This is a genomic window from Citrobacter sp. Awk 4, from assembly GCF_028069725.1.
Taxonomy (GTDB): domain Bacteria; phylum Pseudomonadota; class Gammaproteobacteria; order Enterobacterales; family Enterobacteriaceae; genus Citrobacter_D.
Genome location: NZ_JANEWG010000029.1, coordinates 1 through 57,671, shown reverse-complemented (window position 1 = coordinate 57,671; position 57,671 = coordinate 1). Strand labels below are relative to the sequence as shown.

General features: G+C 54.6%; 54 protein-coding genes (1 of these 54 running past the window's edge). 38 read left to right on the top strand and 16 right to left on the bottom strand.

The annotated features are described in order from the left end of the window. A protein-coding gene (gene acrD, locus NNO04_RS13740; protein WP_271445139.1) for a multidrug efflux RND transporter permease AcrD crosses the window boundary here: on the bottom strand, positions 1 to 2,422 show its 5' portion. 692 nt of this gene lie to the left of the window's left edge; 2,422 of the gene's 3,114 nt are visible here — the first part of the coding sequence; the start codon lies at positions 2,420 to 2,422; its stop codon lies beyond the left edge, outside the window. 183 nt (positions 2,423 to 2,605) lie between these two features. After that, the gene (gene narQ / locus NNO04_RS13735) at positions 2,606 to 4,306 is read right to left on the bottom strand and encodes a nitrate/nitrite two-component system sensor histidine kinase NarQ (protein ID WP_271445138.1); all 1,701 of its coding nucleotides are present in this window, start codon (positions 4,304 to 4,306) and stop codon (positions 2,606 to 2,608) included. A gap of 236 nt (positions 4,307 to 4,542) precedes the next feature. On the opposite strand from narQ, the gene aegA reads away from it, so the two are divergent. From aegA to NNO04_RS13720, 3 genes are all read left to right on the top strand, one after another. Beyond that, entirely contained in the window at positions 4,543 to 6,522 is a 1,980-nt protein-coding gene (gene aegA, locus NNO04_RS13730) for a formate-dependent uric acid utilization protein AegA (RefSeq protein ID WP_271445137.1), read from the top strand. A 67-nt stretch (positions 6,523 to 6,589) separates the two neighbouring features. Further along, complete coding sequence (gene nudK, locus NNO04_RS13725) at positions 6,590 to 7,165, top strand: GDP-mannose pyrophosphatase NudK (RefSeq protein ID WP_203360466.1); 576 nt, start codon at positions 6,590 to 6,592, stop codon at positions 7,163 to 7,165. 124 nt (positions 7,166 to 7,289) lie between these two features. Continuing rightward, positions 7,290 to 8,333 carry a DUF1176 domain-containing protein gene (locus tag NNO04_RS13720; RefSeq protein WP_271445136.1) on the top strand — a complete coding sequence of 348 codons (1,044 nt, stop codon included), beginning with the start codon at positions 7,290 to 7,292 and terminating at the stop codon, positions 8,331 to 8,333. A 433-nt stretch (positions 8,334 to 8,766) separates the two neighbouring features. Here NNO04_RS13720 and tkt read toward each other — a convergent pair whose 3' ends face one another. Then, positions 8,767 to 10,761, bottom strand: a complete 1,995-nt coding sequence (gene tkt / locus NNO04_RS13715; protein WP_271445135.1) for a transketolase — start codon at positions 10,759 to 10,761, stop codon at positions 8,767 to 8,769. Between the two features lie 20 nt (positions 10,762 to 10,781). Continuing rightward, positions 10,782 to 11,732, bottom strand: coding sequence for a transaldolase (tal, locus tag NNO04_RS13710; protein ID WP_271445134.1), 951 nt, complete (start codon positions 11,730 to 11,732; stop codon positions 10,782 to 10,784). A gap of 272 nt (positions 11,733 to 12,004) precedes the next feature. On the opposite strand from tal, the gene maeB reads away from it, so the two are divergent. The 18 genes from maeB (at position 12,005) to eutR (ending at position 29,336) form a co-directional block, all read left to right on the top strand. Next, positions 12,005 to 14,284 carry an NADP-dependent oxaloacetate-decarboxylating malate dehydrogenase gene (maeB, locus tag NNO04_RS13705; protein ID WP_271445133.1) on the top strand — a complete coding sequence of 760 codons (2,280 nt, stop codon included), beginning with the start codon at positions 12,005 to 12,007 and terminating at the stop codon, positions 14,282 to 14,284. A gap of 160 nt (positions 14,285 to 14,444) precedes the next feature. Next, a complete protein-coding gene (gene eutS / locus NNO04_RS13700) occupies positions 14,445 to 14,780 on the top strand; it encodes an ethanolamine utilization microcompartment protein EutS (RefSeq protein ID WP_192613012.1) in 336 nt (111 codons plus the stop codon). A 12-nt stretch (positions 14,781 to 14,792) separates the two neighbouring features. Next, entirely contained in the window at positions 14,793 to 15,272 is a 480-nt protein-coding gene (eutP, locus tag NNO04_RS13695; protein WP_271445132.1) for an ethanolamine utilization acetate kinase EutP, read from the top strand. Then, positions 15,250 to 15,951, top strand: coding sequence for an ethanolamine utilization acetate kinase EutQ (eutQ, locus tag NNO04_RS13690; protein WP_271445131.1), 702 nt, complete (start codon positions 15,250 to 15,252; stop codon positions 15,949 to 15,951). Before eutP ends, eutQ begins: the two co-directional genes overlap by 23 nt. Positions 15,952 to 15,960: 9 nt before the next feature. Beyond that, on the top strand, positions 15,961 to 16,770 hold the full coding sequence (eutT, locus tag NNO04_RS13685) for an ethanolamine utilization cob(I)yrinic acid a,c-diamide adenosyltransferase EutT (RefSeq protein ID WP_271445130.1): 810 nt from the start codon (positions 15,961 to 15,963) through the stop codon (positions 16,768 to 16,770). After that, a complete protein-coding gene (gene pta, locus NNO04_RS13680; protein ID WP_271445129.1) occupies positions 16,760 to 17,776 on the top strand; it encodes a phosphate acetyltransferase in 1,017 nt (338 codons plus the stop codon). Before eutT ends, pta begins: the two co-directional genes overlap by 11 nt. 36 nt (positions 17,777 to 17,812) lie before the next feature. Then, positions 17,813 to 18,106, top strand: a complete 294-nt coding sequence (gene eutM, locus NNO04_RS13675) for an ethanolamine utilization microcompartment protein EutM (RefSeq protein WP_135324804.1) — start codon at positions 17,813 to 17,815, stop codon at positions 18,104 to 18,106. A 105-nt stretch (positions 18,107 to 18,211) separates the two neighbouring features. Next, on the top strand, positions 18,212 to 18,499 hold the full coding sequence (eutN, locus tag NNO04_RS13670) for an ethanolamine utilization microcompartment protein EutN (protein WP_271445128.1): 288 nt from the start codon (positions 18,212 to 18,214) through the stop codon (positions 18,497 to 18,499). A gap of 11 nt (positions 18,500 to 18,510) precedes the next feature. Then, on the top strand, positions 18,511 to 19,914 hold the full coding sequence (locus tag NNO04_RS13665; RefSeq protein WP_271445127.1) for an aldehyde dehydrogenase family protein: 1,404 nt from the start codon (positions 18,511 to 18,513) through the stop codon (positions 19,912 to 19,914). A gap of 33 nt (positions 19,915 to 19,947) precedes the next feature. Beyond that, a complete protein-coding gene (gene eutJ, locus NNO04_RS13660; RefSeq protein ID WP_271445126.1) occupies positions 19,948 to 20,787 on the top strand; it encodes an ethanolamine utilization protein EutJ in 840 nt (279 codons plus the stop codon). Then, positions 20,777 to 21,964 (top strand): ethanolamine utilization ethanol dehydrogenase EutG, encoded by a 1,188-nt coding sequence (eutG, locus tag NNO04_RS13655; protein WP_271445125.1) that lies wholly within the window; start codon positions 20,777 to 20,779, stop codon positions 21,962 to 21,964. The genes eutJ and eutG overlap by 11 nt, the downstream gene beginning before the upstream one ends. A 163-nt stretch (positions 21,965 to 22,127) precedes the next feature. Then, complete coding sequence (eutH, locus tag NNO04_RS13650) at positions 22,128 to 23,354, top strand: ethanolamine utilization protein EutH (protein ID WP_271445124.1); 1,227 nt, start codon at positions 22,128 to 22,130, stop codon at positions 23,352 to 23,354. After that, the gene (eutA, locus tag NNO04_RS13645) at positions 23,351 to 24,754 is read left to right on the top strand and encodes an ethanolamine ammonia-lyase reactivating factor EutA (protein ID WP_271445123.1); all 1,404 of its coding nucleotides are present in this window, start codon (positions 23,351 to 23,353) and stop codon (positions 24,752 to 24,754) included. Before eutH ends, eutA begins: the two co-directional genes overlap by 4 nt. An 11-nt stretch (positions 24,755 to 24,765) precedes the next feature. Next, positions 24,766 to 26,127 carry an ethanolamine ammonia-lyase subunit alpha gene (gene eutB / locus NNO04_RS13640; RefSeq protein ID WP_271445122.1) on the top strand — a complete coding sequence of 454 codons (1,362 nt, stop codon included), beginning with the start codon at positions 24,766 to 24,768 and terminating at the stop codon, positions 26,125 to 26,127. A gap of 20 nt (positions 26,128 to 26,147) precedes the next feature. Further along, the gene (gene eutC / locus NNO04_RS13635; RefSeq protein ID WP_271445121.1) at positions 26,148 to 27,047 is read left to right on the top strand and encodes an ethanolamine ammonia-lyase subunit EutC; all 900 of its coding nucleotides are present in this window, start codon (positions 26,148 to 26,150) and stop codon (positions 27,045 to 27,047) included. A 9-nt stretch (positions 27,048 to 27,056) separates the two neighbouring features. After that, positions 27,057 to 27,716, top strand: coding sequence for an ethanolamine utilization microcompartment protein EutL (gene eutL, locus NNO04_RS13630; protein WP_192613001.1), 660 nt, complete (start codon positions 27,057 to 27,059; stop codon positions 27,714 to 27,716). An 11-nt stretch (positions 27,717 to 27,727) separates the two neighbouring features. Further along, on the top strand, positions 27,728 to 28,234 hold the full coding sequence (gene eutK, locus NNO04_RS13625; RefSeq protein ID WP_271445120.1) for an ethanolamine utilization microcompartment protein EutK: 507 nt from the start codon (positions 27,728 to 27,730) through the stop codon (positions 28,232 to 28,234). A 49-nt stretch (positions 28,235 to 28,283) separates the two neighbouring features. Continuing rightward, positions 28,284 to 29,336: an HTH-type transcriptional regulator EutR gene (gene eutR / locus NNO04_RS13620; RefSeq protein ID WP_271445119.1), complete on the top strand. Its 1,053-nt coding sequence runs from the start codon at positions 28,284 to 28,286 to the stop codon at positions 29,334 to 29,336. 425 nt (positions 29,337 to 29,761) lie between these two features. Here the strand turns inward: eutR and hemF are convergent, their stop codons facing one another. Then, the gene (gene hemF / locus NNO04_RS13615) at positions 29,762 to 30,661 is read right to left on the bottom strand and encodes an oxygen-dependent coproporphyrinogen oxidase (RefSeq protein WP_271445118.1); all 900 of its coding nucleotides are present in this window, start codon (positions 30,659 to 30,661) and stop codon (positions 29,762 to 29,764) included. A gap of 2 nt (positions 30,662 to 30,663) precedes the next feature. Beyond that, positions 30,664 to 31,533 (bottom strand): N-acetylmuramoyl-L-alanine amidase AmiA, encoded by an 870-nt coding sequence (amiA, locus tag NNO04_RS13610; RefSeq protein ID WP_271445117.1) that lies wholly within the window; start codon positions 31,531 to 31,533, stop codon positions 30,664 to 30,666. 214 nt (positions 31,534 to 31,747) lie between these two features. Between amiA and NNO04_RS13605 the strand changes: the two genes are divergently transcribed. The 4 genes from NNO04_RS13605 (at position 31,748) to yfeX (ending at position 34,242) form a co-directional block, all read left to right on the top strand. Continuing rightward, entirely contained in the window at positions 31,748 to 32,173 is a 426-nt protein-coding gene (locus NNO04_RS13605) for a GNAT family acetyltransferase (protein ID WP_271445116.1), read from the top strand. Continuing rightward, positions 32,160 to 32,609, top strand: coding sequence for a DUF2919 domain-containing protein (locus NNO04_RS13600; RefSeq protein ID WP_271445115.1), 450 nt, complete (start codon positions 32,160 to 32,162; stop codon positions 32,607 to 32,609). Before NNO04_RS13605 ends, NNO04_RS13600 begins: the two co-directional genes overlap by 14 nt. Positions 32,610 to 32,669: 60 nt before the next feature. Next, positions 32,670 to 33,245, top strand: a complete 576-nt coding sequence (locus NNO04_RS13595; protein ID WP_271445114.1) for an RpoE-regulated lipoprotein — start codon at positions 32,670 to 32,672, stop codon at positions 33,243 to 33,245. A 97-nt stretch (positions 33,246 to 33,342) separates the two neighbouring features. Continuing rightward, entirely contained in the window at positions 33,343 to 34,242 is a 900-nt protein-coding gene (gene yfeX / locus NNO04_RS13590) for a porphyrinogen peroxidase (protein ID WP_271445143.1), read from the top strand. A gap of 111 nt (positions 34,243 to 34,353) precedes the next feature. Here yfeX and murP read toward each other — a convergent pair whose 3' ends face one another. Further along, positions 34,354 to 35,778 carry a PTS N-acetylmuramic acid transporter subunit IIBC gene (gene murP / locus NNO04_RS13585; RefSeq protein WP_271445113.1) on the bottom strand — a complete coding sequence of 475 codons (1,425 nt, stop codon included), beginning with the start codon at positions 35,776 to 35,778 and terminating at the stop codon, positions 34,354 to 34,356. A 5-nt stretch (positions 35,779 to 35,783) separates the two neighbouring features. Then, the gene (gene murQ / locus NNO04_RS13580; RefSeq protein WP_271445112.1) at positions 35,784 to 36,680 is read right to left on the bottom strand and encodes an N-acetylmuramic acid 6-phosphate etherase; all 897 of its coding nucleotides are present in this window, start codon (positions 36,678 to 36,680) and stop codon (positions 35,784 to 35,786) included. A 195-nt stretch (positions 36,681 to 36,875) separates the two neighbouring features. Here murQ and murR point away from each other — a divergent pair, with 195 nt between their 5' ends. The 7 genes from murR to cysM all read left to right on the top strand — a co-directional run bounded on the left by murR (position 36,876) and on the right by cysM (position 43,651). Continuing rightward, complete coding sequence (murR, locus tag NNO04_RS13575; protein WP_271445111.1) at positions 36,876 to 37,736, top strand: HTH-type transcriptional regulator MurR; 861 nt, start codon at positions 36,876 to 36,878, stop codon at positions 37,734 to 37,736. A gap of 124 nt (positions 37,737 to 37,860) precedes the next feature. Next, a complete protein-coding gene (ucpA, locus tag NNO04_RS13570) occupies positions 37,861 to 38,652 on the top strand; it encodes an SDR family oxidoreductase UcpA (protein WP_162379018.1) in 792 nt (263 codons plus the stop codon). Between the two features lie 157 nt (positions 38,653 to 38,809). Beyond that, positions 38,810 to 39,826: a sulfate ABC transporter substrate-binding protein gene (locus NNO04_RS13565; protein WP_271445110.1), complete on the top strand. Its 1,017-nt coding sequence runs from the start codon at positions 38,810 to 38,812 to the stop codon at positions 39,824 to 39,826. Further along, positions 39,827 to 40,660, top strand: a complete 834-nt coding sequence (gene cysT / locus NNO04_RS13560) for a sulfate/thiosulfate ABC transporter permease CysT (protein WP_271445109.1) — start codon at positions 39,827 to 39,829, stop codon at positions 40,658 to 40,660. Next, positions 40,660 to 41,535, top strand: coding sequence for a sulfate/thiosulfate ABC transporter permease CysW (gene cysW / locus NNO04_RS13555; protein ID WP_271445108.1), 876 nt, complete (start codon positions 40,660 to 40,662; stop codon positions 41,533 to 41,535). Before cysT ends, cysW begins: the two co-directional genes overlap by 1 nt. Continuing rightward, positions 41,525 to 42,622, top strand: a complete 1,098-nt coding sequence (gene cysA, locus NNO04_RS13550) for a sulfate/thiosulfate ABC transporter ATP-binding protein CysA (protein WP_271445107.1) — start codon at positions 41,525 to 41,527, stop codon at positions 42,620 to 42,622. Before cysW ends, cysA begins: the two co-directional genes overlap by 11 nt. A 117-nt stretch (positions 42,623 to 42,739) precedes the next feature. Next, on the top strand, positions 42,740 to 43,651 hold the full coding sequence (gene cysM / locus NNO04_RS13545) for a cysteine synthase CysM (protein ID WP_271445106.1): 912 nt from the start codon (positions 42,740 to 42,742) through the stop codon (positions 43,649 to 43,651). Positions 43,652 to 43,683: 32 nt separating this feature from the next. Here the strand turns inward: cysM and NNO04_RS13540 are convergent, their stop codons facing one another. Next, complete coding sequence (locus NNO04_RS13540; RefSeq protein ID WP_271445105.1) at positions 43,684 to 44,400, bottom strand: type 1 glutamine amidotransferase; 717 nt, start codon at positions 44,398 to 44,400, stop codon at positions 43,684 to 43,686. A gap of 13 nt (positions 44,401 to 44,413) precedes the next feature. Continuing rightward, positions 44,414 to 45,709, bottom strand: coding sequence for a MocR-like B6 salvage transcription factor PtsJ (gene ptsJ / locus NNO04_RS13535; RefSeq protein WP_271445104.1), 1,296 nt, complete (start codon positions 45,707 to 45,709; stop codon positions 44,414 to 44,416). An 82-nt stretch (positions 45,710 to 45,791) separates the two neighbouring features. Between ptsJ and pdxK the strand changes: the two genes are divergently transcribed. Then, on the top strand, positions 45,792 to 46,658 hold the full coding sequence (gene pdxK, locus NNO04_RS13530) for a pyridoxine/pyridoxal/pyridoxamine kinase (protein ID WP_271445103.1): 867 nt from the start codon (positions 45,792 to 45,794) through the stop codon (positions 46,656 to 46,658). Beyond that, entirely contained in the window at positions 46,655 to 46,894 is a 240-nt protein-coding gene (locus NNO04_RS13525) for a cytoplasmic protein (RefSeq protein ID WP_271445102.1), read from the top strand. The genes pdxK and NNO04_RS13525 overlap by 4 nt, the downstream gene beginning before the upstream one ends. A 153-nt stretch (positions 46,895 to 47,047) precedes the next feature. Here NNO04_RS13525 and crr read toward each other — a convergent pair whose 3' ends face one another. The 5 genes from crr to cysZ form a co-directional block, all read right to left on the bottom strand. Beyond that, the gene (gene crr / locus NNO04_RS13520) at positions 47,048 to 47,557 is read right to left on the bottom strand and encodes a PTS glucose transporter subunit IIA (RefSeq protein WP_000522253.1); all 510 of its coding nucleotides are present in this window, start codon (positions 47,555 to 47,557) and stop codon (positions 47,048 to 47,050) included. 40 nt (positions 47,558 to 47,597) lie between these two features. Further along, entirely contained in the window at positions 47,598 to 49,325 is a 1,728-nt protein-coding gene (gene ptsI / locus NNO04_RS13515; RefSeq protein WP_162382062.1) for a phosphoenolpyruvate-protein phosphotransferase PtsI, read from the bottom strand. A 44-nt stretch (positions 49,326 to 49,369) separates the two neighbouring features. Next, complete coding sequence (ptsH, locus tag NNO04_RS13510; protein ID WP_004936458.1) at positions 49,370 to 49,627, bottom strand: phosphocarrier protein Hpr; 258 nt, start codon at positions 49,625 to 49,627, stop codon at positions 49,370 to 49,372. Between the two features lie 384 nt (positions 49,628 to 50,011). After that, entirely contained in the window at positions 50,012 to 50,983 is a 972-nt protein-coding gene (gene cysK, locus NNO04_RS13505; protein WP_162382063.1) for a cysteine synthase A, read from the bottom strand. 184 nt (positions 50,984 to 51,167) lie between these two features. Continuing rightward, a complete protein-coding gene (gene cysZ, locus NNO04_RS13500; protein WP_271445101.1) occupies positions 51,168 to 51,929 on the bottom strand; it encodes a sulfate transporter CysZ in 762 nt (253 codons plus the stop codon). A 230-nt stretch (positions 51,930 to 52,159) separates the two neighbouring features. On the opposite strand from cysZ, the gene zipA reads away from it, so the two are divergent. The 3 genes from zipA (at position 52,160) to NNO04_RS13485 (ending at position 55,465) form a co-directional block, all read left to right on the top strand. Beyond that, complete coding sequence (zipA, locus tag NNO04_RS13495; RefSeq protein ID WP_271445100.1) at positions 52,160 to 53,158, top strand: cell division protein ZipA; 999 nt, start codon at positions 52,160 to 52,162, stop codon at positions 53,156 to 53,158. Positions 53,159 to 53,229: 71 nt separating this feature from the next. Next, on the top strand, positions 53,230 to 55,245 hold the full coding sequence (gene ligA / locus NNO04_RS13490) for an NAD-dependent DNA ligase LigA (RefSeq protein ID WP_271445099.1): 2,016 nt from the start codon (positions 53,230 to 53,232) through the stop codon (positions 55,243 to 55,245). Between the two features lies 1 nt (position 55,246). Beyond that, a complete protein-coding gene (locus tag NNO04_RS13485; protein ID WP_271445098.1) occupies positions 55,247 to 55,465 on the top strand; it encodes a DUF3820 family protein in 219 nt (72 codons plus the stop codon). Here NNO04_RS13485 and NNO04_RS13480 read toward each other — a convergent pair. Next, positions 55,462 to 56,460 (bottom strand): bile acid:sodium symporter family protein, encoded by a 999-nt coding sequence (locus NNO04_RS13480; RefSeq protein ID WP_271445097.1) that lies wholly within the window; start codon positions 56,458 to 56,460, stop codon positions 55,462 to 55,464. The two genes, NNO04_RS13485 and NNO04_RS13480, sit on opposite strands and share 4 nt — an antisense overlap. 89 nt (positions 56,461 to 56,549) lie before the next feature. Between NNO04_RS13480 and NNO04_RS13475 the strand changes: the two genes are divergently transcribed. Beyond that, positions 56,550 to 57,476, top strand: coding sequence for a LysR family transcriptional regulator (locus NNO04_RS13475; RefSeq protein WP_271445096.1), 927 nt, complete (start codon positions 56,550 to 56,552; stop codon positions 57,474 to 57,476). Positions 57,477 to 57,671: the final 195 nt, after the last annotated feature.

The following is a 57,671-nucleotide window of genomic DNA, read 5'->3' as shown; positions in this document are numbered from 1 at the left end:
CCCAGCGTGAGGTTGCAAAAGCGGAGAAAGGCACCATTCCGCCCTCTTTATTGCGCACGTACCAGAGATTGATATCGCCAGGCAGCATGCGGTATTTTGCCGCCGCCTGTACATACACTTTCTTCACACGCCCCCGGTCCATAAAGTCGTTGACGTAGCTCGACCCCCAGGCCGTTTGCAACGTATCGTTGATATCGTCGATAGAGACGCCAAGCGCCTGCGCTTTGCGTTGGTCAATATCAATTTGCAACTGCGGGCTGTCGTCCAGGCCATTGTGGCGGACACGGGTCAACAGAGGGTCTTTCCCGGCGAGTTCAATCAGTTGGTCGCGGGCGGCCATTAATGCGTCATGCCCGGCACCGGCGTGATCCTGAAGTTCCATATCAAATCCAGCGGAACTGCCAAGGCCGCTGATCGCAGGGGGACTACTGGCGAATACCCGGGCTTCTTTAATCTTGCTAAAGGCTTTTGTTGAACGCTCAATAATGGCAAACGACGTTCCGGTCGTGGTGTCTCGTTCGTCCCAGTCTTTTAAACGGACAAACATGCGAGCCACGTTCTGCCCGTTTCCGCCCGGTCCTGAGCCGACCGTTGAGAAGACGGACATGATGTTGTCTTTCTCATGGGTAAAGAAATATTTCTCGACTTCCTCCACCACTTTCAGGGTCTGCTGCTGCGTTGATCCGCTAGGTAACTGGACGGAGGTCGTGAACATGCCGCGATCTTCCAGCGGCAAAAATGAGGTTGGCAGGCGCAAAAACAGGAACACCATGCCGCCAAGCAGCAGCACGTAGATCACTATCCAGCGCAGGCTGCGATGCAGAATTCTCGCGACCCCTTTTTCGTAACGTTCAGTATTGCGGTTAAAGCTACGGTTAAACCAGCCGAAGAATCCTTTTTGCCCGTGGTGTTCGCCTTTATGCAGGGGTTTTAACAATGTGGCGCACAGGGCAGGAGTCAGGATCATCGCCACCAGCACGGAGAGCACCATCGCGGCAACAATGGTGATAGAGAACTGTCGATAAATCGCCCCGGTGGTCCCGCCGAAGAAAGCCATCGGTACAAATACAGCGGAAAGCACCATCGCGATACCGACCAGCGCCCCCTGAATTTGCCCCATCGATTTGCGTGTGGCTTCGCGCGGCGAGAGCCCTTCCTCGCTCATTATTCGCTCAACGTTCTCCACGACCACGATGGCGTCATCAACCAACAGGCCAATCGCCAGCACCATCGCGAACATCGTCAACGTATTGATACTGTAACCAAACGCGTAGAGCACCGAGAAGGTACCCATCAAAACCACGGGTACCGCAATGGTTGGGATAAGCGTAGCGCGGAAGTTTTGCAGGAACAGGTACATGACGAGGAATACCAGCAAGATGGCTTCCAGCAGCGTTTTTACCACGTCTTCAATAGATGCTTTAACGAAGGAAGTGGTTTCATATGCCACTTTGTATTCCAGCCCATGCGGGAAGTACTGCGCCAGCTCATCCAGACGGTTAAGAACCAGACTGGCGGTGGCCATTTCATTGGCGCCAGAGGCCAGTTTTACCCCGAGACCAGAGGCCGGATTACCGTTAAAGCGGCTGATATAATCGTATTTTTCCGCCCCCATTTCGACGGTGGCGACATCCGCCAGTTTAACCTCGGAACCGTCCTGATTGACGCGCAGCGTAATAGCGCGGAATTGATCCGGCGTTTGCAGCAGCGATTGCGCATTAATGGTGGCGTTCAGCGCTTGTTTGTCCACCGAAGGTGTACCGCCAAGTTGCCCGACGGCGATCTGCGCATTCTGTGACTCAATGGCGTCAGTCACGTCTTTAGCGGTCATCTGAACGCTATTCAGTTTGGCGGGGTCCAGCCAAATTCGCATTGAATACTGCGAACCGTAAGCATCAATGTCGCCCACGCCGTTTACGCGGCTCAACGGGTCCTGAATATTACTGGCGACATAGTCGGCGATATCCTGCTTATCCATCGATCCATCGGTAGACACAAAGGCGATGGTCAGGATGTTGGTATCCCCGGTTTTTCGCACGGTAACGCCTTGATCCTGTACCGCCTGCGGCAATTTACGCATCGCCGATTGCAGCTGGTTTTGGACTTGCTGAACTGCTTCATCCGGGTCGGTCCCGGCGATAAAGCTGAGCGTGATCGATGCTTGTCCTGTTCCGCTGCTCTGCGATGACATGTACATCAGATTATCGAGACCTGTCATATTTTGTTCGATAACCTGAGTGACAGTATTTTCCAGCGTTTGTGCGGAAGCGCCCGGATAGTTTGCGTTGATTCGCACGTTCGGAGGTGCCAGATCGGGGTATTGTTCAACGGGCAAAGATAAGATGGCCAGGGTTCCTGTCAGGCACAACAGTATTGCCAGCACCCAGGCAAAAATGGGGCGATCGATGAAAAAATTCGCCATTAAAAGAGGACCTCGTGTTTCTACGTATCGTTATGAGTATGACCTGCACTACTGTAGCGGCAGGGCGTCAGGCAAACGTGGAGAAAAAAAGGAGATAATGTAAATTATCATACCTGGTTACAGCGTACGTTTTGTGCCTGACGCGTCTGGTCTGTGTTCAGATTTTCTGACGCTTTGCCATTTTTACGTCAGTTGACTCTCTTGTGTTTCTGATGACCGGAAACTGATACTCACCAGCGTACCGCCCCCGGAAGGTTGAGAAAAAAGCAAGGTACCGCTGAGCCTTTCAGCACGCTCACGCATAATATTCAGGCCATAGTGTCCCGGTGGTTCGTTCGGTTCACCGATCCCCACGCCATTATCCCGAATGTAGACAGTATGATTGCCGTCCGGCGCGGTGACGCAACTGACGGCAATCTCGGTGGCATCGGCATGTTTAATCGCGTTTAGGACCGCCTCCCGGATAATCTGCAACAAATGCACCTGCATTTGCGCATCCAGCGCCAGCGTGGGTAAGCGACAGTCCAGAGACAGTTTAGCGGAGGTTTGATTTTGCAGGGTATTGAGCATTTCGTGCAATGCCGAGGGTAAATCGGCCTGCTGCAACGTCAGGCGGAAGGTGGTGAGCAACTCACGCAATTGGCGCCAGGCATCATTCAACGCCACAGAAAAATCGGAGAGGATCGTTTGCGCTACCGCGTTCTCTTCCGCCACTGAGCGTTTTAACAAGGTGAGCTGAATGCGTAAATAGGAAAGCATCTGCGCCAGCGAGTCGTGCAGTTCGCGGGCGATGGTCGCGCGCTCCTCCATCAACAACAACTGCTGAAAGTGTTTCTGCGCCTGGTTAAAGTACAACCCGCGCCCCAGCATACTTGAAACGCTGTTCAGCAGCGGTGCGGAGGCATTGACGTTGGGGCTTTGCCAGTGCAACTCACCGTAGACTGTCTCCTGCATGGTGACAGGCAGGATTTGCAGCGGGAGATCGGCGCTTAGCGTCCCTTCGCTGATGCGCCAGTTGTCGCCGACGGTCAACTCCAGATAGTACGCGGCGTCATTTTCCCGCACGATCTTCAGAATATGGCGAAAACAGTGCACGTCGATCTGACTGGTGTTCAGCGCCTGAGAACACTGATAAAGCACTTCAAGTTGACGGTTGGCCTCATGCAGATCGTGGGTTTTCTCTTCGACAGAGGCCTCGAGCGAACGATAAAGCTTATACAGTTCTCCCGACATCTGGTTAAAGGTTTTTGCGAGCAATCCCAGTTCGTTAGGTAAACCGGTATCCAGCGGCGGAGCATCAAACTGCCCGCGCTCAATACGCTGGCTCGCCATCACCAGATGATTGAGCGGTCGCACAACTTGTTGGCGGATCCGCCGTAGCGTAAAAAAGACCAACGTAAAAATCCCAAGCCCGCCTGCCAGCGAGATAGCGACGACCAGCATCATTTTTCTCTCGGCATAGCGCTGGAGTTCCAGCACGTACAGATCAATTTGATCGACATAGGCGTTGATGTTTTTTTGATACCACGCCAAATCGCCGTCAACCAGCCGTGCGTCCATTTCCAGCCAGTTTGCATGCAGCCGCCCGTAGCCGCTTTTTACTGCGTCCGGAACGTACCAGGTATTCAGGTTTTTCAGCACCGGCGAGTTCAGGGTCTGCTGGAACAACTGGCGGTGCGCATTCAACTGGGAGCTGCGGCTTTGCAGGTCGTAGCCCAGCCGGTAGCTTTGCATTCGCAGTGAGCCAGAAATATTAATGGCTTCCGCATCCTGCAAACTGCTGGCAAGCGTCAGCAATGCGACACCAGTAGAAAGTATCGACAGCAAAACAATGTAAAAAAAAGCCCGGGCCAGGCTGGCCGAGACTGGGCGTTTGACCGTCACACGCGTAATCCTCTGTACAAAGGCAATGGGTAAAGCGCAGGTGGTGAAATGATAGAGAATGTCCTGGATTAACTAAAACGCAATTTCACCTGCCATGAAATAAATTGATCTGCCACAGGTTCTGCATAAATAGTTGTGCATCCTGGGCAAATGGACATTGCCGACCTTTGCTGGGTCGGTTAATAACATTGTTCCTATAAAGAATAAGGTTTTTACAACCAAAACAGAAGGTCGCCATGAATCGTTTTATTATGGCTAACAGCCAGCAGTGCCTGGGTTGTCATGCCTGTGAGGTCGCCTGCGTGATGGCCCACAATGCAGAGCAACATGTACTGAGCCAACAACATTATCAACCCAGGATTACGGTTATTAAACATCAGCATCAGCGCAGCGCGGTGACCTGCCACCACTGCGAAGATGCACCCTGCGCCCGAAGCTGTCCAAACGGCGCGATAAGCCACGTCAACAGCAGCGTACAGGTGAACCAGCAGAAATGCATCGGCTGCAAATCCTGCGTGGTCGCCTGTCCGTTCGGCACCATGCAAATTGTGCTGACGCCGGTCGCCCGTGATCAGGTCAAAGCCACGGCGCACAAATGCGATTTGTGTCAGGATCGTGAAGGCGGCCCGGCCTGCGTAGAAAACTGCCCGGCCAATGCGTTGCAGCTGGTAACGGAGTCGTCTCTCGCCAGCTTGTCAAAAGCGCGCCGTTTGCGTACGGCGCGTCAGGAAAGTCAACCCTGGCATACTGATGCCACCGGGATGACGCCTTACGTGATGAGCAAAGTGGAAAAAATGCAGGCGACGCCGCCGCGCGGCGAGCCGGACAAGTTGGCGATTGAGGCGCGAAAAACCACCTTTGAAGAGATTTATCTGCCGTTTCGTACGGTGCAGGCCGAGCGTGAGGCGTCGCGCTGTTTGAAGTGCGGCGAACACAGTGTCTGTGAGTGGACCTGCCCACTGCACAACCATATTCCGCAATGGATTGAACTCGTCAAAGCCGGAAACATCGACGCGGCGGTGGAGCTCTCTCACCAGACTAACTGTCTGCCGGAAATTACCGGGCGCGTTTGCCCCCAGGACAGATTGTGTGAAGGGGCGTGTACCGTTCGTGACGAGCACGGAGCGGTCACGATCGGCAACATTGAGCGTTACATTTCTGACCGGGCGTTAAGCAAAGGTTGGCACCCCGACCTGAGTGATGTCCAGAAGGTCGACAAACGTGTCGCCATCATCGGCGCGGGGCCGGCAGGCCTGGCCTGTGCCGATGTGCTGGCGCGTCATGGCGTGAGCGCGACGGTGTTTGATCGCCATCCGGAGATCGGCGGCTTACTGACATTTGGCATTCCGGCTTTCAAGCTGGATAAATCGCTGCTGGCGCGCCGTCGGGAAATCTTCAGCGCAATGGGGATCCATTTTGAGCTGAATTGTGAAGTGGGCAAAGAGGTGACTCTTGAAGCGCTGCTGAACGATTTCGATGCCGTATTTGTGGGGGTGGGAACCTACCGCTCCATGAAAGCCGATCTGCCGAACGAAGATGCACCGGGGGTATACGACGCGCTGCCGTTCCTGATCGCCAATACGAAAAACGTGATGGGAATTGATGAGTCGCCGGATGAACCCTTTATTGATACCGCAGGGCTGAATGTCGTGGTGTTGGGCGGCGGCGACACGGCAATGGATTGTGTGCGTACAGCGTTGCGCCACGGAGCAAGCCAGGTCACCTGTGCTTATCGCCGTGATGAAGCCAACATGCCGGGCTCAAAGAAAGAGGTGAAAAACGCCAGGGAAGAAGGGGCACACTTCGAGTTCAACGTGCAACCGGTTGATCTGGTGCTCAACGCTGAAGGACGCGTGAGCGGCGTACGCTTCCTGCGTACTCAACTGGGCGAACCCGATGCGCAAGGACGACGCCGTCCGGTGCCTGTCGCAGGCAGCGAGTTTGTTATGCCGGCGGACGCGGTCATTATGGCGTTTGGTTTTCATCCTCACGGTATGCCGTGGCTGGAAGCGCACGGGGTGAAAATTGACGACTGGGGGCGGATTGCGGCTAACGTTGAAAGCACTTTCCGTTATCAGACGACCAATCCGAAAATCTTCGCTGGAGGCGATGCGGTACGCGGCGCCGATCTGGTGGTCACGGCAATGGCGGAAGGGCGGCATGCCGCGCAGGGGATGATTGACTGGTTGGGGATAAAATCAGTCAAATCTCACTAGGTAGGGCTGACGACAAATCCGGTTTCACGGCGTAGTATGGTGATTCACTTCTCGCTGTGGAGCCGGTATGTCGCAAAAAATTACCCTCATCAAAGATAAAGTCCTCTCTGATAACTACTTCATCCTGCGCAATATCACCTACGATCTGACTCGCCAAAATGGTGACGTCATCCGCCACAAACGTGAGGTGTACGATCGTGGAAACGGCGCGACGATTCTGCTGTACAACGCAGAGAAAAAAACGGTTGTTCTGATCCGCCAGTTTCGTGTTGCCACCTGGGTAAATGGCAATGAGACGGGGCAATTGATTGAAACCTGTGCCGGTTTGCTGGATAACGACGAACCAGAAACCTGCATCCGTAAAGAAGCAATCGAAGAAACCGGGTATGAAGTGGGGGAAGTGAGGAAGCTGTTTGAACTGTATATGTCGCCGGGTGGGGTAACGGAGCTTATTCACTTCTTTATTGCTGAATACAGCGATAGCCAGCGCGCCAATGCCGGTGGGGGCGTAGAAGATGAAGATATCGACGTACTGGAGTTGCCCTTTACCCAGGCGCTGGAAATGATCAAATCTGGCGAAATACGGGACGGTAAGACTGTGTTATTACTCAATTATTTGCAGTCTTCACATCTAATGGACTGATTAATAAATGTTATAATTATTTACATTTCTTAACGTAATCCGATAAATCTGATTGAGCCAGATAGGGACCCCAACGAAGATACTCACTGTGTAAGCTGTTTGACTTCTGGGGTTCGTATCGTCCATGCGCTATCGCGTTATTATCATTTTCCTGCTCAGCGTCATCGCGGCCCGACTTACGTGGGCGGCGCCAGCGCAACAGACGTTTTCCGACTGGCAGGTGACCTGTAATAATCAAAATTTCTGCGTGGCGCGAAACAGCGGTGAACATCATGGCCTGGTCATGACGCTGAGTCGCAGTGCCGGAGCACGCACGGATGCCGTATTACGCATCGATCTGGGCGGATTGACGCCCCCCGACACAACAGAAGCGGATATTGCGCCGCGTTTATTGCTGGAAGGAAAGCCGCTGGCGCTGGACGCTCAGTACTGGCAGATCTCGCCGTGGCATCTGATGACGGGCGATGCGGCGACCATCACGTCATTTTTGCAGATCATTCAGGAATCCAGGGCGATTACCCTGAGCGGAGGGCCGCAGATCCTTTCTCTTGAGGGACTAAAGGCGGCCTTACTGTTTATCGATTCTCAGCAAAAACGGGTTGGCAGTGAAACGGCATGGATTGAAAAAGGCGACGATCCGCCGCTCAGCGTGCCACCTGCGCCTGCGCTAAAAGGGGTGGCTATGATTAACCCAACGCCGACCCCCCTGTCTGATGAAGAACGCAACGATCTGCTGGAGTACGCTAACTGGCGAATGAATGGTTTTCGCTGTTCGCTGGACCCGATGCGTCGCGAGGTGCGGGTCACCGCTCTGACCGATGACAAAACGCTGATGATGATAGGCTGTGAGGCCGGCGCTTATAACACCATTGATCTGGCGTGGATTGTTTCACGCAAAAAACCGCTGACCTCCCGAGCGCTGCGTCTACGCCTGCCGTTTAATTCCGCTGCGGAAAGTAACGATATGGAGCTGATGAACGCCACCTTTGATGAAAAATCGCGTGAGCTGGTGACGCTGGCAAAAGGGCGGGGGTTAACCGATTGTGGCATTCAGACACGCTGGCGTTTTGACGGCCAGCGTTTTCGTCTGGTGCGCTACGCCCAGGAGCCAAGTTGCGACAACTGGCATGGGCCAGACGCGTGGCCCACACTGTGGATCACGCGTTGACCGTGACGGTAAAAATCCATGAGGTCACGCGTCACCCGCATCCCTGCGGACCCTTCCCACACCTGACCACCTGAGTTGTTGTTTAAACAGCTAAACGGAAATCACTGAAAGTCAGAATGCTGAAGCGATACCACGGTCCGGCTGAAAATCGATGAGACGTTGACGGCTGACCGGGTCCGCCCGCAGGGACGCGGGCGGAGGGGACGGCCTGCCGGGACGCAGGCTCGACCCCGACCCGAAAGGCAGACGGCAAAAGGCGAATGTATCGCGAAGCGACGATTTTCCCGCCGGGAGCCAGGGTTGCAAGGGAGGCGGCGGTGAGCCTCCCTTGCACGTTCACAGGTAGGGTGATTGCAGAGAAGCAGTGGACATAAGGTGAACGTCACCCTTCGCCAGAGTGACAGACTTTCCCAAATGTCTTAACTAATCATGTTTACCGGCTCAACACCTGATGCGCCTTCGCGACGATGTTCTCGACTGTAAAACCGAATAACGGAAATAATTTCTCTGCCGGGGCAGATTCTCCGTAACCGGTCATCCCGACGATAGCCCCTTTCAGCCCGACATATTTGTACCAGTAGTCGGCGATACCCGCCTCGATAGCCACCCGGGCGCTAACTTTTGAGGGCAAAACCGATTCCCGGTACGCTTCATCCTGCGCGTCGAAAATATCCGTTGAAGGGAGGGAAACAACGCGTACGTTGCGGCCTTCTCCCGTCAATTTTTCTGCGGCCTGTAGCGTTATCTCCATTTCGGAGCCGGTCGCAATCAGGATAACATCCGGTTTTCCTCCGCTGTCCTTCAGCACATATCCGCCGCGAGAGATATCTTTGACCTGTTCGGGGGTGCGCTCAATCTGAGCCAGATTCTGGCGAGAGAGGATCAGCGCCGTCGGGCCGTTACGGCGTTCAACGGCCAGCTTCCAGCCGACTGCCGCTTCGACCTGATCGCACGGTCGCCAGGTGCTGAAGTTTGGCGTCAGTCGCAGGCTTGCTAACTGCTCAACCGCCTGGTGCGTCGGACCGTCTTCACCCAGACCGATAGAGTCATGGGTATAGACCATGATTTGCCGGGCTTGCATTAGCGCCGCCATTCGGGCTGCGTTGCGGGCGTATTCCACAAACATCAGGAAGGTGGCGGTATAGGGTAAAAATCCGCCGTGATGGGCGATGCCATTGGCAATGGCGGTCATGCCGAATTCCCGTACGCCGTAGTGAATATAATTTCCTGCCAGATCTTCTGTCAGTGAGGTGGAGCCTTTCCAGATGGTCAGGTTGCTGGGGGCGAGATCGGCCGAGCCGCCGAGCAGTTCCGGCAACAGTGGACCATAGACATTCAATGTGTTCTGTGACGCTTTACGGGTGGCGATTTTGGCCGGATTAGCCTGGAGTTCGGCGATATATTTCTGGGTAGTCTTTTCCCAGGATTTGGGCAGGTCGCCGTTCATCCGACGGGTAAACTCTGCCGCCAAATCGGGGTGCGCTTTTGCATAGGCGGCGAACTTCGCTTTCCACGCTTGCTGCATTTTTTCGCCTTTTTCATGGGCATCCCAGGCATGATAAATCTCTTTAGGGATCTCAAAGGCCGGGTGATGCCAGCCCAGTTTCTGGCGAGACAATGCCACTTCTTCCTGACCAAGCGGCGCGCCGTGTGCCTCTTCCTTGCCAGCTTTGTTCGGCGAGCCAAAGCCAATCACTGTCCGGCAAAGAATCAGCGACGGTTTATCTTTCACGCTCTGCGCTTGCAAAATCGCTTTTTTCACCGCTTCCGGGTCATGACCGTCGATCTCCTCCACCACATGCCAGTGGTACGCCTCGAAGCGTTTTGCCGTGTCATCGGTAAACCACCCTTTGGTTTCGCCATCAATGGAGATGCCATTGTGATCGTAAAAACCGATCAACTTACCGAGTCCCAACGTGCCCGCCAGCGAGCACGCCTCGTGGGAAATCCCTTCCATCAGGCAGCCGTCGCCCATAAACACATAGGTGAAGTGATCGACAATCTCATTACCGGGCTGATTAAACTGCGCCGCCAGCGTACGTTCAGCGATCGCCATACCGACGGCATTGGCTAAGCCCTGACCCAGCGGACCCGTCGTGGTTTCTACACCCGGCGTATAGCCGATCTCCGGATGCCCCGGTGTTTTTGAGTGTAACTGACGGAAATTCTTTAACTCTTCTAACGGTAAGTCGTACCCGGAAAGATGCAGGAGGCTGTACAGCAGCATGGACGCGTGACCGTTGGACAAAATAAAGCGGTCGCGATCGTGCCAGCCGGGGTCAGCGGGATTGTGGCGGAGAAAATCATTCCACAGCACTTCGGCAATATCGGCCATCCCCATTGGCGCACCGGGATGTCCGGAATTGGCTTTTTGCACGGCATCCATACTCAGCGCACGAACAGCATTAGCAAGATCTTTACGGGTCATAAATCACTCCGTGGCAAGGTTTACAGTTTGGCAGCAAGCAGGTCTTCCAGTTTGCGTTGGTCAACGGCGAACAAACGAATACCGTCCGATAATTTTTCTACTGCCATCGCGTCCTGATTGTGTTCCCAGCGGAATTCCGCTTCCGTCATTGGCACTGGGCGAGGAAGGGCTTGTGACGCAGGCACCAGTTTGCGAACAACCGGCTCCTCCTTATCTTGCAGCTCTTTTAGCAGGTTAGGGGCGATAGTCAGACGATCGCAGCCGGTCAGCGCCAGAATTTGTTCGGTGCGACGGAAGCTGGCGCCCATGACGATGGTTTCATAGCGATGCTGCTTAAAGTAGTCGTAGATGTTACGTACGGATTTCACGCCCGGATCTTCATCGACTACGTAGGGATCCATCGGGCTGCGCGCCTGATACCAGTCGTAAATACGACCGACAAACGGCGAGATCAGAAATACGCCCGCTTCGGCGCAGGCGCGCGCCTGAGCAAACGAAAACAGCAGCGTCAGGTTGCAGTTGATCCCCTCTTTTTCAAGTTGCTCTGCCGCGCGAATACCTTCCCAGGTTGAGGCCAGTTTGATAAGTATCCGGGATTTTTCGACACCTTGTTGTTGGTAGAGGTCTACCAGATGGCGCGCTTTCTGCATGCTCTTTTCTTTATCGAAAGAGAGACGCGCATCCACTTCGGTCGACACGCGACCGGGGATGCTATTGAGAATTTCCGCACCGAAATTGACTGCCAGTTTGTCGCAGGCTTCAGACACCTGTTCACGCTGGGTTTTCCCGTGGTGTTTGCCCCAGACAACCGCGTCGTCAACCAGATGACCGTACTGGGCTAGCCCGGCGGCCTTCAGCAACAGCGAAGGGTTGGTGGTGGCATCCTGGGGGTGATAATGGCGAATTGACTCAATATCACCACTGTCGGCAACGACGGTGGTGAATTGTTTGATGCCGTCTAACTGGTTCATAGGAAATACTCCTTGAAAAGTAAAGTGTTAGCTGAGTGCTTTGATTCACACTTCTGAGAAATTCATGGGGTATACCACAAAAAAGCATAGCAGACGGGCATGGTATTGCTGGTTTAAGCAGGTAACATGACAGTTATAAATTGATAACAAATTCTTTCTTTGAGTAGTGAGAGTTTGGTGACGTTCAAAGTTTGTGCCGCCCAGTGAGGCGATAATGTGCGGCTCAGTTGAACCGCGCCACTTTTTTGATCGATACGTGAAAGGAACAACAAATGGATGACCAGTTAAAACAAAGCGCTCTTGATTTCCACGAATTTCCTGTGCCGGGTAAAATCCAGGTTTCCCCGACCAAACCCCTCGCCACCCAGCGCGATCTTGCACTGGCCTACTCGCCAGGCGTGGCGGCTCCCTGTCTTGAAATTGAAAAAGATCCGCTGGCGGCCTACAAATACACCGCGCGTGGCAATCTGGTCGCGGTGATCTCCAATGGTACAGCGGTGCTGGGCCTGGGCAATATCGGTGCCCTGGCAGGTAAACCGGTCATGGAAGGCAAAGGCGTTCTGTTTAAGAAGTTTGCCGGCATTGATGTCTTCGACATTGAAGTGGATGAACTCGATCCGGATAAATTTATTAATGTCGTTGCGGCGCTTGAACCGACGTTTGGCGGCATTAACCTTGAAGACATCAAAGCGCCCGAATGTTTCTACATTGAGCAAAAACTGCGCGAGCGCATGAATATTCCGGTATTCCATGATGATCAACACGGTACGGCGATCATCAGCACCGCCGCCATTCTCAATGGCCTGCGCGTGGTGGAGAAAAACATCTCTGACGTGCGCATGGTGGTTTCCGGCGCAGGGGCGGCGGCGATTGCCTGTATGAACCTGCTGGTGGCGCTCGGGATGCAGAAGCACAACATCGTGGTTTGCGACTCGAAAGGCGTTATCTACAAAGACCGCGAACCGAACATGGCGGAAACCAAAGCGGCTTACGCGGTGGAAGACGACGGCAAACGCACGCTGGATGATGTGATTGACGGCGCGGACATTTTCCTCGGCTGTTCAGGGCCAAAAGTCCTTACGCCTGAGATGGTGAAAAAAATGGCCCGCTCGCCGATGATTCTGGCGCTGGCTAACCCGGAACCTGAAATCCTGCCGCCGCTGGCGAAAGAGGTTCGTTCGGACGCGATTATCTGTACCGGTCGTTCTGACTATCCAAACCAGGTGAACAACGTTCTGTGCTTCCCGTTCATCTTCCGTGGCGCGCTGGATGTGGGCGCCACGGCGATTAACGAAGAGATGAAACTGGCGGCGGTGCATGCTATTGCTGAACTGGCGCATGCAGAACAAAGCGAAGTGGTGGCGTCCGCCTATGGCGATCAGGATCTGAGTTTCGGTCCGGACTACATTATTCCGAAACCGTTCGATCCGCGTCTGATCGTTAAGATCGCCCCTGCGGTGGCGAAAGCGGCGATGGATTCCGGCGTGGCGACGCGTCCGATTGCGGATTTTGATGCCTACATCGATAAACTGACCGAGTTTGTTTATAAAACCAACCTGTTCATGAAGCCTATCTTCTCTCTGGCCCGTAAAGCGCCAAAACGCGTGGTGCTGACGGAAGGGGAAGAGGCGCGAGTCCTGCATGCCACGCAAGAGTTGATCACCCTGGGGCTGGCAAAACCGATCCTGGTCGGCCGTCCGAGCGTGATCGAGATGCGCATTCAAAAACTGGGCTTGCAGATCAAAGCGGGCGTCGATTTTGAGATCGTCAACAATGAATCCGATCCGCGCTTTAAAGAGTACTGGAGCGAGTACTACCAGATCATGAAGCGCCGTGGCATCACCCAGGAGCAGGCGCAGCGTGCAGTGATCAGTAATACGACGGTGATTGGCGCAATCATGGTGCAGCGTGGTGAAGCGGATGCCATGATCTGCGGGACGATCGGCGATTATCACGAACACTTCAGCGTGGTGAAGGATATCTTCGGTTATCGCGAAGGCGTACATACGGCAGGCGCGATGAATGCTTTGCTGCTGCCAAGCGGTAACACCTTTATTGCGGACACCTACGTCAACGATGATCCAGGCCCGGAAGAGTTGGCTGAAATTGCGTTGATGGCGGCAGAAACCGTCCGTCGTTTTGGTATCGAACCGAAAGTGGCGCTGCTGTCACACTCCAACTTTGGTTCCTCTAACTGTCCATCCGCTGGCAAAATGCGCACAACGCTGGAACTGATCAAAGCGCGCGCGCCTGACCTGATGATCGACGGCGAAATGCACGGTGACGCCGCACTGGTGGAGAGTATCCGTAATGAGCGGATGCCGGACAGCCCGCTGAAAGGCTCTGCCAATATTCTGGTGATGCCAAATATGGAAGCGGCTCGCATTAGTTACAACTTACTACGCGTCTCCAGCTCTGAAGGCGTCACGGTAGGGCCTGTATTGATGGGCGTTTCAAAACCGGTTCACGTATTAACGCCGATCGCCTCTGTTCGCCGTATTGTGAATATGGTGGCGCTGGCCGTGGTGGAAGCGCAAACACAACCGCTGTAATTTCACTTTAATTAATTCAGGCGCGGGTTTCTCCCGCGCTTTTTTTATATCCCCATTCTTAGTGATCCATCTCACCTTTTAAACCAGCTTGCCGAATTTTGTTATTTACTCTGACGAAAAATTGCCACGATGAGGAAAGTTTCAGCACAGGCGGCGAGCAATGGATAAAGAACGCATCATTCAGGAATTTGTGCCGGGAAAACAGGTCACGCTGGCGCATCTCATTGCGCACCCCGGTGACGAACTGGCGAAAAAGATCGGCGTACCCGAAGCCGGAGCCATCGGCATTATGACACTGACACCAGGCGAAACCGCGATGATTGCGGGTGATTTAGCCATGAAAGCGGCTGATGTACATATCGGTTTTCTCGACAGATTCAGCGGTGCGCTGGTGATTTATGGGTCTGTCGGCGCAGTCGAAGAGGCGTTATTACAGACGGTCAGCGGCCTGGGACGCCTATTAAATTTCACGTTGTGCGATCTGACAAAAAGCTAATGAGAGGCGGTCATGAAACGAATTGCGTTTGTCGGCACCGTTGGCGCGGGGAAAACAACGCTTTTTAACGCATTACAGGGAAATTATTCCCTCGCCAGAAAAACGCAGGCCGTGGAATTTAATGAAAACGGCGATATCGATACCCCTGGGGAATATTTTAGCCATCCTCGCTGGTATCACGCCTTAATTACCACGTTGCAGGATGTCGATACGCTGATTTATGTCCATGCAGCAAATGACAAAGAAAGTCGCTTACCTGCCGGGCTGTTGGATATCGGTGCCAGTAAACGACACATCGCCGTGATCAGCAAAACAGACGTACCGGATGCCGACGTCGCCGCAACGCGACAATTACTGCGCGGATTAGGGTTCCAGGAACCCGTTTTCGAACTCAATACGCATGATCCGAACAGCGTGCAGCATCTGGTGGATTATCTGGCAGCACTTACCGAACAGGAGGAAGGGGCAGGTGAAAAAACTTATCACAGCTAATGACATTCGTGCGGCTCACGCACGTGGCGAACAGGCATTGTCGGTTGTTCTGCGCGCCAGCATCATCACCCCGGAGGCCCGCGAAGTTGCGGAGCTACTGGGCGTCACGATCACCGAATGCGACGAATTTACCCCGGTAGCCGCCGCGACATCCACTCCGGTGGATGACGGAAAAACGGACAGCCAGCGTATTCGTGAAACCATCATCGCCCAGTTGCCGGAAGGACAGTTCACCGAAAGCCTCGTTGCGCAGTTGATGGACAAAGTGATGAAGGAAAAACAGTCGCTGGAACAAGGCGGTATGCAGCCGAGTTTTACCTCGGTAACCGGTAAAGGCGGCGTGAAGGTGATTGACGGCAGCAGCGTGAAGTTTGGCCGCTTTGACGGCGCTGAACCCCACTGTGTCGGTTTAACGGATTTAGTGACGGACAAAGACGGTAGCAGCATGGCCGCTGGCTTTATGCAGTGGGAAAACGCCTTCTTCCCGTGGAGGCTGAATTACGACGAAATCGACATGATTCTGGAAGGGGAACTCCACGTTCGTCACCAGGGCGAAACCATGATTGCGAAAGCCGGGGATGTGATGTTCATTCCAAAAGGCTCCAGCATTGAATTTGGTACGCCATCGACTGTGAAATTTTTGTATGTAGCCTGGCCTGCGAACTGGCAGTCTTGCTAAGGCGGATGTATGAAGGATTTCATTACTGAAGCATGGCTGAGAGCGAATCACACGCTCAGCGAAGGAGCTGAAATTCACCTCCCCGTTGACGCTCGCCTGACGCCATCTGCCAGGGAACTGCTGGAAAGCCGTCACTTGCGCATTAAGTTTCTGGATGAACAAGGAAGTCTGTTTGTTGATGACGACGAGCAGCAGCCGCAGCCGGTACACGGTTTGACCAGCAGCGACTCGCACCCGCAGGCGTGCTGTGAGCTGTGCCGTCAGGAAGTGACGAAAAAGCCCGACACGTTGACCCATCTGACGGCGGACAAAATGGTCGCGAAAAGCGACCCACGGCTGGGGTTTCGCGCCGCGCTGGACAGTACCATCGCCCTGACGGTGTGGTTACAAATTGAGTTGCCGGAACAGTGGCAACCCTGGCTTGCGGACATTCGTTCGCGTCTGGGCAACATCATGCGTGCTGATGCGATGGACGAACCGCTGGCGGCACAGTCCATCGTGGGACTCAGTGAGGAGCAGTTGCACCGGCTTTCTCATCAACCGCTGCGCTACCTTGACCACGATCACCTGGTGCCAGAAGCCAGTCACGGCCGCGATGCTGCGCTGCTCAATCTGCTACGGACCAAAGTCCGTGAGACAGAAGTGGTGGCGGCCCAGGTCTTTATTACCCGTGGATTCGACGTACTGCGTCCGGATATCTTGCAGGCGCTGAACCGTCTCTCGAGTACGGTTTACGTGATGATGATCCAAAGTGTCGCGAAGCATCCGCAAACGGTCAGCCAAATTCAACAACGACTGGGAGAGGGCAATGATCATTGAACGTTGCCGTGAGTTGGCAAAAAACTCACCTGCCCGGGTGGTCTTCCCGGACGCGCTGGACGTACGCGTGTTGAAAGCGGCGCATTACCTGCAACAGCAGGGTCTGGCGCAGCCAATTCTGGTGGCCAGCCCGTTTGAGATGCGCCAGTTTTCCCTGACGCACCGCATTGCCATGGACGGTCTTCGCGTAATTGATCCACACAGCAATCTGCAGATGCGTGAAGAATTTGCGCAGCGTTGGCTGGCGCGGGCTGGTGAGAAAACGCCGGCGGATGCGCTGGAGAAACTCAACGATCCGCTGATGTTCGCCGCTGCGATGGTCAGCGCAGGCAAAGCGGATGTCTGTATCGCGGGCAATCTGTCGTCAACGGCGAACGTACTGCGCGCAGGGTTGCGCATCATTGGGTTGCAACCGGGCTGTAAAACGCTGTCGTCCATTTTTCTGATGCTGCCGCAGTACACCGGCCAGCCATTAGGGTTTGCCGATTGCAGCGTAGTACCGCAGCCAACGGCGGCACAACTGGCAGATATCGCCATTGCCAGCGCCGACACCTGGCAGGCGATTACCGGCGTGGAACCGCGCGTGGCGATGCTGTCATTTTCCAGCAACGGCAGCGCGCGTCACCCCAACGTCGCCAACGTACAACAGGCGACGGATATCGTTCGTGAACGTGCGCCGCAGCTGGTGGTGGATGGCGAATTGCAGTTTGATGCCGCGTTTGTGCCGGATGTCGCAGCACAAAAAGCGCCAGCCAGCCCCTTACAAGGGAAAGCCAATGTGATGGTCTTCCCGTCGCTGGAGGCAGGCAATATCGGTTACAAAATCGCACAGCGTTTGGGCGGTTATCGCGCCGTCGGGCCATTGATTCAAGGGCTTGCCGCGCCGCTCCACGATCTTTCCCGAGGCTGTAGCGTGCAAGAAATTATCGAACTGGCGTTGGTAGCAGCTGTACCGCGCCAGACTGACGTGAGCCGTGAAAACGCCTCGCACACACTGGTTGTATAAGGTCCCGTTCTGGACCCTTTAAACGAGGAAAACACAATGGAAGCATTAGGAATGATCGAAACCCGGGGCCTGGTTGCACTGATTGAGGCTTCTGACGCAATGGTTAAAGCGGCACGCGTGAAGCTGGTTGGTGTGAAGCAGATCGGTGGCGGCCTGTGTACTGCTATGGTTCGTGGCGATGTGGCAGCGTGCAAAGCGGCAACCGATGCTGGCGCCGCCGCAGCGCAACGTATTGGTGAACTGGTTTCTGTGCATGTTATTCCGCGTCCGCATGGCGATCTGGAAGAAGTGTTCCCGATCAGCTTCAAAGGCGACAGCAGCGACATGTAATCACCCCATGTGACGTCACTGGCTGGCGTCACTCTCTCTCCTTTTCGCATTGTTCTCTTTGGAGAGCAGGGGGAGGTTTTACCTGAAAATGCCACGGAGGCGGGTATGAAACTGGCAGTCGTCACAGGACAAATCGTTTGTACCGTACGCCATGATGGACTGGCGCATGACAAATTGTTGATGGTGGAAATGATTGATTCCCAGGGAAATCCCGACGGACAGTGCGCCGTTGCTATCGATAGCATCGGGGCGGGAACCGGGGAGTGGGTATTGCTGGTTAGCGGCAGTTCTGCTCGCCAGGCTCATCGTAGCGAAGCGTCTCCTGTCGACCTGTGCGTGATTGGCATCGTCGATGAAGTGGTGGCCGGTGGTCAGGTGATCTTCCATAAATAAGGCAGAAAATCATGAATCAACAGGATATTGAACAGGTCGTCAAAGCGGTGTTGCTGAAAATGAAAGACAGCAGCCAACCTGACCAGACTGTTCATGAAATGGGCGTCTTTGCCTCCCTGGATGACGCGGTTGCCGCCGCAAAAGTGGCTCAGCAGGGGCTTAAGAGCGTCGCGATGCGCCAGTTGGCTATTCACGCTATTCGTGAAGCAGGCGAAAAACACGCCAGAGAATTAGCGGAACTTGCGGTTTCTGAAACCGGCATGGGACGCGTAGAAGATAAATTTGCCAAAAACGTCGCCCAGGCGCGCGGTACGCCGGGTGTGGAATGTTTGTCTCCCCAGGTTCTGACCGGCGATAACGGTCTGACCTTAATTGAAAACGCGCCGTGGGGCGTGGTGGCATCCGTTACTCCGTCCACCAACCCGGCGGCAACGGTGATTAATAACGCCATCAGCCTGATTGCCGCAGGTAACAGCGTGGTGTTTGCACCCCATCCGGCGGCGAAAGGCGTTTCTCAACGCGCCATTACCTTACTCAACCAGGCGGTTGTCGCGGCAGGCGGTCCGGAAAACCTGCTGGTCACCGTCGCGAACCCTGACATCGAAACGGCGCAGCGCCTGTTTAAGTATCCAGGCATTGGCCTGCTGGTCGTCACTGGCGGCGAAGCGGTGGTAGATGCTGCACGTAAACACACCAATAAACGTCTGATTGCCGCGGGTGCCGGTAACCCGCCGGTCGTCGTCGATGAGACCGCAGACCTGGTGCGTGCCGCGCAATCTATCGTCAAAGGGGCCTCTTTTGATAACAACATCATTTGTGCCGACGAGAAGGTGTTGATTGTTGTCGATAGCGTCGCCGATGAGCTGATGCGTCTGATGGAAAGCGAGCAGGCGGTGAAGCTGACCACAGCGCAGGCTGAACAGCTTCAGCCGGTGCTGCTGAAAAATATCGATGAGAACGGAAAAGGCACCGTCAGTCGCGATTGGGTAGGACGCGATGCTGCGAAAATCGCCGCGTCGATAGGCCTGAATGTGCCAGAACAAACGCGCCTGTTATTCGTCGAAACGCCCGCCACTCACCCGTTCGCCGTCACCGAACTGATGATGCCGGTATTGCCGGTAGTACGGGTGGCAAACGTCGACGAAGCGATTGCGCTGGCGGTCAAGCTGGAAGGGGGTTGTCACCATACGGCGGCGATGCACTCACGCAATATCGACAACATGAACCGGATGGCGAATGCCATTGATACCAGCATTTTCGTCAAGAACGGCCCGTGCATTGCCGGACTTGGCCTGGGCGGCGAAGGCTGGACCACCATGACCATTACCACGCCAACCGGGGAAGGGGTGACCAGTGCGCGTACCTTTGTGCGCCTGCGTCGCTGTGTGTTAGTGGATGCGTTTCGCATCGTTTAAGTGCCTGCCCATCAGGCTAAACGGAGAAAAGAGATGGCGCACGACGAACAACAATGGCTTACCCCGCGCTTGCAGAAAGCCGCAGCGCTGTGCAATCAAACGCCTGCACGCAGTGATTCCGCGCTGTGGCTGGGCGTTGATTTAGGCACCTGCGATGTGGTGTCGATGGTTGTCGACAGCGACGGAAACCCGGTGGCGGTGTGCCTCGATTGGGCCGACGTGGTGCGCGACGGCATCGTCTGGGATTTCTTCGGCGCGGTGACCATTGTTCGTCGCCATCTCGATACCCTTGAACAACAGCTCGGCTGCCGGTTTACCCATGCGGCAACCTCGTTCCCGCCAGGTACTGACCCGCGCATCTCTATTAACGTGCTGGAATCGGCGGGGCTGGAAGTGAGTCACGTGCTGGATGAACCGACTGCGGTCGCGGATTTGCTGCAACTGGATAACGCCGGGGTGGTGGATATCGGCGGCGGTACGACCGGGATCGCTATCGTCAAACAGGGCAAAGTGACTTACTCCGCAGATGAAGCGACCGGCGGCCATCATATTTCCCTGACGTTGGCCGGGAACCGCCGTATTCAACTGGAAGAAGCGGAGCAATACAAGCGTAGCCACGGGGCAGAAATTTGGCCTGTGGTGAAGCCGGTCTACGAAAAGATGGCGGAAATTGTTGCTCATCATATCGAAGGACAAGGGATCGCTGATTTATGGCTGGCGGGCGGTTCATGTATGCAACCGGGCGTCCATGAACTGTTTCGCAAGCGCTTTGTGGAGTTAGCGGTGCATTTACCACAGCACAGTTTATTTATGACACCGCTGGCGATTGCCAACAGCGGGAAAGAGAAAGCGGAGGGGATCCATGCAAGCTGAATTGCAGACGGCGCTCTTTCAGGCATTTGACACCCTGAATCTGCAACGGGTGAAAACGTTCAGCGTTCCACCGGTCACATTGTGTGGTCTGGGCGCGCTCAGCGCCTGCGGGCAAGAAGCGCAAACGCGCGGACTGACGCATCTGTTTGTGATGGTTGACAGTTTCCTGCATCAGGCCGGAATGACAGCCGCACTCACGCGCAGTCTGGCGATGAAAGGCGTGGCGATCACGCTCTGGCCTTGTCCGGTGGGTGAGCCGTGCATCACGGATGTGTGTGCAGCAGTGGCGCAACTGCGTGAGTCGAAGTGCGACGGCGTGGTGGCGTTTGGCGGCGGTTCGGTGCTGGATGCGGCAAAAGCGGTCGCCCTGCTGGTCACCAACCCTACGCAAACATTGGCGGAAATGACGACGCAAAGCGTATTGCGTCCGCGTTTGCCGCTGATTGCGGTGCCGACGACGGCAGGCACCGGTTCGGAAACAACGAACGTGACAGTCATTATCGATGCGGTCACCGGGCGTAAACAGGTACTGGCGCATGCTTTTATGATGCCGGATGTGGCGATTCTGGATGCCGCGCTGACGGAAGGTATTCCGTCGCACGTGACAGCGATGACCGGGATCGACGCGTTGACCCACGCGGTTGAGGCATACAGTGCGCTGAACGCCTCGCCGTTTACCGACAGTCTGGCGATTGGCGCGATTGCGATGATCGGAAAATCACTGCCGAAAGCGGTGGGCAATGGTCACGATCTGGCGGCGCGGGAGAGCATGCTGCTCGCCTCCTGTATGGCCGGGATGGCGTTTTCCAGCGCGGGGCTAGGGCTGTGTCATGCGATGGCGCACCAGCCAGGCGCGGCGCTGCACATTCCGCACGGGCAAGCCAACGCCATGCTGTTGCCGACGGTGATGGGGTTTAACCGTATGGTGTGCCGTGAGCGCTTTAGCCACATCGGACGGGCATTAACCAATAAGAAAGCAGACGATCGCGACGCGATCAATGCGGTAAGCGAACTGATTGCCGAAGTGGGCCAGACGAAACGACTCGCCGACGTCGGTGCTCAACCTTCGCAATACAGCGCATGGGCGCAAGCCGCGCAGGACGATATTTGTATCAGCAGCAACCCACGGACCGCGACGCAGGAACAGATTATCGAACTGTACGCGGCGGCGCAGTAAATGCCTGATGGCGCTGCGCTTATCAGGCCTACAACGACGGGGTGCCCGTAGGCCGGATAAGGCGTTTGCGCCGCCATCCGGCAAGAGTGCGGTTTTAATGCCGGACGACGACGCAGACGCGTCATCTTCGGTCACTAATAACAAATGACAGGGAGTAGAGGCTATGGGAATTAACGAAATCATCATGTACATCATGATGTTCTTTATGCTGATTGCCGCCGTGGACAGGATCCTGTCTCAGTTCGGTGGCTCTGCGCGCTTCCTCGGTAAGTTCGGTAAGAGTATTGAGGGCTCAGGCGGTCAGTTTGAAGAAGGGTTTATGGCAATGGGCGCGCTGGGTCTGGCGATGGTCGGTATGACCGCGCTGGCGCCGGTGCTGGCACATGTGCTGGGACCAGTGATTATTCCGTTGTACGAAATGCTGGGCGCTAACCCGTCAATGTTCGCCGGTACGCTGTTAGCCTGCGATATGGGCGGCTTCTTCCTTGCCAAAGAGCTGGCGGGCGGCGATGTGGCGGCGTGGCTATACTCAGGTTTAATTCTGGGCGCGATGATGGGGCCGACGCTGGTTTTCTCTATTCCGGTGGCGCTTGGCATTATCGAGCCGTCTGACCGTCGTTACCTGGCACTCGGCGTGCTGGCGGGTATTGTCACCATCCCTGTCGGCTGTATCGCCGGAGGGTTGATTGCCATGTATTCCGGCGTTGAGATCAATGGCCAGCCGGTAGAGTTCACCTTCGCGCTGATCCTGATGAACATGATCCCGGTATTGATTGTGGCGGTGCTGGTAGCGCTGGGTCTGAAATTTATCCCGGAAAAAATGATCAACGGTTTCCAGATCTTCGCCAAATTCCTCGTGGCGCTGATAACGATCGGTCTGGCGGCGGCGGTAGTGAAGTTCCTGCTGGGCTGGGAGCTGATCCCGGGTCTTGATCCTATCTTTATGGCCCCTGGCGACAAACCTGGCGAAGTGATGCGCGCCATTGAAGTCATCGGTTCCATCTCCTGTGTGCTGCTCGGCGCTTATCCAATGGTGCTGCTGTTGACCCGCTGGTTTGAAAAACCGCTGATGAGCGTCGGAAATCTGCTGAAAATCAACAATATTGCTGCGGCAGGGATGGTGGCGACGCTGGCGAACAACATTCCGATGTTCGGCATGATGAAGCAGATGGATACCCGCGGCAAAGTGATTAACTGTGCGTTTGCGGTCTCCGCCGCGTTCGCCCTTGGCGACCACTTAGGCTTCGCTGCCGCGAACATGAACGCCATGATCTTCCCGATGATTGTCGGCAAGCTGATTGGTGGTGTGACGGCGATTGGCGTGGCGATGCTGCTGGTGCCAAAAGATGACCCGGCAGCGGTTAAAACCGAAGTGGAGGCGCAATCGTGAAGACTCGCCAGCTACTGAGCGTCGGTATCGATATCGGCACCACTACCACTCAGGTGATCTTCTCGCGCCTTGAGCTGGTTAACCGTGCGGCAGTGTCGCAGGTGCCGCGTTACGAATTCATCAAACGCGAAATTAGCTGGCAAAGCCCGGTCTTCTTTACTCCCGTCGATAAGCAGGGCGGGTTACAAGAAGCCGAACTGAAGGCGCTGATTCTGGCCCAGTACCAGGCCGCAGGCATTGCTCCGGAGTCCGTGGATTCCGGGGCTGTCATCATCACCGGCGAGAGTGCGAAAACCCGTAACGCCCGCCCGGCGGTGATGACCCTTTCCCAGTCTCTCGGTGACTTTGTCGTCGCCAGCGCCGGACCGCATCTGGAATCGGTGATTGCTGGTCACGGGGCTGGGGCGCAAACCCTGTCGGAACAGCGTCTGTGTCGCGTGTTGAACATCGATATCGGCGGCGGCACGTCGAACTACGCGCTGTTCGACGCCGGAAAAGTGAGCGGAACTGCCTGTCTGAACGTCGGCGGCAGACTGCTGGAAACCAACGCTCAGGGGCGTGTCGCTTATGCGCATCAGCCGGGACAACGGATTGTTGACGAGGTCTTCGGCGCGGGTTGCGATGCGCACGCGCTGACGGTCGCGCAACTGGGACAGGTAGCGCAGCGGATGGCCGATCTTATCGTTGAGGTGATTGACGGTACGCTCTCGCCGCTGGCGCAGGCACTGATGCAAACGGGATTATTGCCTGCAGGGATGCAGCCTGACGTCATTACGCTTTCCGGCGGTGTGGGGGAGTGTTATCGCAACCAACCTGCCGATTCATTCTGTTTTTCTGATATAGGGCCCCTGCTGGCAATGGCGCTGCATGAACATCCGCGCTTGCGTGAGATGAACGTGCAGTTCCCGGCGCAAACCGTGCGCGCCACGGTGATTGGCGCAGGAGCCCACACGCTGTCGCTTTCTGGCAGCACCATATGGCTGGAGGGCGTTGCGCTTCCGCTGCGCAATCTGCCGGTAGCCATTCCTGTAGAGGAATCCAGTCTGGTCGACGCCTGGCATCAGGCGCTGATTCAGCTCGATCTTTGCCCGCAAACTGACGCGTATGTCCTGGCGCTTCCCGCCTCGTTGCCAGTGCGTTACGCCGCATTACTCTCGGTCATCGACGCGCTGTTAGCGTTTGTCGCGCGTTTTCCGAATCCGCATCCCCTGCTGGTGGTGGCCGAGCAGGACTTTGGTAAAGCCCTGGGCATGCTGTTACGCCCACAGTTACAGCAACACCCGCTGGCGGTCATTGACGAAGTTTCCGTCCAGTCGGGGGACTATATCGACATTGGTACGCCTCTTTTTGGCGGATCGGTTGTGCCGGTGACGGTGAAATCACTCGCATTTCCTTCCTGAGGGAACGACTTATGAAACTAAAGACCACATTGTTCGGCAATGTTTATCAGTTTAAGGATGTAAAAGAGGTGCTGGCAAAAGCCAACGAACTGCGTTCGGGGGATGTGCTGGCAGGGGTCGCCGCAGAAAGCTCGCAAGAGCGTGTTGCTGCGAAACAGGTGTTGTCGGAAATGACGGTAGCGGATATTCGCAACAACCCGGTGATTTCCTATGAGGAGGATTGCGTTACGCGTCTGATTCAGGATGACGTCAACGAAACGGCCTATAACCGCATTAAAAACTGGAGCATCAGCGAGCTGCGCGAATACGTGCTGAGCGATGAAACCTCCGTTGACGACATTGCCTTCACGCGTAAAGGTTTGACTTCGGAAGTGGTGGCGGCGGTCGCCAAAATCTGTTCAAACGCTGACCTGATCTACGGCGGCAAGAAGATGCCGGTAATCAAAAAGGCTAACACCACCATTGGTTTGCCTGGCACGTTCAGCTGCCGCTTACAGCCGAACGACACCCGTGATGATGTGCAGAGTATTGCGGCGCAAATCTACGAGGGGCTCTCCTTCGGTGCGGGCGATGCGGTGATCGGCGTTAACCCGGTAACGGATGACGTGGAGAACTTAAGCCGCGTGCTGGACACCGTTTACGGGGTTATCGACAAGTTCAACATCCCGACTCAGGGCTGCGTGCTGGCGCACGTCACCACCCAGATTGAAGCTATTCGTCGCGGTGCGCCGGGCGGGCTTATTTTCCAGAGTATTTGCGGCAGTGAAAAAGGGCTGAAAGAGTTTGGCGTTGAACTGGCAATGCTGGATGAGGCGCGTGCCGTCGGCGCAGAGTTCAACCGTATCGCCGGGGAAAACTGCCTGTACTTTGAAACCGGGCAGGGTTCCGCGCTGTCAGCGGGCGCTAACTTCGGTGCGGATCAGGTGACGATGGAAGCGCGTAACTACGGTCTGGCGCGCCATTACGATCCGTTCCTCGTCAATACCGTGGTGGGCTTTATCGGGCCGGAGTATCTCTACAACGACCGCCAGATTATCCGCGCCGGTCTGGAAGATCACTTTATGGGCAAGCTGAGCGGCATTTCGATGGGCTGTGACTGCTGCTACACCAACCATGCCGATGCCGACCAGAACCTCAACGAAAACCTGATGATTCTGCTCGCCACCGCTGGCTGCAACTACATCATGGGCATGCCGCTCGGTGACGACATCATGCTCAACTACCAGACTACCGCCTTCCACGATACCGCGACCGTGCGTCAGTTGCTGAATCTGCGTCCGTCGCCGGAGTTTGAACGCTGGCTGGAAACGATGGGCATTATGGCAAATGGTCGTCTGACCAAACGGGCGGGCGATCCGTCACTGTTCTTCTGATGACGCGGGGATGACAAACAATGGATCAAAAACAGATTGAAGAAATTGTACGCAGTGTAATGGCGTCAATGGGACAACCGCAGCCGCAGGCATCCGCGCCGTCACCACAAGCGCAATGCAGCACGACGCAATGTGCCGCCTCCTCTGCGGCGGAAAGCTGCGCGCTGGACTTGGGTTCAGCCGAAGCCAAAGCCTGGATTGGCGTGGAGAACCCGAACCGCGCTGATGTGCTGACGGAGCTGCGTCGCAGCACTGCCGCGCGCGTCTGTACCGGTCGTGCGGGTCCGCGTCCGCGTACTCAGGCGCTGCTGCGTTTCCTGGCTGACCACTCACGCTCGAAAGATACCGTCCTGAAAGAGGTGCCGGAAGAGTGGGTGAAAGCGCAGGGGCTGCTGGAAGTGCGTTCGGAAATTAGCGACAAAAACCTGTACCTGACCCGCCCGGACATGGGCCGTCGTCTGAGCCCGGAGGCTATTGAGGCGCTGAAGGCACAGTGTCTGGCGAATCCGGACGTGCAGGTGGTGGTTTCCGATGGCCTCTCTACCGACGCCATTACCGCCAACTATGAAGAGATCCTGCCGCCGTTGCTGGCCGGGTTAAAACAGGCGGGGCTGAAAGTCGGTACTCCGTTCTTTGTGCGCTATGGCCGTGTGAAGATCGAAGATCAGATCGGCGAAATTCTTGGCGCGAAAGTGGTGATACTGCTGGTCGGTGAGCGTCCGGGTCTGGGGCAGTCGGAAAGTCTCTCCTGCTACGCCGTTTATTCACCCCGCGTAGCAACGACCGTTGAGGCTGACCGTACCTGTATTTCCAACATTCACCAGGGCGGTACACCGCCAGTTGAAGCGGCCGCTGTGATTGTAGATTTGGCAAAACGTATGCTGGAGCAGAAAGCGTCCGGCATCAACATGACCCGTTAAGGAGGCATCATGCCAGCATTAGATTTAATTCGACCCTCGGTCACCGCGATGCGTGTAATTGCCTCCGTTAACGCTGAGTTTGCACGTGAACTTAAATTACCGCCACATATACGTAGTCTCGGACTCATCACTGCAGATTCTGATGATGTAGCGTATATTGCCGCAGATGAAGCCACCAAACAGGCGATGGTCGAAGTCGTGTATGGCCGCTCGCTGTATGCGGGAGCCGCGCATGGCCCGTCACCGACAGCCGGTGAAGTGATGATCATGCTCGGCGGCCCGAATCCGGCGGAAGTGCGTGCCGGTCTGGACGCGATGGTCGCCAACATCGAAAGTGGCGCGGCGTTCCAGTGGGCGAACGATGCAGAAAACACGGCATTCCTCGCGCATGTGGTTTCACGTACCGGTTCGTATCTTTCGGCAACGGCCGGGTGTCGACTCGGCGATCCGATGGCCTATCTGGTGGCGCCGCCGCTGGAAGCGACATTTGGGATTGATGCGGCGCTGAAATCTGCCGATGTACAACTGGTGACCTACGTGCCGCCGCCGTCAGAAACCAACTATTCCGCTGCGTTTCTGACCGGCAGCCAGGCCGCCTGTAAAGCAGCCTGTAACGCGTTTGCCGATGCCGTTCTGGATATTGCTCGTAATCCAGTGCAGCGCGCGTAAGGGAGGTTTCCATGATCAATGCACTGGGATTACTGGAAGTGGATGGCATGGTTGCCGCTGTTGATGCTGCGGATGCCATGCTGAAAGCCGCCAACGTGCGTCTGCTCAGTCACGAAGTGCTCGATCCTGGCAGGCTTACGCTGGTGGTTGAGGGGGATTTAGCGGCGTGTCGCGCGGCGCTGGATTCCGGAAGCGCTGCCGCACAGCGAACAGGCCGTGTTATCAGTCGCAAGGAAATCGGGCGGCCAGACGATGACACCCAGTGGCTGATCGGCACGTTTAAGCGCCAGCCAACACAATCTGTGAAATCGGAAAAGACGCCAGATGAGCCGGTGGCGTCTGAATCCCTGGAGGAACTGCTGGCGCAGTTGGCAACAATACGTCAGGGAATGACGGCAGGGGAGGTGGCGGCGCACTTTGGCTGGCCACTTGAAAAAGCCAGAAATGCGCTGGAACAGCTCTTTTCTGATGGGACGTTGCGTAAACGCAGTAGTCGCTATCGTCTGAAGAACGTATAACCTGTCGGAGGCGCCGGGGGCTTCGGTGAAGTTCCCGGCTTAAAAGATCATGAAAAAGACCCGTACAGCAAACTTGCATCATCTTTATCATGAAGCGTTGCCCGAAGACGTTAAACTTACGCCGAAGGTCGAGGTGGACGCGGTTCACCAGCGACGGACAACGGATGTTTATGAGCACGCCCTTACCATTACCGCCTGGCAGCAGATCTATGATCAGCTGAATCCCGGCAAATTTCATGGCGAATTCACGGAAATCCTGCTGGATGATATTCAGGTATTCCGTGAATACACCGGTCTGGCGTTACGACAATCTTGTCTGGTCTGGCCAAACTCATTCTGGTTTGGCATTCCGGCGACACGCGGCGAGCAGGGATTTATTGGTTCGCAGTGCCTTGGCAGCGCGGAGATTGCGACCCGACCGGGGGGAACCGAATTTGAGTTGAGCACCCCGGATGATTACACCATTCTTGGGGTGGTCATCTCCGAAGAGGCCATTACACGGAATGCGAACCTTTTACATAACCCGGAACGGGTGCTGCATATGCTGCGCAACCAGTCAGCGCTGGAGGTAAAAGAACAGCATAAAGCGGAGCTGTGGGGGTTCGTGCAGCAGGCGCTGGCGACCTTCAGCGAGAATCCAGGTAATTTACATCAGCCCGCCGTACGTAAAGTACTGCGGGATAATTTGTTGTTGGCGATGGGCACGATGCTGGAGGAAGCGCAGCCGATCATGACCGCTGAGAGCATCAGCCATCAGAGCTATCGACGCTTGCTGTCGCGCGCGCGCGAGTATGTGCTGGATAATATGTCAGAGCCGCTGACCGTACTGGATTTGTGTAATCAACTGCATGTGAGCCGCCGCACGCTGCAAAACGCTTTTCACGCGATTTTAGGTATAGGGCCAAACGCGTGGTTGAAAAGGATCCGCTTAAATGCGGTGCGTCGTGAGTTGATAAGCCCCTGGTCGAAAAACGTCACGGTCAAAGACGCCGCGATGCAGTGGGGGTTCTGGCATTTGGGACAGTTTGCCACCGATTATCAGCACCTGTTTGCCGAGAAACCGTCGCTGACGTTGCACCAGCGGATGCGCCAGTGGGGGTAAGTGCAGCGTGTGTGCCGGATGGCGACGCTTTGCGTCTTATCCGGCCTACAAGTCTGTGCAATTTGTAGACCTGATAAGCTGTAGGTCTGATAAGCGAAGCGCCATCAGACAATGACGCAATACCGATGCCGGATGGCGACGTTTTTGCGCCTTATCCGGCGTACAAGTCTGTGCAATTTGTAGACCTGATAAGCGCAGCGCCATCAGGCAATGACGCAATACTGATGCCGGATGGCGACGTTTTCACGCCTTATCCGGCCTACGAGTCTGTGCAATTTGTAGACCTGATAAGCTGTAGGCCTGATAAGCGAAGCGCCATCAGACAATGACGCAATACCGATGCCGGATGGCGACGTTTTCGCGCCTTATCCGGCGTACAATTCTGTGCAATTTGTAGGCCTGATAAGCGAAGCGCCATCAGACAATCACATCCAATCGCGTACCCGAATAAACTCACTCAATGCCGCTTCCGGGCTGCCTTCTTCCGGCTGCCAGTCATATTCCCAGCGAACCAGCGGCGGCATTGACATCAAAATGGATTCGGTGCGCCCGCCAGTCTGCAGCCCAAACAACGTTCCTCTGTCCCACACCAGGTTGAATTCCACGTAGCGCCCGCGACGATAGAGCTGGAAGTTACGCTCACGTTCACCCCAGCCCATCGTTTTGCGGCGCTCGACGATCGGCAGATACGCATCGCTATACCCTTTTCCGACTGCCTGCATAAAGGCAAAACAGCTGTCGAAATCCGGTGTGTTCAGGTCGTCAAAGAACAACCCGCCAATGCCGCGCTGTTCGTTGCGATGTTTAAGGAAGAAGTAGTCGTCGCACCACTTTTTGTAACGTGGGTAGACCTCATCGCCAAAGGGCTGGCATAAATCACGCGCCGTGCGGTGCCAGTGAATGGCATCGTCTGCAAAGCCGTAGTAGGGCGTGAGATCAAAGCCCCCGCCAAACCACCAGACCGGGTCCGCCCCCGGTTTTTCGGCGATGAAAAAACGCACGTTGGCATGGCTGGTTGGAATGTACGGGTTGAGTGGATGTACCACCAGCGAGACACCCATCGCTTCAAAGCTGCGCCCGGCCAGTTCAGGCCGGTGTGCGGTGGCGGATGCGGGCATCGCATCGCCGTGAACATGAGAGAAATTGACGCCCGCCTGTTCAAAGATCCCACCGCTGCGCAACACCCGACTGCGTCCGCCGCCGCCCGCTTCACGCTGCCAGTTGTCCTCGACGAAGCTGGTGCCGTCGACGGCTGATAATTGCTGGCAAATGTCATCCTGCAAACTCAGCAGGAACTGTTTCACGTGTTGTACATCGGGTTTCATGGTTAACGTTTCTTCGAGTGGGCTTTCTGGTTATCAAACCAGTGAAAATAGCTGATCACGCCGTTGGCGATGGCGGTGGCAATTTTTTGCCGGAATGCGGTTGTGCCCAACAGGCGTTCCTCTTCTGGGTTGGTAATAAAAGAGGTCTCAACCAATACCGACGGAATTGACGGTGATTTTAGCACCACGAACGCGGCCTGTTCTGTACTGCGACTGTGCAGACGATGTACGGGTTTGATCTTCCTGAGAATATGCGACCCCAGCGTCAGGCTGTTTTTAATGGTGTCTGTCTGTACCAGGTCGAAAAGCACCTGCTGCAACAGATGATCTTTGTCGGTGGTTTTCTTGCCCGCGACTTCATCGGCCCGGTTCTCGCGATCGGAGAGGTATTTCGCCATGGCGCTACTGGCGCCGCGATTGGAGAGCGCGAAAACAGACGCGCCCGCGGCTGACGGGTTGGTAAAACCATCGGCGTGAATGGACATGAACAGGTCAGCGCCGTGTTTGTGGGCAATTTCAACGCGATCGTATAGCGGAATAAATGTGTCGCCGTTACGGGTTAAACGTGCATCAATCCCCTGAGCACGCAATATTGAACGAACGTTTTTTGCGATGGCCAGCACCACATGTTTCTCTTTTGAACCGTTGCGTCCAATGGCGCCGGTGTCGATTCCTCCGTGACCGGGGTCGAGCACGACAACACGTCTGGCACCCGCTTTTTTAGCCTTCGGCGTACTGTGGCCGTTGCTGGTTTTCAGGGGTTCTTCTTTGGCGAAGGCGTTTGACATACCTGACAGCGTCAGGGCTGCCAGCCCAGCTTTCAGCACCTGGCGGCGCGATGTGAGAGTTTTTAGTGGTTTAAAAGTGCTCATACGGCCTGAGTTGTAATAAATATAAGTTCCAGATGTTATATCGTACCGCGTATTCCGTTACGACTGTTCAGGATGAGAATTGTTTTACGTTTCATTTCAATACGTGACAATGGTCGTATTATGCCATTTTTTTCGCCGCTTCGCGTCAGATATTGGCTAAATCAGACGATCGCGCCATAATCACAGTTTTTAACCCTAAAAGGTAACTCATACCATGGAGATACGCGTTTTCCGCCAGCAAGATTTCGAAGAGGTGATCACCCTTTGGGAGCGCTGTGATCTGTTGCGTCCATGGAACGATCCGGAAATGGACATCGAGCGTAAGGTGAACCATGACGTCAGCTTGTTCCTGGTCGCTGAGGTGAACGGCGAAGTTGTCGGCACGGTGATGGGGGGATACGACGGACATCGCGGCTCGGCGTACTATCTTGGCGTGCACCCGGAGTTTCGTGGTCGTGGCATCGCCAATGCGCTACTGAACCGACTGGAGAAAAAGCTGATTGCCCGCGGTTGCCCGAAAATTCAAATCATGGTGCGCGACGATAACGACGTCGTGCTGGGCATGTATGAGCGCCTGGGCTACGAGCACAGCGATGTGCTGAATTTGGGTAAGCGTTTGATTGAAGATGAAGAGTATTGAGTTTCATCCTGGCGACTACGACAGTCACGGACGTTTACGCCTGCCTTTTCTGTTCTGGTGCGTTCTGTTGCTACAGGCGCGTACCTGGGTATTGTTTGTGATTGCGGGCTCATCCCGCGATCAGGGCAATACGCTGCTGAATCTGTTTTATCCCGATCACCACGCTTTTTGGCTGGGGCTCATCCCTGGCGTACCCGCCGTGTTGGCGTTTTTACTCAGTGGGCGGCGCTTCGCGTTTCCGGTTCTGTGGCACGGAGTTCGCTGGCTTTTGATTTTTGCCCAGTCAGTTCTGCTTTGCTGGCAACCGGTATTGTGGTTGATGGGGGAGCCGGTCAGCGGCGTCGGGCTGGCGCTGGTCGTCGTGGATATCGTCGCGCTTATCTGGCTGGTGACTCACCGGCGTTTACGTGCCTGTTTTGCCATTGAAAAAGAATAACGGCACTTTTTAGCGAAGCCGGACTCCAACCAAGGTTAATTAATAAAGAAAGGAAGTGAGATGAAATCGCTGCGTTTACTGGTATGTGCTTTGCCGTTGGCCTTAACTGGCTGCTCCACGCTCTCTTCGGTGAACTGGTCTGCGGCCAACCCGTGGAACTGGTTTGGCTCGTCGACAGAAGTCACTGAACAAGGCGTAGGGACATTAACGGCATCCACCCCGCTTGATGAAAACGCCATTGCTGATGCGCTGGATGGCGACTATCGCCTGCGTAGCGGGATGAAAACGGATAACGGCAATGTCGTACGTTATTTCGAGGCGATGAAGGGCGACAAGGTCGCGATGGTGATCAACGGCGACCAGGGAACCCTTAGCCGGATTGCTGTTCTGGACAGCGAAATTCCGGCACACACCGGTGTGGAGATCGGTACACCGTTTAGCGACCTTTACAGTAAGGCATTCGGCAACTGCGAGTTGGCGTCGGGTGATGACAGCAATGCTGTAGAGTGTAAAGCGGAAGGCAGTCAGCATATTAGCTATGTTTTCTCTGGTGAGTGGAGCGGTCCGGAAGGCTTAATGCCCTCTGATGACACGCTGAAAAACTGGACGGTGAGCAAAATTATCTGGCGTCGTTAATTTGCGTCGAAACAAACCGCCTCGCAGAAAAAACGGTTACAATAGCCCCCATCAATAATGCCACGCAGTCGTGGCATTCTCATATTCAGGAGGAATGATGTCTCAGGTTCAGAGTGGCATTTTGCCAGAACATTGCCGTGCGGCGATTTGGATTGAAGCCAATGTTAAAGGGGAGGTTGATGCCCTGCGTGCGGCGAGCAAAGCGTTTGTCGACAAACTGGCAACCTTCGAAACAAAATTCCCTGATGCGCACTTAGGCGCCGTCGTGGCTTTTGGCAACAACACCTGGCGCGCCCTCAGCGGCGGAGTGGGTGCAGAAGAGCTGAAAGATTTTATCCCTTATGGTAAAGGTCTGGCACCGGCAACGCAGTACGACGTGCTGATCCATATTTTATCCCTGCGTCATGACGTGAATTTCTCCGTTGCTCAGGCGGCGATGGAAGCCTTTGGTGACTGCATCGAAGTGAAAGAAGAGATCCACGGTTTCCGTTGGGTAGAAGAGCGCGATCTCAGCGGTTTTGTCGATGGGACGGAAAACCCGGCAGGCGTTGAGACGCGCCGTGAGGTTGCGGTCATTAAAGACGGCGTTGATGCGGGCGGCAGCTATGTGTTCGTACAGCGTTGGGAGCACAACCTGAAGCAGCTCAACCGCATGAGCATCCACGATCAGGAGATGATGATTGGTCGCACCAAAGAAGCCAACGAAGAGATCGATGGCGACGATCGTCCTGCGACCTCTCACCTGAGTCGCGTGGATCTGAAAGAAGACGGCAAAGGACTGAAAATTGTTCGCCAGAGCCTGCCGTACGGGACGGCCAGTGGTACTCATGGTCTCTATTTCTGCGCCTACTGCGCACGTTTGTACAACATCGAACAGCAGTTGTTGAGCATGTTCGGCGACACTGACGGCAAACGCGATGCCATGTTGCGCTTCACCAAACCGGTGACTGGCGGTTACTACTTTGCGCCATCTCTGGATCGTTTGATGGCGCTGTAAGGCGTTAACGGCTTTGCTCGTTGAAAGGCCAGTCAGTGATGTCACTGACTGGCCTTTTTGTTATTCACGTTTCAGCGTGGTGCGGGGGAAACGGAGGGCAAGCTGCATTTTTTAATCCAGATTCACGTTACGACAGCCAAAGAGCACCGTAAAAATAAAACCGCTCGCCCAGGAAATCAGTATTCCACCGGCATACACCGCCATTGCAGGGAGGATACCTTGCGCTGAGGTCATTAATGGCAGGGCCACCAGGCCGGAAGGGCCAAAGGCGCTGTTTAACCCCATCGGCAGACCGGACCAGGCCACCAGACCGATAAACAGACCACCGGCCGCGCCACCAAAGCAGGCGGTGATAAACGGCTTCATTCGCGGCAATGTGACGCCATAAATCAGCGGTTCGCCGACGCCAAGTAAGCCTGGAATGATCGCGCCGCGAACCTGGCTGCGTAACGCACTGTGTTTTTCTGCCCGCCAGTAGAGCGCCAGTGCGGCCCCGACCTGGCCCGCGCCCGCCATGGAAAGTATCGGGAACAAGCTGTTAAAACCCTGACTGCTCATTAACGCCAGATAGACGGGAATAAAGCCCTGATGGACGCCAAATACGACAGAAATCAGGAAAAGCCCGGCGAGGACAGCACACCCCAGCGGATTGCTGTTGAGATGGATAAAGAGCCACGACATCCCTTCGAACAGCCATCCGCCCAGCGGCATAATCACCAGATAAGCCAGAATCGCCGTGATTACCAGGGTTAGCATGGAGGTCAGAAGCATATCCAGATCATCAGGCATAAAACGGCGAATCAGACCTTCAATGCGTGCGCTGGCCCAGGCGGCGATCAGGACGCCAATAATGTTGCCGCGTGGGTCTATCGGCAGTCCAAAGAAATCCTGCAGACCGGAGTAATAACCCGTGGTGGCGCCCGGGTTGTACCCCAGCAAGAATAGCGAGGCAATGATGGCACCGTTAACCCCTGTGCCGCCAAACGCTTGCGCCGCGTTGTAACCAATAAGAATAACCAAAAAGGTAAACAGCCCTTTGCTGAAGACCTTCATAAAGTTCAGCGCATCGGGAAGCGTCCCGGTCGCATCGGCCGGGACGTGCATCACGGTACCGATCAGCGTCGCAATCCCAAGTAGCAGACCCGCGGCAATAAAGCCGGGGATCAGCGGTGTGAAAATAGTGGCAAATTTTGACAGAAACTGCTGAATCCCGGATGTCTGCTTCGCTTTAATCTGGCGTTTGTTCTGCGCAGCGATTTCCGCAGCCTGTGGGGTAACCGTTTCGCCCAACAACACGTTCATGGCATCTGCCGCGCGTTGCGCTTTACCTGGGCCAAAAATGACCTGCACCTGGTTATCAGAGATCAAAACGCCTTTCACCCCCTCCAGCGTTTTAATGGCGGGATCAACCAGACTGCTGTCATGCACAGACAGCCGCAAACGGGTCATGCAGTTACCGCATTTGGCAATGTTAGCCGCGCCGCCGACCCGATCGATGATGGTATTCAGGAGTTCGTGACTGATTTCTTTTGCCATTCCCGTTATTCCTCTTCCAGTACCCGGCGAATGAAACCGCCATGCTGCTCAAGCCGCAACCTGGCTTCTGTTGCATCGAGGTTTTTCAGCAACATGATAATGGCCGTTTTGCAGTGACGCGCACACGCCAACAGCGCGTCTTCGGCTTGTTGTTCAGTACAGCCTGTTGCATTTTTGACGATATTGACCTGCCGGGCATTCAGTTTTTCGTTGGTGGCGACAACGTCCACCATCAGATTTCCGAATACTTTTCCTGATTTAATCATCAGACCGGTCGAGAGCATGTTGAGAACGAGTTTTTGCGCGGTGCCCGCTTTCATACGAGAAGAACCGGTGACCACTTCTGCGCCGACGACGGGGGTGATGGCCAGCTCTGCGGTGTTTGACACATCGCTGCCCGGATTACAGGAGATGCCGATCGTCCGACAACCGATTTTACGGGCATATTCCAGTCCGGCGATGACATACGGAGTACGACCACTGGCCGCGATGCCCACCACCACATCGGTGTTGTTCAATCCGAGTTTTTTCAGGTCGTTGATGCCGAGTTCCCGGTCATCTTCTGCGCCTTCAATGGCGTGTTGTAGCGCGCGATCGCCCCCGGCAATCACGCCCACGACGACCCCAGGGGCCACGCCGTAAGTCGGGGGACATTCACTGGCATCAAGAACACCGAGGCGGCCTGACGTCCCTGCGCCAGTATAAATCAGACGTCCGCCAGCGCTGACCTGAGCTGTAATCATATCGATGGCCGCTGCGATATCAGGCAGCACACGCTCTATCGCAAGGGGAACGGTTTTATCCTCATTATTGATGATTTGGCACATCTCTAATGTCGATACACGGTCAATTTCTGCAGAGGCGCGGTTCGCCCCTTCGGTAATCATCTTTTCAAGTTTCATAATGCAGGTTGCCTTACAGGTTCGTCGTGACTTTATGATATAACTGGAATCATATATTTCATAAAATTAAACACAATGAGAATCATTGAGTCTCGTTGCGGAGTGTGAGGGCAATCAAACTCTGACAGGCCTTTATGGTATGCTGCGCTGAGGGTTTGGAATTTTTGATTCCATGATGACGGGGGCTGGAGCGAGATGTTTTATCTGACGAAAATGCGCAATGCTGAGGGCGAATTCACAGAGAATGAGCAGAAAATTGCCGGGTTTCTTTTAGCGAATCTCAGTGAGCTGAAGGCGGTTTCTTCCCGTAGCATGGCAAAACAGCTGGATGTGAGTCAGTCCAGCATCGTGAAATTTGCCCAGAAGCTTGGGGCCAAAGGCTTTACTGAACTCCGAATGGCGTTGATTGAAGAGCACAGTATTAGCCGGGAAAAAAAACATGATACGGCGCTGCATCTGCACAGCACCATTACCAGTGAAGACAGCCTGGAAGTCATCGCCCGCAAGCTTAACCGGGAAAAAATGTTTGCTCTTGAACAAACCTGCAGCCTGATGGATTTCGCTCGTCTGCAAGCGGTCATCGGGGCAATCAGCAAAGCCAGCCTCATCCAGATAACCGGAGTCGGCGGTTCGTCGCTGGTGGGACGGGATTTATCGTACAAGCTCATGAAAATTGGCTATCGCGTTGCCTGTGAGGTGGATACCCATGTTCAGGCCACGGTTGCGCAGGCCCTGCAAAAAGGGGATGTGCAGATAGCGATCTCCTACAGCGGTTCGAAAAAGGAAATCGTGTTGTGCGCTGAAGCTGCGCGTAAACAAGGAGCCACCGTGGTCGCTATCACATCATTGAGTGATTCACCGTTACGCCGCCTGGCGCACTACACGCTGGACACGGTATCCGGAGAAACCGAATGGCGAAGCTCTTCCATGTCTACGCGAACCGCGCAGAATTCAGTGACCGACCTTCTCTTTATCGGCATGGTACAGCTCAACGATGTTGAGTCCCTGCGCATGATCGAACGCAGTAGCCAGCTTATTAAGCAGTTGGGTAAATAAGGGGCTGATTTTTTACTTAAGATTTACCTCAATTAGTGAGCTGTTCCGCAGCACTTATTTGTTATTGCTGTATTTTCAGTGTTAATGGAGTGTAAGGCTCTGTATTCAAATGGAGAACATTGAAATGGGTAAACTCACGGGTAAAACAGCACTGATTACGGGCGCGTCACAAGGTATTGGCGAAGGGATCGCCAGAGTGTTTGCTCGCCATGGCGCGAACTTAATTTTGTTGGACATCTCCGATGAGATTGAAAAACTGGCGGACGAGCTGGGGGGACGCGGTCATCGTTGTACGGCGGTTCATGCTGACGTCAGGGATGCCGCCTCTGTTGCAGCAGCCATTGCCCGCGCGAAGGAGACGGAAGGTAAAATTGATATTCTCGTCAATAATGCGGGCGTTTGCCGGTTAGGTAACTTTCTCGACATGAGTGAGGAGGACCGGGATTTACATATTGATATCAATATTAAAGGTGTCTGGAACGTCACAAAAGCGGTGCTGCCCGAAATGATCGAGCGCAACGACGGGCGCATTGTGATGATGTCTTCCGTGACTGGCGACATGGTTGCCGACCCAGGTGAAACCGCCTATGCCTTATCCAAAGCTGCGCTGGTCGGTCTCACCAAATCACTGGCCGTGGAATTCGCACAGGCGGGGATTCGGGTGAATGCGATCTGTCCTGGCTACGTGCGCACCCCAATGGCGGAAAGCATTGCCCGACAGTCCAATCCGGATGACCCTGAGTCCGTGCTGACCGAGATGGCGAAAGCGATCCCGATGCGCCGCCTGGCAAGCCCGCTTGAAGTCGGTGAGCTTGCGGCCTTCCTCGCTTCCGATGAATCCAGCTATCTGACGGGGACGCAAAACGTGATTGACGGTGGCAGCACGCTGCCGGAAAGCGTCAGTGTTGGTGTCTGATTGACACGCATGACCTCCTCACCCTCGGTGGGGAGGTGTTCTCTTATTCTCTTTTCAACTTTCAAATCATCAAACGGTATATAAAACCGTTACTCCTTTGACGCTAGTTATAAATATGATGGCAAATAGAAAGTCATTAAATTTATAAGGGTGCGCAATGGCCATCAACTTACTGAAAAAAAGAACCCTGACGCTGGCAGCAATTCTGTTACTGGCTGGCCAGGCGCAGGCAACGGAACTGCTGAACAGTTCATACGATGTTTCCCGCGAGCTGTTTGCTGCCCTGAACCCGCCGTTTGAACAGCAATGGGCGAAAGACAACGGCGGCGACAAGCTGACGATTAAACAATCTCATGCCGGGTCATCAAAACAGGCGCTGGCGATTTTGCAGGGTCTGAAAGCCGATGTCGTCACTTATAACCAGGTGACGGATGTGCAGATCCTGCACGATAAAGGCAAGCTGATCCCAGCGGACTGGCAGAGCCGTCTGCCAAATAACAGTTCGCCATTCTATTCCACGATGGCGTTCCTGGTGCGCAAGGGCAACCCGAAAAACATTCACGACTGGAGCGATCTGGTGCGAACGGATGTGAAACTGATTTTCCCGAACCCGAAAACCTCTGGTAATGCGCGTTATACCTATCTGGCGGCCTGGGGTGCGGCAGATAAAGCCGACGGCGGCGATAAAGCCAAAACCGAGCAATTCATGACCCAATTCCTGAAGAATGTTGAGGTGTTTGACACCGGCGGTCGCGGTGCCACCACTACCTTCGTTGAACGTGGACTGGGCGATGTGCTGATCACCTTTGAGTCGGAAGTGAACAACATTCGCAAACAGTATGAAGCGCAGGGTTTTGAAGTGGTGGTGCCGAAGGTGAATATCCTCGCCGAGTTCCCGGTGGCGTGGGTCGATAAAAACGTGCAGGCCAACGGCACGGAGAAGGCGGCGAAGGCGTATTTGAACTGGCTCTACAGCCCTGAAGCGCAGACCATCATTACTGATTTCTACTACCGCGTGAACAACCCGGAAGTGATGGACAAGCTGAAAGACAAATTCCCGCAAACCGAACTGTTCCGCGTGGAAGAGAAGTTTGGCGCCTGGCCTGCGGTGATGAAAACCCATTTTGCCAGCGGTGGCGAACTGGACAAACTGCTGGCGGCGGGGCGTAACTAAATGTTGGCGGTCTCCTCCAGACGCGTGCTGCCCGGCTTTACTTTAAGTCTGGGCACCAGCTTGCTGTTCGTCTGCCTGATTTTGCTGCTGCCGCTCAGTGCGCTGGTGATGCAGCTTTCTGAGATGAGCTGGGCGCAGTACTGGGAAGTGATCACCAATCCGCAGGTGGTTGCGGCCTATAAAGTCACGCTGTTGTCGGCGTTTGTGGCATCGATTTTTAACGGTGTATTCGGCCTGCTGATGGCGTGGATCTTAACCCGCTATCGCTTTCCGGGGCGCACGTTGCTGGATGCGTTGATGGATCTGCCGTTTGCCCTGCCAACGGCGGTCGCGGGTTTGACGCTGGCGTCGCTGTTTTCGGTCAACGGTTTTTACGGCGAGTGGCTGGCGAAGTTTGATATCAAAGTGACCTATACCTGGCTCGGTATTGCGGTCGCGATGGCGTTTACCAGCATTCCATTTGTGGTGCGCACGGTGCAACCGGTTCTGGAAGAGTTAGGTCCGGAATACGAAGAAGCGGCAGAGACGCTCGGTGCGACCCGCTGGCAGAGTTTTCGCAAGGTGGTGTTGCCGGAGCTCTCTCCGGCGCTGGTGGCAGGTGTGGCGCTCTCCTTTACCCGCAGTCTGGGAGAGTTTGGCGCAGTGATTTTTATCGCGGGCAATATCGCGTGGAAAACCGAAGTGACCTCGCTGATGATTTTTGTTCGCCTGCAGGAGTTTGATTATCCGGCGGCGAGCGCGATCGCATCGATTATCCTGGCTGCGTCGTTGTTACTGCTGTTCTCAATTAACACTTTGCAAAGTCGCTTTGGTCGACGTGTGGTAGGTCACTGATGGCGGACGTTACTCAATTAAAGCGCTATGACGCGCCCCGCATTAACTGGGGGAAATGGTTGCTGATTGGCGCGGGCATGCTGGTGTCCACGTTTATTTTGCTGGTGCCGATGATCTCCATCTTCGTGCAGGCATTCAGCAAAGGATTGATGCCGGTATTACAGAATCTGGCCGACCCGGACATGCTCCACGCCATCTGGCTGACCGTACTGATTGCATTGATTGCCGTGCCGGTCAACCTGGTGTTCGGCGTGTTGCTGGCGTGGCTGGTAACGCGCTTTAACTTCCCGGGCCGCCAGTTGCTGCTGACGCTGCTGGATATCCCGTTTGCCGTCTCGCCGGTGGTCGCCGGTCTGGTGTATCTGTTGTTTTATGGCTCTAACGGTCCGCTGGGTGGCTGGCTGGATGAGCATAACCTGCAAATTATGTTCTCCTGGCCGGGCATGGTGCTGGTCACTATTTTCGTCACCTGCCCATTTGTGGTACGTGAACTGGTGCCGGTGATGTTAAGTCAGGGGAGCCAGGAAGACGAAGCGGCGATTTTGCTCGGCGCCTCCGGCTGGCAAATGTTCCGCCGCGTGACGCTGCCGAATATTCGCTGGGCGTTGCTGTACGGCGTGGTGCTGACCAACGCCCGTGCGATTGGCGAATTTGGCGCAGTGTCGGTGGTCTCCGGTTCGATTCGCGGTGAAACCCTGTCGCTGCCGCTACAGATTGAATTACTGGAGCAGGACTACAATACCGTCGGCTCCTTTACCGCCGCCGCGTTACTGACGCTGATGGCGATTATTACCCTGTTTTTGAAGAGCATGTTGCAATGGCGCCTGGAAAATCAGGAAAAACGCGCGCAACAGGAGGAAAATCATGAGCATTGAGATTGCCAATATTAAGAAGTCTTTTGGTCGCACCCAGGTGCTGAATGATATCTCACTGGATATTCCTTCAGGTCAAATGGTGGCGCTGCTGGGGCCTTCCGGTTCCGGAAAAACCACGCTGTTACGGATTATCGCCGGGCTGGAACATCAGTCCAGTGGCCATATTCGCTTCCACGGGACTGACGTCAGCCGCCTGCATGCGCGCGAACGAAAGGTCGGTTTCGTGTTCCAGCATTACGCGCTGTTCCGCCATATGACTGTATTTGACAATATCGCCTTTGGCCTGACGGTGCTGCCGCGTCGTGAGCGCCCGAATGCGGCGGCAATTAAAGCGAAAGTGACAAAGTTGCTGGAGATGGTGCAACTGGCGCATCTGGCAGATCGCTTCCCGGCGCAGCTTTCCGGCGGGCAGAAACAGCGTGTGGCGCTGGCGCGCGCGTTAGCCGTGGAACCGCAAATTCTGTTGCTTGATGAACCGTTTGGCGCGCTTGACGCGCAGGTCCGCAAAGAGTTGCGTCGCTGGCTGCGTCAGCTGCATGAAGAGCTGAAATTCACCAGCGTCTTTGTGACGCACGATCAGGAAGAAGCCACCGAAGTGGCGGACCGCGTGGTGGTGATGAGTCAGGGCAATATTGAGCAGGCCGATGCGCCTGATCAGGTGTGGCGTGAGCCAGCAACCCGTTTTGTGCTGGAGTTTATGGGCGAGGTGAACCGCCTGCAGGGGACCATCCGCGGCGGGCAGTTCCACGTTGGAGCGCACCGTTGGCCGCTGGGCTATACCCCGGCGTATCAGGGGCCTGTCGATCTCTTCCTGCGCCCGTGGGAAGTGGACATCAGTCGTCGTACCAGCCTTGACTCGCCGTTGCCGGTACAGGTACTGGAAGCCAGTCCGAAAGGCCACTACACCCAATTAGTTGTGCAGCCTCTGGGGTGGTACAACGAGCCGCTGACGGTGGTGATGCAAGGTGAAGATGCACCAGCCCGCGGTGAGCGCCTGTTTGTTGGGTTGCAAAATGCGCGTTTGTATAACGGTGAACAACGTATTGAAACGCGCGAGGCGGAGCTTGCTCTGGCTGAATCGGCCTGATAGGTTAATTCGTATGTTTATCGCCCGGTGGTGGCGTGCTTACCGGGTCTGGAATATCGTCGTCACTTGCAGACCGGGTAAGCGCAGCGCTACCCGGCTTTTTTATGAGCAGAAAACGTGAATACATTAGAACACACCATCGGCAACACGCCGCTGGTCAAATTACAGCGTCTGGGGCCGGATAACGGCAGCGAAATTTGGCTCAAACTGGAAGGTAATAATCCGGCGGGTTCGGTAAAAGATCGTGCCGCGTTATCGATGATTGTCGAAGCAGAAAAGCGTGGCGAGATCCAACCGGGCGATGTACTGATTGAAGCAACCAGTGGCAATACCGGAATTGCGCTGGCGATGATCGCCGCACTGAAAGGCTATCGCATGAAACTGCTAATGCCGGACAACATGAGCCAGGAGCGCCGCGCCGCCATGCTCGCTTACGGTGCTGAGCTGATCCTGGTCACCAAAGAGCAGGGAATGGAAGGGGCGCGGGATTTGGCGGCTGCGATGGAAAATCGCGGTGAAGGTAAGTTGCTGGATCAGTTTAACAATCCGGATAATCCATACGCGCACTACACCACCACAGGTCCCGAAATCTGGCAGCAAACGTCCGGGCGGATCACCCATTTTGTCTCTAGCATGGGGACGACCGGCACCATTACCGGCGTGTCGCGCTTTCTGCGTGAGCAGGAAAAACCGGTGACGATAGTGGGATTGCAGCCTGAAGAAGGCAGCAGTATTCCGGGTATTCGCCGTTGGCCGGCAGAATATATGCCGGGCATTTTCAACGCCTCGTTGGTGGATGACGTCTTAGATATTCATCAGGAGGATGCCGAAAAAACAATGCGCGAACTGGCGGTGCGTGAGGGCATTTTCTGCGGCGTCAGCTCCGGCGGCGCGGTGGCCGGGGCGCTGCGCGTGGCGAAAGCGAATCCAGGGGCTGTGGTTGTGGCGATCATTTGCGATCGCGGCGATCGCTATCTTTCGACCGGGGTCTTTGGCGAAGAGCATTTCAGCCAGGGGGCGGGAATCTAAAAACATCGCCCGGCAAGGGCCGGGCATGTCTGCTATTGGCGGTGCTTCTCGATCAGCAGGTCAAGGAATTGCCACAGTTTTTCATTCATTTCCCGGTAATCCCATTCACGCATTTCCGCGTTTGAGCGAATAAAGCGCTTCCCTCTGGCTTCCGCCAGTTCCTGTTCGGAATGTTGAATCAATCCTTCAACCGCTTCGGCGGTCAACTCCATATGGCACTGGAAACCATAAACAAAATTACCGTACTGCACGATTTGTCGTGGGCAGCCTGCGCTTGTGGCAAGTACCGTTGCCTGATCGGTTAGCCCCGGCATGTCGTTGTGCCAGTGACCCACCATCAACGGGGAGCCAAAGTGGGCAAGCAACGGATGCTGTTGACCTGCCTCGGTCAGCGAAATGGGATAATGACCAATCTCTTTTTCCGGGCTTTGACACACTTTCGCCCCCAGTGCCTCGCCAATTAGCTGTGAGCCTAAACAGATCCCCACCACAATCCGTTGCGCGACAATGGCCTGGTTGATCAGATGCTGCTCGGCCAGGGAGTCAAAATGTGGGCACTCGGCAAGCGTGGTGCGCGGTGATTGCGGCCCGCCAAAAACCACCAGCATATCGAAATCATCGGCATTTGCGGGGACAGGCTCTCCGCTATAGACGCGAGACCAGGAGATTGCGTAACCGCGATCTACAGCCCATTGCAGATAGGCTCCGACTGACTCGAACGACTCATGAACAACAAAATGAACTCGCACTTGTATTCTCCTGTTAGCGTTGCAGCGCCTGATGAATATCAGACGCCAGCGTGTTGATGTCGCTGTCGCTGAGTGTCGACAGCGTAATGCGCAGGCCGTGGGCTGGCGTATTAACGGCAAACACTTCGCCTTCACGCACCAGCCAGCCTGATTTTGCCAGTTTAAACGCAACCGTCTGGCTTGCGTCATGAAGCGGTAGCCACAGATTCAGGCCGTCGCCGGGAGTGACGAAATCAATGCCCTGAAGGCGTAATGCCGCCGCCAGTTTTTGCTGCACAGAGGCATAAAACTGACGGGTATGATGAAGCGATTGCTGGAAGTCCTCGTCGCTCAGACAGGCGTAGACGAGATCTTGTAACAGATGGCTGACCCACTGGCTACCGGAGTTCAACCGTAAACGAAGTTTTGCCGAGGTGGCCGCGTCGCTGCAAACGATGGCGAGGCGCAGGTCCGGACCGAGCGCTTTCGACATGGATCGCACCACGGCCCAATGTTGCGTTTCGCGGGCAATGACCGGATACCAGGGGGAGGAAGAAAGCAGGGCGAAGTGATCGTCGACAATCACCAGCACTTGCGGATAACGTGCCAGGATGGCTTGTAGCGCCGCAGCGCGCGATGCGCTCAGGCTGCATCCTGTTGGGTTGTGCGCCCGTGGGGTCAGAATAACGGCTCTGGCTCCTTTTTGCAGAGCCTGCTCCAGCCCTTCCGGCAGCATGCCTTCGCCATCGACAAGTACCGGAGCTGCGCTAAATCCGGCATAACGGAGCATACTGATACTGCTTAAAAAGCAGGGATCTTCCACCACCACGCTGTCACCAGGCAGCAAATGCGCACAGAGCAAGCGCTCAATTGCATCAATGGCGCCGCTGGTCATATCAATTTTGCCCGCGTGAGGGCTCGCATTCTGCATCCAGTGCGCTGCCCATTTCTTGAGTTCAGGAGAGACTGCCGCATCGCCATACAGACGCGGTGATGCGTTTATTGCTGTGAAATAGCGGCTGAGATCGGGCAGACGTCGGGGATCAGGGTTACCGCCGGAGAGATCGGTCAGCGGTGTTCCAGGGTTGCTCCCTTCGAGCGCCACAGGCGATGGAATGCCTTTGATCACCGTTCCGTTGCGTCCAAGGCTAACGGCAAGCCCGGAAGTGACCAGCCGCTTGTAAGCCGCCGCGACAGTATTGCGGTTAATTTCCAGAGCGGTCGCCAGTTCACGGACCGGCGGCAGCGTTTCGCCTGGCGTCAATTTGCCGCTGGCAATATGTTGGCGAATATTGTCAAAGATTTCGTTGGCGGTTTTTCCGTCGATCATTATTGACCTATGACAAAATGAATTTTAGCATATGACGATAATAGTGAGGCGTGAGCCCGCTGTCCAGTGAGAGGAGAAGGCAATGGGGCAGGAGAGTGAAATACAGTCAGTGCTCTTCGACGATACGCATCGGGCGATACAGACCGATATTGTCGCCGTTCAGTCACAGGTCGTTTATGGTAGCGTTGGCAACAGCATTGCGGTGCCCGCCATTAAAGCACAGGGATTACGGGTGACCCCGGTCCCTACAGTACTGTTTAGCAATACCCCGCATTATCAGACGTTTTATGGCGGCATTATCCCTGTCGACTGGTTTCGCGGTTATCTTCAGGCTTTAAATGAACGTGACGCACTGCGCGAACTGAAAGCTGTGACCACCGGTTATATGGGCAGTGCGGAGCAAATCGCCCTGTTGGCGCAGTGGCTGAAGACGGTCCGGGAATCGTACCCTGATGTGTGTATTTTGGTGGATCCGGTGATGGGCGACACGGACAGTGGGATGTATGTGAAAGCGGAAATCCCCGCCGCGTATTGTCGCCATCTGCTGCCGTTGGCGCAGGGACTGACACCCAACGTCTTCGAACTGGAGATGCTCAGCGGTAAACCGTGCGGCACACTGGATGATGCGGTGATCGCTGCCAAATCGTTACTTTCCGACACCTTGCAATGGGTGGTGATCACCAGCGCGCCGGGTGAAACCGACGAGACGATAAATGTCGCGGTGGTGACCGTCGATTCGGTGGATGTTATTGAACACTCACGGGTGAAAACCGATTTGAAAGGGACCGGCGATCTGTTCTGTGCGGAACTGGTGAGTGGTCTCGTGAAAGGGAAAACGCTGGTGGCGGCGACGAAAAGTGCTGCACAGCGGGTGCTGGACGTCATGACCTGGACCCAGCAATGTGGCTGCGATGAACTGATACTGCCACCGGCAGGGGAGGCGCGATGAAGAGTTATCGGTTGGTGGTCCGCCAGCAGGGACGTGTCGTCGGCCATTTCGAAACCAGCGGCCTTGAGGCGCTGGAAGACATTTGTGTGGCGCGGGCGATGTTCGGCATTGCCGGGGGATATCAGTGCGAATTGCAGGTTTCAGATTCGGAAAGGCGTATGCTGGAAAGCGGGCCGGAAGGGATGAAAATCCTGATGCGTGAAAAGTGTTATCGCCCGGTGACCTCGCCATTGTGACCGCGGCACCGATGCTGGATGGCGGCATACAGGTCCAGGTCCGTGGTGACAAACCGCGTAAGTCGGATAAGCGTAGCGCCATCCGACAAGGTTTTGTCGGTAATTAGATAAAAAAATGGCGCCATCTGGCGCCATTCTTCACTGCGGCAAGAATTACTTCTTGATGCGGATAACCGGGGTTTCACCCACAGTTACGCTACCGGACAGTTTGATCAGTTCTTTGATTTCGTCCATGTTGGAGATAACCACCGGAGTCAGGGTAGACTTGGCTTTTTCTTCCAGCAGCGGCAAATCGAATTCAATAACCGGGTCGCCAACTTTAACGCGTTGGCCTTCTTCAGCGATACGCTTGAAACCTTCGCCTTTCAGTTCAACGGTATCAATACCGAAGTGAACGAACAGCTCAATGCCGCTATCAGATTCGATAGAGAACGCATGGTTGGTTTCAAAAATTTTGCCGATAGTACCGTCAACCGGCGCTACCATTTTGTTGCCGGTTGGTTTGATAGCGATGCCATCACCAACGATTTTTTCAGCAAAAACAACATCCGGCACGTCTTCGATGTTGACGATCTCGCCAGAGAGCGGAGCAACAATCTCAATAGTTCCGGTGTCTTTCTTATCATCAGAAACCAGAGATTTCAATTTATCAAACAAACCCATGATCTTCTCCTAAGCAGTAAATTGGGCCGCATCTCGTGGATTAGCAGATTGTTTTTTCTTCAATGAACTTGTTAACCAGCGTCATTAACTCGTCCGTTGTCGGTTGAGCAAGAGCCTGCTCTGCTAACACCTTCGCATCTTCGAAGTTCGTGTTACGGATAATCTTCTTAATGCGCGGGATAGAAATGGCGCTCATAGAGAATTCGTCCAGACCCATCCCCAGCAACAGAAGTGTAGCACGTTCGTCGCCTGCAAGCTCACCACACATGCCAGTCCATTTGCCTTCGGCGTGAGAAGCATCGATAACCTGCTTAATAAGCGTCAGGACAGATGGCGACATTGGCTGGTAAAGGTGTGAAATCATATCATTACCACGGTCAACTGCCAGGGTATACTGCGTTAAATCATTGGTACCGATACTAAAGAAGTCCACTTCTTTGGCTAAATGACGCGCAATCGTCGCGGCAGCCGGTGTTTCCACCATCACGCCAATCTCAATGCTCTCGTCAAATGCTTTACCTTCGTCACGCAGTTCCTGTTTGTAGATTTCAATCTCTTTGCGCAGTGCGCGTACTTCTTCAACAGAGATGATCATCGGGAACATGATGCGCAATTTACCGAAAGCAGACGCACGCAGGATGGCGCGAACCTGATCACGCAGGATCTCTTTACGATCCATTGCGATACGCACAGCACGCCAGCCGAGGAACGGGTTCTCTTCTTTCGGGAAGTTCATGTACGGCAGCTCTTTGTCGCCACCGATGTCCATGGTACGAACGATAACAGCCTGAGATCCACACGCTTCAGCAACGGCTTTATACGCCGCAAACTGTTCTTCTTCGGTGGGCAGTGCGTCACGGTCCATGAACAGGAATTCGGTGCGGTACAGACCTACACCTTCAGCGCCGTTACGCTCGGCACCTTCAACATCACGTACAGTACCGATGTTAGCGCAAACCTCAACCTGATGACCGTCAAGCGTGATGGCCGGCAGATCTTTCAGTTTCGCCAGTTCCGCTTTCTCAGTCGCAACTTGCTCCTGAACTGCACGCAGCTGTTCGATCTCTTCGTTAGTAGGATTGACGTAAACCTGGTTGTTTACGGCATCCAGAATCAGATAGTCGTCATTTTTTACCTGAGCGGTAACGCTACCCGTACCTACGATGGCAGGCAGTTCCAGAGAACGCGCCATAATAGAGGTGTGCGAAGTACGGCCACCGGCGTCAGTAATGAAACCCAGCACCTTGTTCAGGTTCAGCTGTGCGGTTTCTGACGGCGTCAGGTCAGCCGCAACCAGGATAACTTCGTCCTGAATCGCGCTCAGATCGATAATTGCCAGACCAAGGATATTACGTAGCAGACGTTTACCGATGTCACGTACGTCAGCCGCACGTTCTTTCAGGTATTCATCATCCAGCTCTTCCAGGGCAGTGGCCTGACCTTCGATAATTTCATGCGCAGCTGCATCAGCTGTCATGTGTTTATCTTTAATCAGGGCTATGATTTCCTGCTCCAGCTCCTCATCTTCGAGCAGCATAATATGCCCTTCAAAGATGGCTTCTTTCTCTTCACCGAATGTTTCACCAGCTTTTGTTTTGATCGCTTCCAGTTGCGCAGATGCCTTGGCACGACCGCTCAGAAAACGTTCAACTTCCTGATCAACCTTGTCGGCAGAAATTTTTTTCCGGTCAATGACGATTTCGTCTTCTTTCAGCAACAGTGCTTTGCCGAAAGCGATACCCGGGGATGCTAAAATGCCTGAAATCATAACCCTACCTTACTTGTGACTGATTTTTAAAAGAACCCGGAAAATTACTCGAGTTCCGCCATCAGTTTAACCAGATGTTCAACCGCTTTCTGCTCGTCTTCACCTTCTGCAGAGATGGTAACGACGGTGCCTTGAGTCAGACCCAGAGTCTGCAGTTTGAACAGGCTTTTTGCGCTAGCGCTTTTGCCATTGGAGGTCACAGTGATATCGGAAGTGAAGCCTTTCGCTTCTTTAACAAACTGAGCAGCAGGGCGGGTGTGCAGACCGTTCGGAGCGGTAATGGTAACTTCTTGCTGGAACATTATATTTCCCCAACTTATAGGTTTAGTGTTGTGGAACTAAAGTCTAGCCTGGCGGCTCAACTTTAGCCTGTATTGTTAGCGCCGGCGTAAACGGGGCACGACACAGTCGGTGTTCTACGCAATTCCGTTGCTGGCAACTACTGGCCGCTGACGTTTCGCTCGTCATTAAACATTATGCCGCTAAAGGAAGATTTGAACCAAATCATAAAATCGATTCAGCTAGCGGTTTTCGTGTAACGATTAATTTCGCGCATCAAAATAATTAGTCTGGTTAAATACCAGACCCGGCAGGGTGAATCAATGCCAGGAGGAGTGAAACTTTGAAGCAGGCCACAAAAAAGCGCCCAAAAAGGCGCTTTTTTACGCGTTATTAACATGCTGGCATTACTGTTGCAGTTCCTTCTCAGTGAAGAGATCGGCAAACAATGCAGTGCTCAGATAACGCTCACCTGATGAGGGTAATATAACCACAATATTCTTACCGGTAAAGGTTTCATCTTGCTGGAGCTTAAGCGCTGCAGCAACGGCGGCGCCCGAGGAAATACCCGCCAGAATGCCTTCTTCTTCCATCAGACGACGTGCGGTAGAGATGGCCTCATCGTTGGTGATGCCGATAACTTTATCAATCAGTTTCAGATCCAGATTGCCAGGGATGAAACCCGCGCCAATACCCTGAATTTTGTGCGGGCCGGGTTTCAGCTCAACGCCCGCCAACGCCTGCGCGATAACCGGAGAGTCCGTCGGCTCAACGGCAACGGTGATCAGATCCGTTTTTCCTTTCGTTCCCTTAATGTAGCGGGATACACCGGTAAGCGTGCCGCCAGTACCGACGCCGGAGATAAACACATCAACCTGACCGTCGGTATCTTCCCAAATTTCCGGGCCGGTGGTTTTTTCATGAATTTCAGGGTTTGCCGGGTTGCTGAACTGTTGGAGCAACAGGTATTTAACCGGATCGCTGGCGACGATTTCTTCAGCCTTCTGGATTGCGCCTTTCATGCCTTTGGCGCCTTCGGTCAGCACCAGATTTGCGCCCAGCGCTTTGAGTAGTTTACGACGCTCAATGCTCATGGTTTCCGGCATGGTTAATGTCAGTTTGTAGCCACGCGCCGCCGCCACATATGCCAGGGCGATACCCGTGTTGCCGCTGGTCGGCTCAACCAGTTCAACACCTGGTTTCAGCACGCCACGTTTTTCGGCATCCCAAATCATATTGGCACCAATACGGCATTTGACGCTGAAGCTCGGGTTACGTGATTCCACCTTCGCCAGAATGCGTCCGTTACCGATACGGTTCAGTCGAACCAGCGGCGTATGACCGATAGTCAGCGAGTTATCTTCAAAAATCTTACTCATGGCCTGTCCTTAACTGTATGAAATTGGGGTACAAGGGCTAGCATACCCGCTCAGAGAATATGCGGAAGTAAGGATTTAGCATATCTATATTCAGAAGGGAAATAATGGGGATCCGGATGGAATAAGGAGCGGCATAAGCCACTCCCTTTTTACACAATTTTTTTACAAAGAGAAAAAAGATCAATCACTTCCAGAGCGCGTGTTTATCACGATAGCAATCTACCCACATTGCCGTCGCGCCGCAGACGGCAACCGGCATAATGAATAGGTTGAGCACCGGTAGCATAGTGAACAGACTGGTCAGCGCGCCGAACTGCATATTGGTGACTTTTTTCGTACGCAGGGCGTTTCTCATCTCTTTGAAAGGCACCTTGTGGTTGTCGAAGGGATAGTCGCAGTATTGAATCGCCAACATCCACGCACTGAATAAGAACCACAGTACCGGCGCGACGGTTTGTCCGATGCCGGGGATAAAATAGAGAATCAGCAAAGCAATCGCACGCGGGAGATACCACGCCAGTTTTTGCCATTCACGTTTCATAATGCGCGGTACATCTTTCATGATGCCGAGTATGCCAGTGTCGGGTGGCGTCGCTCCGGTTAAACGTGCTTCAAGCTGTTCCGCCAGCAAACCATTAAACGGCGCTGCTATCCAGTTGGCGAGCGTCGAGAAAAAATAGCCGAATACCAGCAACACGGAGAGGACGACAATCGGCCACAGCAGGTAACTTAACCACTGTAGCCAGTCTGGCACATGGCTCATCAGCGAAGGGATCCAGCTGTCCAACTCGGTAAACAGCCACCAGAACGCGCTGCCCATCAACAGAATGTTGACCATCAAAGGTAAAATAACAAAGCGACGGATACCCGGTTGGGTGACCAACTTCCATCCCTGAGAAAAATAATAGAAACCACTGCGTGGCGCAGCTGCGGATGATGAAACCATAATCAGGACATGCTCCTTTTGTTTAAGCCCCGGCTAAACTTTGTCTATATTACCGTGTTGTGGTCTGGTGGACAGTTAAGAAATGTTCGAAAAAACAGCAAAAAGTACAATTTCGTTCATCTTTATGCTGTGAAAGACAAGAGTCCACTTGCACTTGAGGTAATCGGCAAATACTCTTAGTGAGTAAATGTTTGCCGTGGTGGCAAGGTGTTAGAACAACAGAGAATATAATGATGCAGGATTTGCGTCTGATATTAATCATTGTTGGCGCGATCGCCATAATCGCTTTACTGGTACATGGTTTCTGGACCAGCCGTAAAGAACGATCTTCTATGTTCCGCGATCGTCCACTGAAACGCATGAAATCAAAACGTGACGACGAATCGTTTGACGACGATGTCGATCAAGACGACGAAGGCGTGGGTGAAGTTCGTGTTCACCGCGTGAATCATGCCCCGGGCAATGCACAGGAGCATGACGCACCTCGCCAGCCGCCGCAACACCAGTACCAGCCGCCTTATGCGTCTGCGCAGCCGCGTCAAACGGCTCAGCAACCGCCTGGTGCGCCAGTACCGCCGCAGCATGCTCAGCCGCAGCCAGTACAACAGCCGCAACCGGTTCAGCAACCTGTGCAGCATCAGCCGGTACAGCAACCAGCCGCGCCTCAGGTGCAACCGGTTCAACAGCCTGTGCAGCATGCGCCTCAACCGGCGCCGCAAACATTCCAGCCCGCAGAGCCGGTTGCCGAGCCAACACCTCAGCCGGAACCAGTTGTAGAAACGCCGCCCGCGCCTGAAAAACCGCAGCGCAAAGAAGCGGTCATTATCATGAACGTTGCGGCGCATCATGGCACCGAGTTGAATGGTGATATCCTGCTGAACAGCATTCAGCAAGCCGGCTTTAAGTTTGGCGATATGAATATTTTCCATCGTCATTTAAGCCCGGATGGCAGCGGTCCTGCGTTATTCAGCCTGGCAAATATGGTAAATCCAGGAACGTTTGATCCTGAAATGACGGGTGATTTTACCACTCCTGGTGTGACTATCTTCATGCAGGTGCCGTCTTACGGCGATGAACTGCAAAACTTTAAGCTGATGCTGCAGTCTGCACAACACATTGCCGATGAAGTGGGCGGCGTGGTGCTTGACGACCAACGCAGAATGATGACTCCGCAGAAATTGCGTGAGTATCAGGACCGCATCCGCGAAGTGAAAGACGCTAACGCCTGATTGTACTGAGGCGTGACATTTCCTTTCTAAACCCCCGCCTGTCGGGGGTTTTTTATCATTGATGGTGCGATATGGACTCAATCGAACAACAACTGACAGAACTACGAACCGCGCTTCGCCATCATGAGTATCTTTACCATGTGATGGACGCGCCAGAAATTCCCGATGCGGAATATGACCGACTGATGCAGACACTGCGCGAACTGGAAGCAAAGCACCCGGAAATGGTGACGTCAGACTCACCAACCCAGCGCGTCGGTGCGGCTCCGCTGGCGGCATTCAGCCAGATTCGCCATGAAGTACCGATGCTGTCGCTGGATAATGTGTTTGATGAAGAGAGCTTTTTGGCCTTTAACAAACGCGTTCAGGACCGGTTGAAAAGCACCGACAAACTGACCTGGTGCTGCGAACTGAAACTCGATGGTCTGGCGGTGAGCATTCTGTACGAAAACGGTGTTCTGGTGAGCGCGGCGACGCGTGGCGATGGGACAACCGGTGAAGATATAACCTCTAACGTGCGTACCATCCGCGCGATTCCACTCAGACTGCGCGGCGACAATATTCCGGCTCGCCTTGAAGTGCGCGGAGAAGTCTTCCTGCCACAAGCCGGTTTTGAAAAAATTAATGAGGATGCCCGCCGTACGGGAAATAAAGTGTTCGCCAACCCGCGTAACGCAGCGGCGGGGTCATTGCGCCAGCTTGACCCGCGTATTACCGCGAAGCGACCGCTCACTTTCTTCTGCTACGGTGTTGGCGTACTGGAAGGAGGCGAACTTCCCGATACGCACCTCGGGCGTTTGCTACAGTTTAAAGCGTGGGGGCTTCCGGTCAGCGATCGGGTGACGCTTTGCGACTCTCCTGAGGCGGTACTGGCGTTTTACCACAAAGTGGAAGAGGATCGCCCAACGCTCGGCTTTGATATTGATGGCGTCGTCATTAAGGTCAATTCACTGGCACTCCAGGAACAACTGGGCTTTGTGGCTCGCGCGCCACGCTGGGCGGTGGCCTTTAAATTCCCCGCGCAGGAGCAAATGACCGTTGTGCGCGACGTCGAATTCCAGGTGGGGCGGACGGGAGCAATTACGCCTGTTGCCCGTCTTGAGCCGGTGCAGGTGGCGGGCGTGCTGGTGAGCAATGCCACATTGCATAATGCCGATGAAATTGAACGCCTCGGTTTACGCATTGGCGACAAGGTTGTTATCCGCCGTGCCGGGGATGTGATCCCTCAGGTGGTTAACGTGGTGCTTTCAGAGCGCCCGGAAGAGACACAGGAAATAGTTTTCCCCACCCATTGCCCGGTCTGCCAGTCGGACGTCGAGCGTGTGGAAGGCGAAGCGGTTGCCCGCTGTACCGGTGGCCTGATTTGCGGGGCGCAACGTAAAGAATCTCTTAAGCATTTCGTCTCACGTCGCGCCATGGATGTTGACGGTATGGGCGATAAGATAATCGACCAGTTGGTCGAGAAAGAGTATGTCCATACGCCTGCCGATCTGTTCACCCTGACGGCCGGTAAGTTGACCGGGCTTGATCGCATGGGGCCAAAGTCGGCGCAGAATGTGGTGAACGCGCTGGAGAAAGCCAAAGAGACGACCTTTGCGCGTTTCCTGTATGCGCTGGGTATTCGTGAAGTCGGCGAAGCGACTGCTGCCGGACTGGCGGCGTATTTCGGTACGCTGGAGGCGCTGGAAGCCGCCTCTCTCGACGAACTGCAAAAAGTCCCGGATGTGGGCATCGTGGTGGCCACACACGTGTTCAATTTCTTCGCCGAAGAGAGCAACCGTGAGGTGATCGAACAACTGTTGGCGAGAGGCATTCACTGGCCTGCACCGGTCGTCATCAATGCGGAAGAGATCGACAGTCCCTTCGCCGGTAAAACGGTGGTACTGACTGGCAGCTTAAGCCAAATGTCCCGCGACGATGCCAAAGCGCGTCTGGTTGCGCTGGGGGCGAAGGTCGCAGGCAGCGTTTCAAAGAAAACCGATTTAGTGATTGCGGGCGAAGCGGCGGGTTCGAAATTGGCAAAAGCCCAGGAACTGGGAATTGCCGTTATTGACGAAGCTGAAATGCTCCGCTTGCTGGGTGTCTAAGATGGAAAAAGAGCACCTGGTTGAGATAGCCAATACGGTGATGCCGTTCGGCAAGTACCAGGGGCGTCGATTGATTGACGTGCCGGAAGAGTATTTGCTGTGGTTTGCCCGCAAGGATCAGTTTCCGGCGGGGAAATTAGGCGAGCTGATGGCGATCACGCTGTTGATTAAAACAGAGGGGCTGACGCAACTGGTTCAGCCCCTGAAACGCCCACTCTAAGCTTTCGCGGCGCGGTTCTCCTGCTGCGCCTGTAACGCCTCGGTCTGGCGCTTATAGCGACGCGCCAGCACCGCACACACCATCAGTTGAATCTGATGGAAGATCATCAGCGGCAATACCATCATCCCAATCACCGAGGTGGGGAACAGAATGTTTGCCATCGGGATACCGTTGGCGAGACTCTTTTTCGACCCGCAGAAGACGATCGTAATCTCATCAGCCTTGCTGAACCCCCCTTTGCGGGCCACAAACATGTTGATCGCAATAACTATCGCCAGCAGCACGATGCTGACCACCACGATAAACAGCAGCGATCCCCAGCCCACTTTGTGCCAGATACCGTTCACCACCGCTTCACTGAAGGCAGAATAAACCACCAGCAGGATGGAGGTTTGGTCGGTTTTACCAATCAACTTTTTATTGCGCGCCACCCAATTGCCAATCCACGGGCGTGACAGATGCCCAAGCACAAACGGTAGCAGCAGTTGCAGCATGATTTTACCGACCTGCTCCAGACTCCCTTCTGCGCCGTGGATATTCATCACCAGGCCGACCAGAAGTGGAGATAGGAAAATGCCCAGCAGGCTTGATGCGGATGCGGAACAAACCGCGGCGGCGACGTTGCCCCCCGCCAGGGAGGTGAAAGCGATGGCGGACTGGACGGTGGCAGGAAGAATGCAAAGATAAAGAAAACCGGTATAGAGCATAGGGTCGACGTTAACCGGCGCCCACCAGGCAAATAAAACACCGATGACCGGAAACAGAACGAAGGTACTGCACATCACCCATAAATGCAGTCGCCAGTGGCTACCGCCTGCGATGATAGCTTCGCGCGAGAGTTTGGCGCCGTGCATAAAAAACAGCAGCGCAATGGCGGCGGTGGTTAAGCCTTCAAAGAAAGGAACAAAGCTGCCTTCGGCTGGAAAAAATGAAGCCAGCAATACAACGGTAATCAGGGTCAGGGTGAACGGATCAAGGATACGAAAAATTTTCATAAAAACTCCAGGAATCTGATGCCGATATTTTGCGTTTTTCCGTTTGAGAAATAAAATTGATTTATTGCATCTATATATGAACTGAATTAATGAATTATTCTCTGCGTCAACTTCGGATCTTTGTCACCGTCGCTCAGGCGAAAAGTTTTAGCCGAGCGGGGGATATTATCGGTCTGAGCCAATCGGCAGTCAGTCACAGTGTTAAAGAGCTGGAACGACAGACGGGCGTCAAACTGTTGGATCGCACAACGCGTGAAGTTGTTTTGACGGAAGCTGGACAGCAACTGGCAACACGGCTGGATCGCGTGTTGGATGAACTGCACAGCACCCTGCGTGAAGCGGGGCGGGTGGGCACACAGTTGACCGGTACGGTGCGTGTGGCGGCCAGCCAGACTATCTCAGCGCATCTTATTCCGCAGTGTATTGCACAAAGTAATCACCTTTACCCTGCGATTGATTTTGTTCTGCACGACCGTCCACAGCAGTGGGTACTGGAGAGTATTCGGCAGGGGGATGTCGATTTTGGCATTGTGATCGATCCCGGTGCCGTGACGGATTTACAGTGTGAAACCGTGTTGTCTGAACCGTTTTTGCTGCTCTGCCATCAGAATCATCCTTTCGCCAGGCGAGAGTGGGTGAGCTGGCAGGATCTTGAGCACGAGCGGCTGGTATTGCAGGATTATGCTTCAGGCAGCCGACCGTTGATTGACGCGGCACTGTCGCACTTTTCGATTGATGCCAATATCGTGCAGGAAATTGGTCACCCGGCGACGTTGTTTCCGATGGTGGAGGCGGGCATTGGTATCAGTGTATTGCCTGCGCTGGCATTGCCACTGCCTCAGGGGAATCAATTACAGGTGAAACGACTCACGCCTGTCGTGGAAAGACAGCTCATGCTGGCCCGGCGGAAAAACAGGTCTCTTTCGACCGCCGCCCAGGCACTTTGGGATGTGGTACGTATGCAGGCCAGTGAGCTCACTGCTGGCCGCGCACAGGACCCATTGTATCAGATATAGCGAAGGTGAGAATTCGCCCTTCGGGCCTTCGCCGCAAACGGCTCCGTTGTCTCACTGCGTTCGACCCGAACCTGCAGCAGGTTCGAATCATTAAGTTCTGCGCATAGCAAAAAGGCGCCTTTAGGGCGCCTTTTTACATTGGTGGGTCGTGCAGGATTCGAACCTGCGACCAATTGATTAAAAGTCAACTGCTCT

Bases quoted from the DNA above. Each gene is read 5' to 3' on its own strand.
- eutS (WP_192613012.1), top strand. From the start codon at position 14,445: ATGGATAAAGAACGCATCATTCAGGAATTTGTGCCGGGAAAACAGGTC.
- eutG (WP_271445125.1), top strand. From the start codon at position 20,777: ATGCAAGCTGAATTGCAGACGGCGCTCTTTCAGGCATTTGACACCCTG.
- cysA (WP_271445107.1), top strand. From the start codon at position 41,525: ATGAGCATTGAGATTGCCAATATTAAGAAGTCTTTTGGTCGCACCCAG.
- murP (WP_271445113.1), bottom strand. From the start codon at position 35,778: ATGGCAAAAGAAATCAGTCACGAACTCCTGAATACCATCATCGATCGG.
- tal (WP_271445134.1), bottom strand. From the start codon at position 11,732: ATGAACCAGTTAGACGGCATCAAACAATTCACCACCGTCGTTGCCGAC.
- eutN (WP_271445128.1), top strand. From the start codon at position 18,212: ATGAAACTGGCAGTCGTCACAGGACAAATCGTTTGTACCGTACGCCAT.
- crr (WP_000522253.1), bottom strand. From the start codon at position 47,557: ATGGGTTTGTTTGATAAATTGAAATCTCTGGTTTCTGATGATAAGAAA.
- hemF (WP_271445118.1), bottom strand. From the start codon at position 30,661: ATGAAACCCGATGTACAACACGTGAAACAGTTCCTGCTGAGTTTGCAG.
- NNO04_RS13605 (WP_271445116.1), top strand. From the start codon at position 31,748: ATGGAGATACGCGTTTTCCGCCAGCAAGATTTCGAAGAGGTGATCACC.
- eutH (WP_271445124.1), top strand. From the start codon at position 22,128: ATGGGAATTAACGAAATCATCATGTACATCATGATGTTCTTTATGCTG.
- eutP (WP_271445132.1), top strand. From the start codon at position 14,793: ATGAAACGAATTGCGTTTGTCGGCACCGTTGGCGCGGGGAAAACAACG.
- tkt (WP_271445135.1), bottom strand. From the start codon at position 10,761: ATGACCCGTAAAGATCTTGCTAATGCTGTTCGTGCGCTGAGTATGGAT.
- yfeX (WP_271445143.1), top strand. From the start codon at position 33,343: ATGTCTCAGGTTCAGAGTGGCATTTTGCCAGAACATTGCCGTGCGGCG.
- amiA (WP_271445117.1), bottom strand. From the start codon at position 31,533: ATGAGCACTTTTAAACCACTAAAAACTCTCACATCGCGCCGCCAGGTG.
- eutR (WP_271445119.1), top strand. From the start codon at position 28,284: ATGAAAAAGACCCGTACAGCAAACTTGCATCATCTTTATCATGAAGCG.
- ligA (WP_271445099.1), top strand. From the start codon at position 53,230: ATGGACTCAATCGAACAACAACTGACAGAACTACGAACCGCGCTTCGC.
- eutJ (WP_271445126.1), top strand. From the start codon at position 19,948: ATGGCGCACGACGAACAACAATGGCTTACCCCGCGCTTGCAGAAAGCC.
- NNO04_RS13475 (WP_271445096.1), top strand. From the start codon at position 56,550: ATGAATTATTCTCTGCGTCAACTTCGGATCTTTGTCACCGTCGCTCAG.
- NNO04_RS13595 (WP_271445114.1), top strand. From the start codon at position 32,670: ATGAAATCGCTGCGTTTACTGGTATGTGCTTTGCCGTTGGCCTTAACT.
- cysT (WP_271445109.1), top strand. From the start codon at position 39,827: ATGTTGGCGGTCTCCTCCAGACGCGTGCTGCCCGGCTTTACTTTAAGT.
- nudK (WP_203360466.1), top strand. From the start codon at position 6,590: ATGTCGCAAAAAATTACCCTCATCAAAGATAAAGTCCTCTCTGATAAC.
- ptsJ (WP_271445104.1), bottom strand. From the start codon at position 45,709: ATGATCGACGGAAAAACCGCCAACGAAATCTTTGACAATATTCGCCAA.
- cysW (WP_271445108.1), top strand. From the start codon at position 40,660: ATGGCGGACGTTACTCAATTAAAGCGCTATGACGCGCCCCGCATTAAC.
- eutT (WP_271445130.1), top strand. From the start codon at position 15,961: ATGAAGGATTTCATTACTGAAGCATGGCTGAGAGCGAATCACACGCTC.
- eutL (WP_192613001.1), top strand. From the start codon at position 27,057: ATGCCAGCATTAGATTTAATTCGACCCTCGGTCACCGCGATGCGTGTA.
- NNO04_RS13600 (WP_271445115.1), top strand. From the start codon at position 32,160: ATGAAGAGTATTGAGTTTCATCCTGGCGACTACGACAGTCACGGACGT.
- NNO04_RS13665 (WP_271445127.1), top strand. From the start codon at position 18,511: ATGAATCAACAGGATATTGAACAGGTCGTCAAAGCGGTGTTGCTGAAA.
- NNO04_RS13485 (WP_271445098.1), top strand. From the start codon at position 55,247: ATGGAAAAAGAGCACCTGGTTGAGATAGCCAATACGGTGATGCCGTTC.
- cysK (WP_162382063.1), bottom strand. From the start codon at position 50,983: ATGAGTAAGATTTTTGAAGATAACTCGCTGACTATCGGTCATACGCCG.
- murR (WP_271445111.1), top strand. From the start codon at position 36,876: ATGTTTTATCTGACGAAAATGCGCAATGCTGAGGGCGAATTCACAGAG.
- ptsI (WP_162382062.1), bottom strand. From the start codon at position 49,325: ATGATTTCAGGCATTTTAGCATCCCCGGGTATCGCTTTCGGCAAAGCA.
- eutC (WP_271445121.1), top strand. From the start codon at position 26,148: ATGGATCAAAAACAGATTGAAGAAATTGTACGCAGTGTAATGGCGTCA.
- maeB (WP_271445133.1), top strand. From the start codon at position 12,005: ATGGATGACCAGTTAAAACAAAGCGCTCTTGATTTCCACGAATTTCCT.
- ptsH (WP_004936458.1), bottom strand. From the start codon at position 49,627: ATGTTCCAGCAAGAAGTTACCATTACCGCTCCGAACGGTCTGCACACC.
- cysZ (WP_271445101.1), bottom strand. From the start codon at position 51,929: ATGGTTTCATCATCCGCAGCTGCGCCACGCAGTGGTTTCTATTATTTT.
- NNO04_RS13480 (WP_271445097.1), bottom strand. From the start codon at position 56,460: ATGAAAATTTTTCGTATCCTTGATCCGTTCACCCTGACCCTGATTACC.
- NNO04_RS13720 (WP_271445136.1), top strand. From the start codon at position 7,290: ATGCGCTATCGCGTTATTATCATTTTCCTGCTCAGCGTCATCGCGGCC.
- pdxK (WP_271445103.1), top strand. From the start codon at position 45,792: ATGGGGCAGGAGAGTGAAATACAGTCAGTGCTCTTCGACGATACGCAT.
- eutB (WP_271445122.1), top strand. From the start codon at position 24,766: ATGAAACTAAAGACCACATTGTTCGGCAATGTTTATCAGTTTAAGGAT.
- murQ (WP_271445112.1), bottom strand. From the start codon at position 36,680: ATGAAACTTGAAAAGATGATTACCGAAGGGGCGAACCGCGCCTCTGCA.
- ucpA (WP_162379018.1), top strand. From the start codon at position 37,861: ATGGGTAAACTCACGGGTAAAACAGCACTGATTACGGGCGCGTCACAA.
- zipA (WP_271445100.1), top strand. From the start codon at position 52,160: ATGATGCAGGATTTGCGTCTGATATTAATCATTGTTGGCGCGATCGCC.
- pta (WP_271445129.1), top strand. From the start codon at position 16,760: ATGATCATTGAACGTTGCCGTGAGTTGGCAAAAAACTCACCTGCCCGG.
- NNO04_RS13565 (WP_271445110.1), top strand. From the start codon at position 38,810: ATGGCCATCAACTTACTGAAAAAAAGAACCCTGACGCTGGCAGCAATT.
- aegA (WP_271445137.1), top strand. From the start codon at position 4,543: ATGAATCGTTTTATTATGGCTAACAGCCAGCAGTGCCTGGGTTGTCAT.
- NNO04_RS13525 (WP_271445102.1), top strand. From the start codon at position 46,655: ATGAAGAGTTATCGGTTGGTGGTCCGCCAGCAGGGACGTGTCGTCGGC.
- eutK (WP_271445120.1), top strand. From the start codon at position 27,728: ATGATCAATGCACTGGGATTACTGGAAGTGGATGGCATGGTTGCCGCT.
- eutM (WP_135324804.1), top strand. From the start codon at position 17,813: ATGGAAGCATTAGGAATGATCGAAACCCGGGGCCTGGTTGCACTGATT.